Genomic DNA, 56,651 nt, shown 5'->3' with positions numbered 1-56,651 from the left:
CAACAATAGCCAGGTCAGCCGAAGCAATGACCCTGAGCAAATTGATTTACTTGATTTAGTGCTGCAGCTGTGGCGTGGGAAGTGGGTGATAGCAGCCTTTGTTGTTGTTTCTATCGCCCTGGCAATTGGTTATTTATCGGTTGCAAAGGAAAAATGGACCTCAAGCGCGATTATTGCACAACCTGATGTAGCTCAAATTGCGACCTATTCCAATGCATTGAATATCCTCTATGGCAGTGCTGCACCAACGATGGTTGATGTTCAAACACGTGTTATTGGTCGTTTTAATTCTTCCTTCTCTGCATTGGCACAGGCACTTGAAAATCAGGAAGAACCTGAAAAACTGACGATTGAACCTGCTGTAAAAGGGGAAGCATTGCCATTAAGTGTTTCCTATACCAGTACATCCGCAGAAGCAGCTCAAAAACAGCTGGCACAGTACATTCAGCAGGTTGATGAGCAAACGGGAAAAGAGCTTGCCGTCGACCTCAAGGACAATATCAAGGAGCAGATAAAAACTCTGAATGACTCCCTGCAAAACCAGGAGAAGGTTGCTCAGGAGCAGAAGGATCTGCGTATCAAACAGATTGCTGAGGCGCTGAAGAATGCTGAAGCGGCTAAAATCACTTCGCCGCAGATTCAGCAAACCCAGGATGTGACGCAGGAAACGATGTTCCTGCTGGGAAGCGAGGGGCTGAAGTCGATGATTGAAAACGAAGCATCTCGTCCACTGGTCTTTTCTGCTGCATACTATCAGACCAGGCAAAACTTGCTGGATATCCAAAACCTGAACGTAAATCCGGACACTATCCACGTCTATCGTTATGTCATGAAACCGGATCTGCCAGTCCGTCGCGACAGCCCGAAAAAAGCTGTTATTCTGGTTCTTGCCGTGTTGCTTGGTGCGATGGTCGGTTCTGGCGTCCTGCTGGGCCGCAACGCGTTACGCAACTACAAACCAAAAGCCTGATTTGCAGATTAAAAAAAACCGGGGATTACCCCCGGTTTTTTTATTTGTGACGTTTACGTAGATTTTCAATCACCGCCGTCAAATCCAGCTCTTGATCCTGCAGCAGCACCAGCAGGTGATACATTAAATCAGACGCTTCATTCGTCAGTTCCTCGCGGTCATGCACGGTTGCGGCCAGCGCCGTCTCAACGCCTTCTTCACCTACCTTCTGTGCGATGCGCTTGGTTCCGCTGGCGTACAGCTTCGCGGTATAGGAACTCTCAGGGTCAGCCGTTTTACGCTCTGCCAGCAGTTGCTCCAGTTGATACAGGAACAACCACTGGTGGCTTGCCTCGCCGAAGCAGCTGCTGGTGCCCTTGTGGCACGTCGGCCCAATCGGGTTTGCCAGCACCAGCAGGGTATCGTTATCGCAGTCTGGCGTAATGCTCACTACATTCAGGAAATGGCCTGAGGTTTCGCCTTTGGTCCACAGACGCTGTTTCGTGCGGGAGTAGAAGGTCACTTTGCCGCTGTCGATTGTTTTCGCCAGCGCGTCCTGGTTCATATACCCCAGCATCAGCACTTCGCCTGAGACGGCATGCTGGACAATCACCGGCAGTAATCCGTCAGTTTTTTCCCAGTCCAGCTGCGCCTGTTGTTGCTCTGTTAACATACCCTGATCTCCACGCCCTGGTCGGCCAGGTACGTTTTTAACTCACCAATATTAATAATCTGTTTGTGGAACACGGAAGCGGCCAGCGCACCGTCCACGTTGGCGTCGCGGAAGGCTTCGAGGAAGTGTTCCATGGTGCCCGCGCCGCCGGAGGCAATCAGCGGAACGTGACAGACCGCACGAACTTTTTTCAACTGCTCAAGGTCATACCCGTTACGCACGCCGTCCTGGTTCATCATGTTGAGGACAATCTCGCCCGCACCACGCTTCTGCACGTCCTGCACCCAGTCGAGCGTTTCCCACTGCGTCACGCGCGTGCGGCTTTCATCTCCGGTGTACTGGTTGACGTGGTACTTGCCCGTCGCGGCGTCAAACCAGGTGTCGATCCCAACCACAATACACTGCACGCCAAAGCGATCGGCCAGGCGGGTGATCAGCTCCGGGTCGGCCAGGGCAGGGGAGTTGATGGAAATCTTGTCGGCACCAAAAGAGAGAATTTTGGCGGCGTCGTCAGCGGACTTAATCCCGCCCGCCACGCAGAATGGAATGTCGATCACTTCCGCCACGCGTGCCACCCAGCTTTTATCGACCACGCGGCCATCGCTGGAAGCGGTGATATCATAAAAGACCAGCTCGTCTGCGCCTTCATCGGCATAGCGTTTTGCCAGCGGGACGATGTCGCCAATGATCTCGTGGTTGCGGAACTGCACGCCTTTCACGACCTGGCCGTTACGTACGTCCAGGCAAGGAATTATCCGTTTTGCCAGCATTGAATCGCCTCCGTCACAGTAAATTTACCTTCCAGCAGGGCCCGGCCCACAATTACGCCCTGCACACCGGTACCGCGCAGCGCGGCCACGTCGTCTATATCACCGATACCGCCAGAAGACTGGAACGCTACCTGCGGATAACGCGCACAGACCTCTTCATACAGCGAGACGTTGGAGCCCGCGAGCGTTCCGTCGCGGGAGATGTCCGTGCATAACACGTGCTTCAGGCCGACGGGAAGATAGATATCGACCAGCTCTTCCAGCGTCACGCCGGAGTTTTCCTGCCAGCCGCTAACGGCCACCTGCTTATTACCCTGTTCGTCAATACGCACGTCCAGCGCCAGCACCAGGGCATCGGCACCAAAGCGACGGAACCAGCCTTTCACTGTCTCAGGATCTTTCACGGCGGTTGAACCCACCACCACGCGGGCCACGCCAGCGTCCAGCAGCGCCGCAACGTCATCTTCCGTACGCACGCCGCCGCCGACCTGTACGGGGACATCAACGCCGGCAACCAGTTTTTTCAGCAGCGGGATCTGGCGCTTCGCCGGATCTTTAGCGCCCGTCAAATCCACCAGATGCAGCACCTGAGCACCCTGGGCAGCATAATCCTGCAGACGCGGCAGCGGATCGTTACCGTAGTCGTGCTGCTGGCTGTAATCACCCTGATGGAGACGAACAACCGTGCCGTCAATTAAATCTAAAGCGGGAATAATCATCACATCTCCAGGAAGTTTTTCAGCAGCTGAGCGCCTGCGGCGCCAGAGCGTTCCGGGTGAAACTGCACGCCGTAAAAATTATCTTTCTGTACTGCTGCGGTAAACGCCTCGCCGTAGTTGCACTGGGCAATAGTGTTAGCGTTCACCGGCATGGCGTAGCTGTGCACGAAGTAAAAATACGCACCGTCTTCAATGCCGCGAAACAGCCGGTCGCCCGCTTTGGCGTAAACGCGGTTCCACCCCATATGTGGCAGAGGCAGGCCGTGGTCGGTCATTTTCGGCACGTCTTCGTCAATAATGCCCAGCAGGTCAACGCCGTTGCTCTCTTCGCTGCGGCGGCCAAGGATCTGCATGCCAAGGCAAATGCCCAGCACCGGCTGGGTACAGGCTTTGATCAGATCGACCAGCTCGCGTTCGCGAATCTGATCCATAGCAGCCTGTGCGGTTCCCACGCCCGGTAAAAAGAGTTTGTCAGCGCGCAGCACCACGTCCGGGTCACGGCTCACCACCGGCTCATAGCCGTGGCGCGCAATGGCCGATTTTACGGAGTTCAGGTTGGCGCATCCGGTATCCAGAATCACCACGTTCATTACAGCACTCCTTTCGACGAGGGCAGGGCGTCACCTTCCACGCGAATCGCCTGGCGAAGGGTACGGCCAAAGGCTTTGAAGAGACTCTCCACGCGATGGTGGTCGTTCTTGCCTTTGGTCTTCAGGTGCAGCGTCAGGCCCATGGTGTAGGACAATGAGCGGAAGAAGTGCTCTACCATTTCGGTACTGAGATCGCCCACGCGCTGATAGGTGAAATCGGCTTTATATTCCAGGTGCGGACGACCGGAGATGTCCATTGCGCAGCGCGCCAGACACTCGTCCATTGGCAGAACGAAGCCAAAACGATTGATACCGCGCTTATCACCGAGCGCCAGCTTCAGGGCTTCGCCCAGCGCCAGGCCGGTATCTTCCACGGTGTGGTGATCGTCAATGTAGAGATCGCCTTTTACCGTAATTTCCATGCGGAAACCGCCGTGGGTGGCAATCTGGTCCAGCATGTGGTCGAAGAAACCGACGCCGGTGTGGATCTTGCTGCCGCCTTCACGGTCCAGCCAGACCTTCACATCAATCTGCGTCTCTTTTGTGTTGCGCTCAACGTGCGAATAGCGGTCACGTTTTGTCAGCTGCTCGCCAATCTTCGCCCAGTTAAGGTTGTTGCGGTCGTAGCGGAGCCCCGCGATGCCCATGTTTTCCGCCAGCGTAATATCGGTGATGCGATCGCCGATGACATAGCTGTTGGTTTTATCCAGCGCATCTTCAGCCAGATAGCGCTCAACCAGCTTCACCTTTGGCTTACGGCAGTCACACGCATCGGCCGGCATGTGCGGGCAAATCAGCACTTCATCAAACACCACGCCCTGAGAGGTCAGCACCTGCATCATCAGATTATGCGGGCCGTCAAAGTCCGCCTGCGGGAAGCTGTCGGTACCCAGACCGTCCTGGTTGGTGATCATCACCAGCTTAAAGCCCGCTTTTTGCAGATTAAGCAGCACCGGGATCACGTCCGGTTCAAAAGCCAGCTTGTCGAATCGATCGACCTGAAAATCGGCTGGTGGCTCCGAAATAAGGGTGCCGTCACGATCGATGAAAAGGATCTTCTGGGTCATACTTTCTCCGCTTTCAGGGCGTCAATCACGCGCTGGCTCTCTGCACGGGTGCCTACGGTAATGCGCAGGCATCCGCTCAGAGAAGGTTGTTTATTCTGGTCTCGTAAGATAATGCCCTGATCCCACAAAGATTTAAATACGGCGCTGGAGGCAGTGAAGCGCACCAGGATGTAGTTGGTTTCGGAGTCGAACACCTGCTCCACGCAAGGAATATCCTTCAGGGCGGTCACCAGATAAAGACGTTCCTCCAGGATTTGCGCTACGCGTTCGCGCATCGCGTTGATCCCCTGAGGCGTCAGCGCCTGTGCTGCGATATCGGCAACCGGCGTCGAGAGCGGGTACGGGGCGATCACTTTCAGCAGCAGGTCGATGACCTCTTTATTCGCCAGGGTGAATCCGCAGCGCAGACCCGCGAGGGCAAAGGCTTTCGACAGCGTACGCAGCACGACCAGGTGCGGATACTCTTCCAGCCAGCCTGCCAGCGTCGCCTGTGGGCAGAACTCGATATAGGCTTCGTCGGCCACAACAAGGGCTTTACCGCGCGTCATCTCCAGCAAGGAGCGGATATCCTGCGGGTTGATAATCTGTCCGGTCGGGTTGTTCGGGCTGCAGACAAACACGACTTTTACGCCATCGAGATTGTCAGCAATGCCCTGCAAATCGAGCTGCCAGTTGTCCAGCGCCTGCACGTTGCGGCACGTTACGCCGAAGGTTTCTGCGCTGACGCTGTACATGCCGTAGGTAGGCTGGCAGTACATCACCGCATCTTTGCCCGGCTCGCAGAAGGCGCGGATCAGCAGTTCAATGCCCTCATCCGCGCCGCGGCTGACCAGCACCTGCTCCGGCTTCACTTCCGCGTACTGCGCGTAGTTTTCAATCACCGCTTTGGGCTGACACTCCGGATAGCGGTTCAGCGTTTGCTGCGACAGCTCAAACTGCACCGCCGTCGGGAATTCGTTGGCGTTCAGCCAGACATCCCCTTTGCCGCCCAGACGACGCGCAGACTGGTAAGGCGTCAGGCGACGGACATTTTCGCGGGCTAATTCTTCAATGTTCATGCTTGCTCCTTCAGGGCTGCAACGCGCAGCGTAACGGCATTTTTGTGGGCGGTCAGTCGCTCGGCGGCAGCCAGCGTTTCAATAGTAGAAGCCAGTGACGCAAACCCTTCGCGGGAGAGTTCCTGCACGGTCATGCGTTTCTGGAAATCCGCCAGGCCCAGGCTGGAACAGGTAGAGGTGTAGCCATACGTGGGCAGTACGTGGTTGGTGCCGGAGGCGTAATCGCCCGCGGATTCCGGTGACCAGTCGCCGAGGAACACCGAGCCCGCGCTGGTGATGCTGTCGACCAGATCGCGCGCGCTGCGGGTCTGAATAATCAGGTGCTCCGGGCCGTACTGGTTGGAGATAGCAATGCACTGATCCAGATCGCGCGTCACAATCAGGCGGCTGGCAGCTAACGCCTGGCGTGCCGTGTCGGCGCGGGGCAGGTCGGCAAGCTGACGCTCAACGGCTTCGCCCACGCGTTTCGCCATATCGGCATCCGGCGTCAGCAGGATGACCTGCGAGTCCGGGCCGTGTTCCGCCTGAGAAAGCAGGTCGGAGGCTACGAAGTCCGGCGTTGCGCCGCTGTCGGCAATCACCAGCACTTCAGACGGGCCGGCAGGCATATCGATGGCCGCGCCGTCCAGACGCTGGCTGACCTGGCGCTTGGCTTCGGTCACATACGCATTGCCCGGGCCAAAAATTTTGTCGACCTTCGGAATGGATTCCGTGCCGAACGCCAGGGCTGAAATCGCCTGCGCGCCGCCCACTTTATATACCGCCTGCACGCCACACAGCTTCGCCGCATAAAGGATCTCGTCGGCAATCGGTGGCGGTGAGCAAAGCACCACTTTCTGACAACCGGCGATACGCGCCGGGGTGGCAAGCATCAGGACGGTGGAAAACAGTGGGGCTGACCCACCTGGAATATAAAGCCCCACAGACGCGACCGGACGGGTCACCTGCTGGCAACGCACGCCGGGCAGGGTTTCGACATCCACGGTCTGCAGCTTTTGCGCGGTGTGGAAGGTATCAATGTTTTTCACCGCGACGGCCATCGCCTGCTTGATGTCGTCACCCAAACGATTACTGGCATCAATGATTTCCTGCCCGGTAACCTGTAATGCGCCGACTTCCGTCTTATCAAATTTTGCACTGTATTCACGCAGCGCGTCATCGCCACGGGCTTTGACGTTATCCAGGATCTCCGCCACGATGCGTGAGATGCTTTCTGAGGCGGAAATTGCCGGGCGCATCAGCAGTTCGCGCTGCTGTGCGTCGCTACAGTTATTCCAGTCGATGATTGTGTTAAAGCTCATGGCAATTACTCCATCATCTTCTCAATAGGCAGCACCAGGATGGAGCTTGCGCCCAGCGCCTTCAGTTTTTCCATAGTTTCCCAGAACAGGGTTTCGCTGCTCACCATGTGCATTGCCACGCGCTGCTGATCGCCCGCCAGCGGCAGGATGGTTGGGCGCTCAGCGCCCGGCAGCAGGGCAATCACTTCATCCAGACGCTCGGTTGGGGCGTGCATCATGATGTATTTGGACTCACGCGCCTGAATCACACCCTGAATACGGGTCAGCAGTTTATCGATCAGCTGCTGCTTGGCATCGGCCATGTCGCCGTCGCGCTGAATCAGGCACGCTTTAGAGCGGTAGATCACTTCCACTTCGCGCAGACCGTTCGCTTCCAGCGTCGCGCCGGTAGAGACGAGGTCACAGATGGCGTCCGCCAGACCCGCTCGCGGCGCCACTTCAACAGAGCCGTTCAGCAGGCAGGATTTAAACTGCACGCCTTTCTGGTCGAGATAACGCTTTAACAGGTGAGGGTAAGAGGTGGCGATACGTTTGCCATTCAGTGCAGCCGGGCCGTCCCAGGCTTCATCAACCGGCGTTGCCAGCGACAGGCGGCAGCCGCCGAAGTCCAGACGACGCAGGGTGAAGTAACGCGGATCTTCGCCCTGCGCGCGGCGGGTCAGCAGCTCTTCTTCCAGCACGTTTTCACCGATGATGCCGAGGTCAACGACGCCATCCATGACCAGGCCGGGAATATCGTCATCACGCACGCGCAGAATGTCGATGGGCATGTTTTCAGCCAGAGCAATCAGGCGCTGGGTGTGCAGGTTAATTTTAATCCCGCAGCGGGCCAGCAGTTCGCGTGAATCGTCGCTCAAACGGCCTGATTTTTGAATAGCTATGCGTAAGCGTGAGTTATCTAACATTCTTTATTCCTCGTTAACCTGTTTTAATCTGTCTGAATTCGATCCAAAAAAAAGCCCCCGGAAGAAGATCTTCCGGGGGCTTTTTCATGCGTTCATGCACCACTGGAAGATCCAAACGTCTTCCAGCACACATCGCCTGAAAGACTAGTCAGGATGATGGTGATGATGGTGGTGTTTAAATTGAACGCGTGTCATATAAATTCTCGATGAATGCTTATTCATTTGATGTCTTTTAACCTAAACCAGTTGTACGACATATTGCAAGGGCTTTTTTTGATCATTAATTCATTTCATATTGATGCTATGAATTGTGTGTTCTGCCGGGCTGGCGTAGCCTTATGAAAGACGAGTGAGAGTCAGGAGAATTCGCATGAAAAAGGTTGCGATTGTCGGTTTAGGATGGCTGGGAATGCCGCTGGCGATGTCATTGGCCGCGAAAGGCTGGCAGGTGACCGGGAGCAAAACCACGGCGGATGGGGTAGAGGCAGCGCGCATGTGTGGTATTGATGGCGTTGAACTGCGTCTTGAACCGGAGCTGGTGTGTGATGCTGACGATCTGGACACGCTGATGAACGTCGATGCGCTGGTGATCACACTCCCCGCGCGGCGCAGTGGCCCGGGCGAGTCGTTTTATCTGCAGGCGATGCAGGAGATCGTCGACAGCGCGCTGGCGCACCATGTTCCGCGCATCATTTTTACCAGCTCGACGTCGGTCTATGGCGAGGTTGAGGGTGTGGTGAAAGAGAGTTCCGAGCGCCGTCCCGTTACGGCGAGCGGTAAGGTCCTGAAAGAGCTGGAAGACTGGCTGCATCATCTTCCCGGCACGCAGGTCGATATCGTGCGTCTGGCGGGGCTGGTGGGCCCTGACCGCCATCCGGGACGCTTTTTTGCCGGTAAATCTGCGCCAGACGGCCAGCATGTCGTCAATCTTGTACATCTTGACGACGTTGTTGGCGCGATTGAGCTACTCTTACAGGCTCCGAAAGGTGGACACATCTATAATATATGTGCACCGTCTCATCCGGCGCGCAGCACGTTTTACCCGCTGATGGCACGTCAGCTGGGCCTGGCTCCGCCGGTTTTTGGTGAGGCAAAGGATGAAAGTAAAGGCAAAATTGTTGATGGCAATCGCATTTGTCATGAGCTGGGGTTTGAGTATCAGTATCCCGATCCGCTGGTGATGCCCATGGAATAAGACCCGCAGCGGAGACGATCGCACACCAGAAGGGGGCGAGCATGAAACCGCTACTGGATGTTCTTATTATTCTGGATGCACTGGAAAAAGAGGGGAGCTTTGCCGCTGCGTCGGCAAAGCTCTACAAAACCCCATCTGCGTTGAGCTATACCGTTCAAAAACTGGAAAGCGATCTTAATATCCAGATCCTCGATCGCTCCGGGCATCGCGCCCGTTTTACCCGTACCGGACAGATGCTGCTGGAAAAAGGCCGCGAAGTCCTCCATACCGTTCGTGAACTCGAAAAACAGGCCGTAAAACTCCATCAGGGGTGGGAAAACGAGCTGGTTATTGGCGTGGATGATACCTTTCCGTTTTCTCTCCTGACGCCGCTGATTGAAGCCTTTTATCAACACCACAGCGTGACCCGGCTTATCTTTATAAATGGCGTGCTGGGGGGCTCCTGGGATGCCTTAACGCAGGGCAGGGCGGATATTTTTGTCGGTGCACTCCATGAGCCTCCCCAGTTGAGTGAGTTTGGTTTTGCCCGTCTGGGCGTGCTGGAGCAGGTGTTTGCCGTGGCGCCTCATCATCCCCTGGCTCAGGAACCAGAGCCCATTAACCGTCGCGTGATTAAAGGCTACCGCGCCATAGTGGTCGGTGACAGCTCTCGTCCGGAATGTTCGGTTTCCTCCCAGCTGCTTGATGAGCAGGAGGCCATTACCGTTTTCGACTTTAAAACCAAGCTGGAACTGCAAATAAGTGGCCTGGGCTGCGGCTATTTACCCCGCTATCTGGCGCAGCGGTTTATTGACAGCGGTGCGCTTGTTGAAAAACAGGTACTTGCTCAAAGCAGTAATGATTCGGTGTGGGTAGGCTGGAACGAACAAACTGCCGGGCTGGCCAGCGCCTGGTGGCGGGACGAAATTTTAGCAAATAGTGCTATCGCCGCCGTTTACTCTCAGCCCGGCGTCCAGAAATCAGCCAGTTAGAAAAAAGAAAAACGGACCGGGCGTTGCAAAGTATTGCCTTTTGTATCCGATGTGGGGCAAAATGCCGCCGCTGCAACCAAATGAATAATCGACGATATAAAAGGCGTCGGTTATTTTTTTTTGCATGTACGAAACGAAACTAAAAACCAAGAGGCCGGGCTTCGTACCGGATAGATATTTACTAAAATCCGACAGTTGTTGTCGCTGAGGAAGAAAGAAATGGGGCAATTTTTCGCTTACGTGGCGGTTATCACCGTAAAGGAGAATAACTATGTCGCATAACGCAACTCCAAACACCTCTCGCGTGGAATTACGTAAAACGCTTACGTTGATTCCGGTTGTTATGATGGGCCTCGCCTATATGCAACCGATGACGCTGTTCGATACATTCGGTATCGTATCAGGCCTCACAGACGGTCACGTTGCCACGGCGTACGCCTTTGCGCTGGTCGCCATTCTCTTTACTGCGCTGAGCTACGGTAAACTGGTTCGCCGTTTCCCGTCTGCAGGCTCCGCGTACACCTATGCTCAGAAATCCATCAGCCCGGCGGTTGGCTTTATGGTGGGCTGGTCATCTCTGCTGGACTATCTGTTCATGCCGATGATCAACATTCTGCTGGCAAAAATTTACTTCGAAGCGCTGGTGCCTTCTGTTCCATCGTGGATCTTCGTTGTCGCGCTGGTGGCCTTTATGACCATCTCTAACCTGCGCAGCATCAAGACCGTGGCGAACTTTAACACCCTGATTGTTATTCTGCAGATGGGCATTGTGGCGGTTATCGTTGGCCTGATCATCTACGGTGTTTCTCACGGTGAAGGTGCAGGTACGCTGACCAGCACGCGTCCATTCTGGTCTGAAGGTGCACACGTTGTGCCGATGATTACCGGTGCGACGATTCTGTGCTTCTCGTTCCTGGGCTTTGACGGTATCTCTTCTCTGTCAGAAGAGACTAAAGATGCTGAGCGCGTGATCCCTAAAGCGATTTTCCTGACAGCGCTGATTGGCGGCCTGATCTTTATCGGGGCTTCCTACTTCCTGCAGCTGTACTTCCCGGACATCTCTCGTTTCAAAGATCCGGATGCATCACAGCCTGAAATCATGCTGTATGTTGCGGGTAAAACCTTCCAGTGGGGCGTACTGATCTTCTCCAGCGTGACCGTACTGGCATCCGGCATGGCGGCACACGCGGGTGTTTCTCGTCTGATGTACGTGATGGGCCGTGACGGCGTATTCCCGACCCGTTTCTTCGGCTACGTTCATCCGAAATGGCGTACTCCGGCGTGGAACGTGCTGCTGGTTGGCGCTATTGCCCTGCTGGCGATTAAATTCGACCTGGTGACGGCGACCGCGCTGATTAACTTCGGTGCGCTGGTGGCGTTCACCTTCGTGAACCTCTCCGTGATCTCACAGTTCTGGATCCGTGAGAAGCGCAACAAAACGCTGAAAGACCACTTCAACTATCTGGTGCTGCCAGTGTGTGGTGCCCTGACCGTGGGCGCGCTGTGGATTAACCTGGAAGAGAGCTCTATGGTTCTGGGTCTGATCTGGGGTGCTATTGGTTTGGTTTACCTGGCCTGCGTCACGAAGAGTTTCCGTAACCCGGTTCCTCAGTACGAAGACGTCGCGTAATACTGTGTCGGGTGGCGGCTACGCCTTACCCGACCCACAAAACCCGTAGGCCCGCGTAAGCGAAGCGCCACCGGGCAAAAAAAGCCGGAGACATCGCCTCCGGCTTTTTTATACCTATCACTCAGACTATCTCTTGCGCGTACTGGAACAGGGATTTCAACAGAGCCTGTTTCTCAGCATTCCCTTCATACTGGCCATAAAGCATTTCCAGCTCCTGGGCATAGCTATTAAGGAACTCCTGGGTGAAGACATTGCGACGATGCTGCAGCCAGCGATCCTGCTCTGCCTCGTCCAGCGTGCCGGGGTAGTTACGCGCGCGGTAATTAAACATCAGCTTTTCGATGCGTTTATCGGCGAAGGTGATATCCAGCGCTGGTAAGTTACGCGGCTCGGTTTGCAGAACGATATTCATCGCCGCGCGATCGGCATCGCCGAAGAAACCGTTATAGAGCTGAGCATCCACGTTTTCGGACGGCACGAACGGCTCAGCCTCGGCAAAGATAGCGACCACTTTCTCGCGCACCTGCGGGTTATCACGCAGCACTTTCAGGTTATCGAGGCAGTGCTGCCGGTTTATGCCCAGTCTGTCCGCATCTTCCGGGCGCAGCGTATTCGCCTGCGCCAGGACCGGACATTTATTGATATGCACCAGTTTGACCGGCACCGCAGGCAGATCCCCGAGTTCATTTTTCGGGGTATAAAGCCGTTCGCGCAGGGTATCGCTGTCGAGCTCCAGCAGCGGCGAAATATCGCCTGCCAAATCCACCATAATGACCGCATTACGGTTGTCAGGATGCCACGCCAGCGGGGCGACCCAGCTGGTATTGCCGCGCCAGGCACCAAACATGCCGGAAATATGCACCAGCGGCTTCATCTGCGGCACATCAATAAGCGTGGTCAACTTCTGTTTACTGCGGTGGCTCAGCAGATACTCAAACAGCCGGGGTTGCGCGCTTTTCACCAGCTTCGCCATGGCAATGGTGGCATAGACGTCCGCCATCGCGTCATGGGCATTGCTGTGCTCGATGCCGTTGGCGCGCGTCAGGTGTTCCAGCCGGAAGCTTGTCAGCCCTTCCTCATTTTCCGGCCAGTTAATGCCTTCAGGACGCAGGGCATAACAGGCGCGCATGATGTCGAGCAAATCCCAGCGTGAATTGCGGTTCTGCCAGCTCCAGGCATAGGGATCGTAGAAGTTGCGATAGAAGATGTTGCGCGTCACTTCGTCATCGAAACGGATGTTGTTGTAACCGACCACGCAGGTATTGGGGACGGTAAACAGATCGTGGATGCGTCGGGCGAATTCTGCCTCGTTAACGCCTTTCTCCCGCGCTTCCTGAGGGGTGATCCCGGTGACCATGACCGCGCCGGGCTGCGGCAGGTAGTCATCAGCCGGTTTGCAGTAAAAGACCTCAGGCTCGCCAATGATGTTGAATTCGTCGTCGGTACGGATGGCGGCAAACTGCGCCGGTCGGTCCAGCGCCGGGTGCGTACCAAAGGTTTCGTAGTCATGAAATAAAAAAGTCGGGCGAGCGGCAGAGTCAGACACCAGTAATACCATCCTGTTAAAAAATGACGTCACTATGGTAAACGATCGTGCGGTTCAGACCGAATAAAAAGCACCGCCGTGGCGCAAATTTGCGCGCCAGCTTCAGAGAAAAATCTGCGTTCTGTCACATTTTTTTGCAATTAAGCCAGGTAACGACATCAGAACTCCCGTAAAAAGGTCATCGATTTTTAATGACCTGAGGATATACCGTTGAAACGCCGTCTGTTTATTGCTGTTTCTTTACTCGCTTCGAGTGTCTCATCTGCTTTTGCGGCCGAACCACTGGATTTTTCGCCGCAGCCTCCGGTCATTCAGGCTGGCTCCTGGGTGTTGATGGATTACACGACTGGTCAGATCATAACGGCGGGCAACGAACATCAACAACGTAATCCGGCGAGCCTGACCAAGCTGATGACGGGATATGTGGTTGATCGGGCTATTGATAGCCACCACATTACGCCGGACGACATTGTCACCGTAGGACGTGATGCCTGGGCAAAAGGTAACCCGGTTTTTGACGGCTCGTCGCTCATGTTCCTGAAAGAGGGCGATCGCGTCTCCGTGCGTGACTTAAGCCGCGGCCTGATTGTCGATTCCGGCAACGACGCCTGCGTGGCGCTGGCCGATCACGTGGCGGGCGGTCAGCCGCAGTTTGTGAAGATGATGAACGACTACGTGCAAAAGCTGAACCTGCGCGATACGCACTTTGAAACTGTCCACGGGCTGGACGCGCCGGGCCAGCACAGCTCGGCCTATGACCTGGCCGTACTCTCCCGGGCCATCATCCACGGCGAGCCTGAGTTTTATCATATGTACAGCGAAAAGAGCCTGACCTGGAACGGGATCACCCAGCAAAACCGTAACGGCCTGCTGTGGGATAAAACCATGAACGTCGACGGCCTTAAAACGGGACATACCTCGGGGGCGGGTTTTAACCTGATTGCTTCCGCCGTTGACGGCCAGCGCCGTTTAATCGCGGTGGTCATGGGGGCGGACAGCCCGAAAGGGCGTGAGGACCAGGCCCGAAAACTGCTGCACTGGGGACAACAGAATTTCGATACGGTGCAGATCCTGCATAACGGTAAAAAAGTGGGGACAGAGCGTATCTGGTACGGCGATAAGGAGCAGGTGAAACTGGGCACCGACCAGGACTTCTGGCTGGCCCTGCCGAAGGCGGAAGTGCCCAACATCAAAGCCAAATACGTTCTGGATAAAAAAGAGCTGGAAGCACCGATTGCCGCGCATCAGCGGGTCGGGGAGATCCAGCTCTATGACCGCGACAAAGTGGTGGCGCACTGGCCGCTGGTGACGCTGGAAGCCGTTGATAAAGGCGGCCTGTTCTCTCGCATGAGTGATTATCTGCACCACACGCTCTAACTGCAGATGAGCAGACTGGCAGGGTTGCGAGTCTGCTCACATAATAAACACTTCACGTTTGCTGAACGCTCAGAATCCGCTTTATAGTGTATGTATATACAGTAATAAATGGAGGCAGCATGGACTACAGCATTAAGCAGCAACAGAAACGTAAGATTGCCGGTTTTCATTTGGTCGGACCGTGGGAACAAACGGTAAAACAGGGCTTTGAACAGCTGGTGATGTGGGTGGACGGGCGCCACATTGAGCCGCTGGAGTGGGTTGCGGTCTACTACGATAACCCGGATGAGGTCCCGGCAGAAAAACTGCGCTGTGATACGGCCGTTACGGTACCGGATGATTTCGTTATCCCGGAAAACAGCGAAGGCGTCATGATGACGGAAATCGCAGCCGGGGATTATGCCGTGTCGACGGCGCGCGTGGAAAACTACGACTTCGCAACCCCATGGTATCAGTTCTTTAATTCCCTGCTTCAGGATCATAAGTACCAGATGGCGCTCAAACCCTGCTTCGAGCGCTATCTCAATGACGGCAATGCGGACGGCTACTGGGATATCGAAATGTATATCGCGGTAGAGCATAAAATGGCTTAAGCCTGCTAAATGAAGGGTTTTTCAGCCGGGAGCGATCCGCCCGGCTGAAAACACAGTACAATTGTGATTTGCCGTGTAGCTGGAGAGCGGGTGTGCGTCCCGACAAATCATTAACCCCTTTTGAAATTCGGTTGTACAAACATTACCGCGTGGTGCACGGGTGTCGCATCGCGCTGGCGTTCGTGTTGACGTTTGTACTGGTCCGTTTGCTGGATGTTCCGGAAGGGACGTGGCCGCTTATCACGCTGGTGGTGGTGATGGGGCCCATCTCGTTTTGGGGGAACGTTGTTCCGCGCGCCTTCGAGCGCATTGGCGGGACCGTATTAGGCTCGGCCCTTGGGCTTATTGCCCTGAAGCTGGAGCTCATCTCATTTCCCGTGATGCTGGCGTGGTGCGGTGCCGCCATGTTCCTGTGCGGCTGGCTGGCGTTAGGCAAACGGCCTTATCAGGCGCTGCTGATTGGTATCACCCTTGCAGTGGTGGTCGGTGCGCCCGCCGGGGATATGACCACGGCGCTGTGGCGAAGCGGGGATGTCATCCTGGGGTCACTGCTGGCCATGCTTTTCACCGGTATCTGGCCACAGCGTGCTTTTCTGCACTGGCGTATTCAGATGGCTAACTACGTCACCGCCTTTAACCGCGTCTATCAGGCCGGTTTTTCCCCTAATCTGGTTGAGCGTCCCCGGCTGGAAAAGCATCTGCAAACGATCCTCAACGACGTGGTCAAGATGCGCGGCCTGATCACGCCCGCCAGCAAAGAAACCCATATTCAGAAAGCGATTTTCGAAGCCATCCAGACGGTAAGCCGCAATCTGGTCTGCATGCTTGAACTGCAAATCAACGCCCACTGGGCCTCGCGTCCCAGCCATCTGTTGATGCTTAACGCGCAGACTCTCAAAGAGACCCAGCAGATGACGCAGCAAACGTTGTTGACCATCGCCCATGCGCTCTATGAAGGCAACCCGCAGCCGATACTGGCCAACAGCGAGCGACTGAATGAGATCGTCGCGGAGCTGAAGCAGTTAATCAATGAACGCCAGAGCGATAACGTAGCGGAAACGCCTATTCATGGCTATGTCTGGCTGAGCATGGAACTGGCGCGGCAGCTTGAGCTGTTATCGCACCTTATTTGCCGGGCGCTGCGCAAATAAAAGGCGTATGTGACGGCTGCTGCTTCGATTCAGCAGTAATTGGGGTTATGATAGCTTTAAACGATATACTCATTGTCATTCGCAGCCGCTGTCTGTTACAACGGTTGCTTTAACGAATCCGAATCTCACATTATCAGGGGTGTAAAAATGGAAACTACCAAGCCTTCGTTCCAGGATGTTCTGGAATTCGTCCGCCTGTTCCGCCGCAAAAACAAACTGCAGCGTGAAATCCAGGACGTAGAGAAGAAGATCCGTGACAACCAGAAACGTGTTCTGCTGCTCGACAACCTGAGCGACTACATCAAGCCAGGTATGAGCGTTGAAGCTATTCAGGGCATCATCGCCAGCATGAAGAGCGACTATGAAGACCGCGTTGATGACTACATCATCAAAAACGCTGAGCTGTCTAAAGAGCGTCGCGACATCTCCAAGAAGCTGAAAGTGATGGGCGAAATCAAAAACGGCGAAGCAAAAAGCGAATAATCGCAGCGAATAGTGAAAAAGGCTCTCTGGTGACAGAGAGCCTTTTTTTATGACGCAGAACGCGGCTGTAGCTGATAAATCCAGGCCTTAACCTGCTTACCTTCAAGGGTGGTCACCGTGACCTCAACCCGATCGTAGCCGTCTTCAAATTCATCCAGCATTTGCCAGTGTGCGGCAAGGTTATCAGAGATAAACAGATAGCCTTCGACACGGGGTCCATCAGGGTGGAGCACAATCCCCGGGAAGTCCGCCGCAGCGCCCCAGCCGCGTTCGTAAAACGTGCCGGATACGGAACCGGCCAGCCATTCGCCGCCAATGTTTTCAAGAATATGCGCATTAGAGTGGCCCGGGCGCAGCGTGCCGTAGACAAACAGAGCGTTCATTATCTCTCATCCGCAAAGCAAAAAGCCTGCTTTAAAAGCAGGCTTTTTAAATTTGGCTCCTCTGACTGGACTCGAACCAGTGACATACGGATTAACAGTCCGCCGTTCTACCGACTGAACTACAGAGGAATCGTTGTGGAGGCTTATCTTAGCGGCGAAAAAAGTTTTGTCAAACCTGATCTTAGGGAAAATCGACTGATTGCTGATTCTGTCGTCAGTTTGTTGTAAATCCACACATCTTTTTCCGGAAAATACTTTGCAGGATGAGCATTTGTCCCCCATCATTTGAAATGGAGTTTCAACTTTTCTCGCTAAGGTCCATTTTGAACGTCACTGCCTCCTTACGCCAGGCGATAACGCGCACGCCATGGTATGCAAAACGTAAAAGCTATCGTGTTCTGTTCTGGCGTGAAATCACCCCTCTTGCTGTGCCTATCTTCCTGGAAAATACCTGCGTTCTGCTGATGGGGGTCCTGAGCACCTTCCTGGTGAGCTGGCTGGGAAAAGAGGCAATGGCTGGGGTTGGGCTGGCGGACAGCTTTAACATGGTGGTGATCTCGTTCTTTGCCGCCATAGACCTCGGCACGACGGTTGTGGTGGCCTTTAGCCTCGGCAAGCTTGACCCCAAACGTGCACGCGAGGCGGCCCGCCAGTCGCTGATGATCATGACCATTTTTTCGATCGTTCTGGCGGCGGTGATCCACTATTTTGGTAAAGAGATTATCGATTTTGTCGCCGGGGAGGCCACGAACGAGGTTAAAGACCTGGCGCTGACCTACCTGGAAATGACCGTCTTAAGCTATCCGGCAGCGGCTATTGCGCTGATTGGCAGCGGTGCGCTGCGCGGGGCGGGCAACACCAAAATTCCGCTTCTGATCAACGGCGGGATGAATATCCTGAATATCATTATCAGCAGCGTGCTGATCTACGGCGTGTTCTCCTGGGAAGGGCTGGGGTTCGTCGGTGCGGGACTGGGGTTAACCATTTCACGCTATATCGGTGCAGTTGCCATCATCGGGGTGCTGATGGCGGGGATCACCCCCTCGCTGCGTCTAACGCTGAAAAGCTATTTCCGGCCCTTTAATTTCGCCATTATCTGGGAAGTGATGGGGATCGGTATTCCCGCGAGCATTGAATCGGTGTTGTTCAACGGCGGGAAGCTGCTCACGCAGATGTTTGTCGCCGGGATGGGGACCGACGTTATCGCCGGTAACTTTATCGCCTTTTCTATTGCCTCGCTGATTAACCTGCCGGGTAACGCGCTGGGTTCGGCATCGACCATTATCACGGGTAAACGGCTCGGGAAAGGGCAGATAGGGCAGGCGGAGCGGCAGCTGCGGCACGTCTTCTGGCTGTCGACCATTGGACTGACGCTGATCGCCTGGGGAACTGCGCCGTTTGCCGGGCTGATGGCCTCGTTCTATACACACGAAGACGACGTTAAAGAGGTTGTTAAGATCCTCATCTGGCTCAACGCGGCCTTTATGCCCATCTGGGCGGCCTCATGGGTATTGCCCGCCGGGCTGAAAGGGGCGCGCGATGCTCGTTTTGCGATGTGGGTATCGATGCTCGGCATGTGGGGATGTCGCGTTGTCGCGGGGTATACGCTCGGGGTGATGCTCGGATGGGGTGTGGTCGGCGTCTGGCTGGGGATGTTCTTCGACTGGGCTGTACGGGGCGCGCTGTTCTACTGGCGGATGGTCAGCGGGCGCTGGCTGTGGAAATATCCGCGAAAAAATGCCTGACAAGTGTGCGAAGTGGAGAATAATTCGGCAAACGATCGGAAATATGCATTCTGCCTTTGACATCCCGGGGGAGCACCGATAATATGCGCCCCGTTCACACGATTCCTCTGTAGTTCAGTCGGTAGAACGGCGGACTGTTAATCCGTATGTCACTGGTTCGAGTCCAGTCAGAGGAGCCAAATTTAAAAAGCCTGCTTTTAAAGCAGGCTTTTTGCCTTTCTGCGAAAGGTAAATGCAAAACGGCAACAAGGTTGCCGTTTTTAGTGTTTGCACCCTCTCCCGTGGGAGAGGGGTGGGGTGAGGGCACCAGACCGCACGAAATTACACACAAATCGGTGCCGTCGCCTCAACCAGCCACGGACGCGCATCGCTGTTCACCAGAGGTGAGAGCGCCTCGCGTACCAGCCGGTGATACGCATCCAGCCACTGCTTTTCCTGCTCGCTCAGCAGATGCAGCTCAACCTGACTTAAATCAATCGGGATCAGCGTCAGCGAGGCAAATCTGCAGAACCCCGGACGGCTCTCCACAATCTCCACCTGGTTTTCAATACGAATACCGTGGCTATCGCCCAGATAGTAGCCCGGCTCGATAGTCATGATATTGCCCGCCACCAGCGGCCACGGGTTGACCTTTTTGGCGATGCGATGCGGATTCTCATGGATCAGCAGCTGGTGCCCCACGCCGTGTCCCGTGCCGTGATCGTAATCCAGCCCCATTTCCCACAGCGGGCGACGCGCAAAAGCATCCAACTGATGCCCCTGAGTCCCGGAAGGGAACTGCAGAGTAATGAGCGACAGAAAGCCTTTCAGCACGGCAGTGTAGTGCAGGCGCTGCTGCTGATCGACTTTACCCCACGCCAGCGTGCGCGTGGCATCGGTAGTGCCATTGACATACTGACCGCCGGAATCGTTCAGGTAAAAATGGTCATGCCCGATGGGCTTATTGCTGGCCTCGCTCGAATGATAGTGGCACATCGCCGCATTGCTGGAGGAAGCGGAGATGGTCGCAAAACTTTGTTCGATAAACCCAGGCTGCTGTTTACGGAACGCAAGCTGCTGCGCCTGCGCGTCCAGTTCAGTGATCGGTTGTCCTGCCGCCTCACGCAGCGGCACTTCACGGCTCAGCCAGGCGAGGAAGTTGACCCACGCGGCCCCGTCCTGGTGATGACACTCGCGATAACCTGCCAGCTCGACCGGGTTTTTAGTCGCTTTTATCAGGGTGATGGGGTCGGTCCGCCAGACAATTTCTCCTCGTGGCTCAATGGCGAAGCGCAGGGCCACCGGCGCGGAATCGGCATCAATCATCACCCGTTTACCTGCAGCAATCTGCTGGCAGCGTTCAATAAAGGTATCCTGCGGCGCAATGGTGAACGCATTGCGCACATCGTCAGGCAGGGCGCTGAGCTTATTGTCGTTAACAAACCACTCAACGTGACCGTCACGACTAAGCAGGGCAAAGGAGAGCGGTACCGGGCTGTATGGGATATCCGCGCCACGGACGTTTAACAGCCAGGCGATGTTATCCGGCAGGGTAACGGCGAGATAATCGGCATTGTTTGCGGCCAGCACGGCGGCGACACGTTGACGTTTGTCCGCGCTACGTTCGCCACTGTGTTCAACCGGCATTTCACGGATAAGCCCCGCCGGTGCGGCAGGGCGGTCAGTCCATAAGGTGTCAAACGGCGAGGCCTTCAGAGGCACCAGCTCGCACGGTGTGGCCGACAGTTGTTCAAACTCCGAGTTGGTCATCAGCAGCGCGTCAAAACCGATGCGTGTCCCGGCCTCAACGTTTTCTGTAAGCCATTCTGCCAGCGGCTCGTTATGCAGGTGGTGGATCTCAACCTCATCCATATTGACCTGAATGCGAGCCTGAACCTGATAGCGCCCGTCGACGAACAGCAGTGCTTTGTTTTTCAGCACCAGCGCCACACCGGCCGAACCGTCAAATCCCGTCAGCCAGGCCAGCTTTTCGTCACAGGGCGCGCAGTATTCGCTCTGCCAGGCATCCGCACGCGGGACGATCATCCCGTCGAGATGGCTGGCCTCAAGCCAGTGGCGCAGGGCAGAGAGTGGTGATGTGCTGGACATTGTTTTTCCTTATCGTTATTAGCGGAACGGCGGCTCGTTGAAGGTGCGCAGCTTACGGGAATGGAGCCTGTCACCTTCCGCCCGCAGCAAATCAATGGCGCGAATACCAATCTGCAGATGCTCAGAGATAGCCCCTTCGTAGAAACGGTTGGCCTGGCCCGGCAGCTTAATTTCGCCATGCAGCGGCTTATCGGAGACGCACAGCAGCGTGCCGTAAGGGACACGGAAGCGATACCCCTGCGCGGCGATGGTGGCGCTCTCCATATCAATCGCTACCGCGCGGCTCAGGTTGAACCGCAGCGCGGAGGCGGAGTAACGCAGCTCCCAGTTGCGGTCATCCGTTGTGACGACCGTACCGGTGCGCAGGCGCTGTTTAACCTCTTCACCCGGCATGCCGCTGACCTCTTTAGTGGCGTCATACAGCGCGCGCTGTACTTCGGCGATGCTCGGGATTGGGATGTCCGGCGGCAGCACGGCATCAAGCACGTGGTCATCACGCAGATAGGCGTGGGCCAGCACGTAGTCGCCAATCAACTGGCTTTCACGCAGGCCGCCGCAGTGACCAATCATCAGCCACACGTCCGGTCGCAGTACCGCCAGATGGTCGCAGATGGTTTTGGCATTTGACGGGCCAACGCCAATGTTAATCAGGGTGATGCCCTGACCGTCGGCAGTGATCAGGTGCCAGGCGGGCATCTGGTGTTTTTTCCACGCCAGGTCGGAGATAGCCTGCTCGGGCGCTTCGGTCTCCGCGGTGATCCAGATCCCACCCGCGCAGGACAGCGCGATGTACGGACTTTCCGGGTCGAGGATCTGGCTGCAGCCCCAACGGACAAACTCGTCAACGTAGCGGGTGTAGTTGGTAAAGAGCACGAACGGCTGGAAATGTTCGACTGGCGTACCGGTGTAGTGGCGCAGGCGCGCCAGGGAGAAATCGACCCGGCGGGCATCAAAATGCGACAGGGGAGAAAATTCTGCCGGGTGATAAATCCCGTCAGCCGTCTCATCGCCAATCTGTGAAAGTTCCGTTGTCGGGAAATGGCGGGTCAGCCCCGCGCTCATGGAGCGGTCAAGCGTTAACGCCGAACCGTCAATCACGTAGGGATACGGAATTTCATGCCGTGAGGGCTCAACGTGAATGTGCGCGCCGTAATCCTGGTACAACAGCGTGAGTTGTTCTTCAAGATACGGGCGGAACAGTGCAGGGCGGGTGACGGTGGTGCTGTAGCAGCCGGAGTGAGTAAAACGGGCGTAGGCGCGGGTTTTCGGTGTCGTGCTGGCGCTGCCGTCCCAGGTCACAGAGAGCGATGGATAAACAAAAAGGCCTTCGGTTCTGGCCTTTTCATCGGGAAGCTTCCCTGTTTCGATATATTCGCTGATGGCGCTGCGCAGCGCGTTGACGGACTGTTCATACAGTGCGTCGAGTTTTTCCAGCGCCTGAGCCGGGGTCAGGCTGGAGCCCTTATTATTCATCTCTGTCTCCTTGTTCCACAGGTGTGCGACTCTACCCGATAGTATGTCACACGCCTGTGAAACAAAAGTGAGATCAGCTGTGGCTCGTCTCTTTCATCAGTAGCGCCGTCGCCGCCGACAGCAGGCAACCAGCCAGCAGATAAATCGCCACGCTGTGCCAGTTTCCGCCAGAGAAGGTCACCAGCGCGGCGGCAATGAACGGCGTAAATCCGCCACCGACCACGCTTGCTACCTGGTATCCCACGCCTGCGCCGCTGTAGCGGTAGCTTGCACCAAACAGTTCGGTAAACATCGGCTGCTGGACGCAGACCACCATGTCGTGAGCGATGTTGGCGAGCATAATGGCGAAGAAGACAATCCAGAAGATCGACTGCGCCTCCAGCGCCATAAAGAACGGCCAGGCGCTGAGGGTGCCAATCAGCGCCCCGGTAATATAGACGCGACGGCGTCCAAACCGGTCCGCCAGCCAGGCAAAGCAGGGGATAGTCAGGCAGCTGATCCCGCCGACCAGCAGGCCGATATTCAGGAACAATTCACGCGGCAGCCCGAGGTTCTGCGTGGAGTAGTTCAACGCAAACGCGGTGACGATATACATCGTCAGCAGTTCACACAGGCGCAGGGCGATAATTTTCAGAAAAGCGCCAGGGTGCCGGACGAGGGCTTCCATGACCGGAAGCCGTTTGTTCGTGGCCGGTTTTTCCTGCTGCTTTTCGAACTCTGCCGACTCCTCCATCCCGTTACGGATCCACAGCGCGGCAATGACCAGCACGATGCTGAAGATGAACGGAATGCGCCAGCCCCAGCTCAGGAATTGCTCGTCGGTGGTGAGCTGGCTGATTAACGATACCAGCCCGGTGGAAAGCAGAAGGCCTACGCCGTATCCGACCTGCACGCCGCTGCTGTAAAACGCTTTCCTGTTCTTCGGGGCGCTCTCAACGGATAACAGCGCCGCCCCGCCCCATTCGCCGCCTACCGCGAAGCCCTGGATGGCGCGCAGGGTGACCAGCAATACCGGCGCCCACCAGCCAATGGCGGAAAACGACGGGAGAATGCCAATCAGCGCGGTGGCGATCCCCATCATCCAGACGGTGAGCATCAGCATGCGCTTGCGGCCAAGGCGGTCGCCGAAGTGGCCGAAGATCACACCGCCCAGCGGGCGAAACAGAAAGCCGACGCCGAAAGTGGCAAACGCGGCGAGCGTGCCCATCGCGGGGCTAACCTGCGGAAAAAACTCGCGGTTAAAGACCAGGGCGGCAGTGATGCCGTAAAGCAGAAAATCATACCAGTCGACGACGGCACCCGCGAAGCTGCCCAGGGCTGCGCGGCGGGCACGATTGAGCGAAGGTGTCTCCTCGTTGGGATGTGTGGAGGTGAGAGTGGAGTCCATAGTTGTCCTGTCTGCACTGATTTTAATTATTGGTATAAGAAAAGGTCACTCACATAGCGGCCGTCATATAAACGGAACCTATGAGACTACCGCGAGAGGGGGCCAGTGAAAACTGATTTTATTTCCTGATGACGTCGGACGAGTGGAGTGCTGTTCTCAACGCGTCTGGCAAAACCGGAAAACGGTCGTTTACTAATGTGCAACAGACCGTTTAGTTTATTATTGTTCTCATTATGAAGCGCTTTCGATAAATTCGTACTACCCCAATTTCTGGTTTATACGAATATGAATAAAACGCTATCTATGCCCCTGGTGGTATTAATTGCATGCCTCTCTGTAGGCGGATTAATATCTACCGATATCTTTTTGCCTGCACTGAGTGAAATGCAATTATTTTATAAGGTGACAGAGGTGCAAATACAGGATGCTATCGCCTTGTTTTTATTTGGTGTTGCGTTCTCGCAGCTGGTGTATGGACCGTTAAGCGACAGTCTGGGGAGAAAGAAAACGCTTATTGCGGGGCTGTTAATCTGGTTGATTTCGACAGTCGGGGTTATTTACTCAACCCATATTAATGAACTGCTTATTTTACGATTATTACAAGGCGTCGGCTCCTGCGCCGGTATCACTGTCAGTCGGGCTATTATTAATGACATGATGGATAAAAAGTCTTCGGCTCAGCTTTATCTTGTCATATTCCCTTTTGTCGGGATGTCACCGGCTATTGCGCCAATGATTGGCGGCGTTTTAACCCAGCACTTCGGCTGGAAATCCTGTTTTATCTTTTTGACCCTGTTTATTGTCATGACGCTGGGACTATGCGTCACCGCACTACGTGAAACGTTACCACCCGAAAAAAGGCAAAAGCTGAGCGTGATGGCGGCCATGGTCAACACCCTTGTGGTGTTAAGAAACAGGCAGTTTTTGTTTTATGCAGCCATTCCCTGTTTTGCTTATGCAGCCTATTTTTCCTATATCGTCGAGTCCCCCTTTTTACTGGGTAAGCTTGGACTTTCACCGCTTTATATCGGCTACACCTATATTTTGCTTTCCGTAAGCTACGTGGCGGGAAATCTTATCGCTAAAAAAAGATCTCGCCTGGTGGGTATTGAAGAGACCATTCGCCGTGGGTATCGCATTTTTGTCATCGGCGGCATCGTCTTTGCGCTTCAGATGTACTTAAGCCCTGTGCCTTTGTTCACCAGCATTATCTCCATCGGCATTCTGACTTTTGGTAATGGATTCCTGCTGCCGTTGGGCACGGCGTCTGCCATCGCGGCGCACCCGCATGCGTCAGGAACCGCCTCGGGCGTTATGGGGGCATTACAGCTTGGAAGCGCAGCGCTCGCAACCTTTCTTATTGGAAAACTCTCAGCTCATGCTCCCGTCATGACCGCGCTGATTATTGCCTGCGTCTGCGTTGTAGGTTTCCTTGTGTATGTTTTTGGTCAATATGGGTTTATGGAATTTATCTCCAGTAAAGAGAGTAATATCAATGATTAATAATATAGATGTCACATTAAGGGATGGCGGGTATCAAAACAATTTCAGCTTCCCCGTAGACTACGCAATTAAGCATGTGCGAGCACTGGTGGGCAGTGGCGTTGAATGGATAGAAATAGGTTACCGAAACGGTTCGTTTAAACCCATCGCGGATATTGGTTTAACCGGAATGTCTCCCGATAATTATATCCAGGCGATTCATGATGCTGTACCCGAAGCAAAATTAGTTGTCATTGCCCACCCTCATAATATTAACCGACAAGATATTATTAGCCTGCGAAAAAGTGGCGTTGCGCTGCTGCGGCTCTGTATCAAAACCGATAATCCCCAACCCGCGCTGGAAATGTGTGAGGTAGCGAAAGAGAACGGTCTGCGCGTGAGTATGAACTTTACGCGAGCCAGCCAAATTAACGCGAAGACGCTTGTTGACGTGGTATTGCAGTGTGAGAAAGCCGGGGCAGAAATTATTTGCATTGCGGACTCTAACGGCAGCTTGCGGCCTGAGCAGGCCGCGCGTCTTGTCAACCTGCTTAAATGCACCACCCCACTTGAAGTGGGATTCCATGCCCACGATAACCTGGGGCTGGCAATGGCAAACTCCATTGAAGCCGTAAAGGCCGGCGCGACCTTTATTGATAGCTCCCTGACCGGCATGGGAAAAGGGGCGGGCAACCTGGCGATGGAAACCTGGCTGTCGCTGTGTAATTTCAACGAAGGCAAAGAACGTTATCACACGGAGCGGATATTTAATCAGGTGCATCAGTTGGTATCGAAGGAATTCTACAACGCCTCTTACCGCAGCGTAGTGGATATGATCCTTGGGGTGAAAAATCTCAGTGTCGAAAACCGGAAAATGGTTGAAGAGACACTGACGACAGAAAGCCAGAGAACCTTAAGCGCTATTGATAACGTGATCACAGGAACGGCAGCATGAAATTACAGGATGCAGTGATACTGGCGCCGGTAATGCCTGCCTGGGACGGTGGGGCGTTTTGCGCTCCGCTGGTTACCTTGCTCGAAGAGAAAGGATTTTCCGTCACGATCGTTGATACGTTGAGCTTGATTACGCACGACGATCCGCAGAGCGCGATTGACGCGCTTTGCCAGAAGCTAAATGCCCAGGTCAAACGCCCCTGGCTGCTGGTGGGGTTTGCAATGGCAGGCACGCTGGTACAGCTGCTGGCGCACCGTTTACGCGGCGTAACGGGCGTCATGAGCGTGAGCGCCCCCGGTTTTGCCGATGAGAAATTAACGCAGCGACTGGTTCGTCTCATCTCACTACTTGAAAAAGGTGAACTCGGTTCGGCCATGGATATTCTGCATCACTATGTCCTGCCAGAAGGTCAGCCTGCGCCGCGGGAGAAATTTTCCCTGCCAGATGCAGAGAAAATGTCGGCGATTAAGAGAATGCTCACCGGATTCTCGCTGCTGTTAAAGATGGATGCCCGCGCGGATATTGCCGCCTATGACGGTAACTACCTGGCGATTGTGGGTGAAAAATCCCAGCTGGCCTCATGGGAAAACCAGACCCACAGCCCCCGAACCCAGCACTATTACAAACGCATTCCCGGCGCGGGGATGCGCCCGTGGAATGACAATCCGGCTGCGGTGAATGCGCTGCTCAACGAATGGATCGATACCTTATGAAAAAAAATGTTCTGGTTTTGCCGGGAGACGGTATTGGTCAGGAAGTCTGCGACGCCGCGTTACCCGTTATCGGTGCGCTGGATCTCCCTATCAATCTGACTTTTGGGGAAATAGGCTGGTCCTGCTGGGAACGCGAGGGTAATCCTGTGCCAGCCCGTACCTGGGATCAGATTGCGGAGGCTGATGCGGTACTGCTGGGGGCCATCACCAGCAAGGGAAAAGTGCAGGCTCAGCAGGCGTTACCTTTAGCGCTCCAGCAGAAAGGCATTGAGTACGTCTCGCCGGTGATTCAACTCCGGCAGAGGCTTGGGCTCTTTGCCAACATCCGTCCGGTGAAATATATAACAGGGGAGCGACGTCCTTTCCGCTGCTGTGTGATCCGGGAAAATACCGAGGGGCTGTACGCCGGAATGGATTTTAAAGGTGTCGGCGCGAACGTGGCCAGTTGGCTTAAACACCCGAACCTCGAAAAATATGGCCCGGAAGAGGCGGCATGGTCAGTGCGTCTGCAAACGCGCTATGGCCTGGAGCGCCTGTTTCAGACGGCCTTCGACTATGCCCGCAAAAACCACTTTTCGCGCGTAACGTTTGCCGATAAACCCAACGTCATGCGCGAAAGCGGTCATTTTGCGGCAACAATTTTTCATGAAGTGGCCGCGCGCTTTCCTGACATTCGGGCAGATATTCATAACGTGGATGCGATTGCCCTCTGGCTGGTACGCAAGCCTCACGAGTTTGACGTGATTGTCGCTGAAAATATGTTTGGCGATATCCTGTCGGATCTGGCCGCTGGCGTGATGGGTGGACTTGGCCTGGCACCCAGCGCCAATATTGGCAGTGAGGTAGCCTATTTTGAACCCGTACACGGCAGCGCGCCGGGGATGGCGGGGCAGGGAAAAGCCAATCCGTGTGCGATGTTCTACACGATTGCGCTAATGCTGGAGTACCTGGGCTTTGAGGCGCAGGCGGAAAAACTGCAGCAGGCTGTCGATCGCGTTGTTCGTGACGGGAAGGTGACCACCTACGATTTAGGTGGCTCGGCGACAACGGAGGAGATGGCAAAGGCGATAATCGACGCCCTGGTTCAGCCAGCCATCGCAAAAACGGCCAGCGTGATCGCGATTGGTGATGAGTTCCTATCCGGGCAATGCCTTAACACGAACCAGCAGACTATCAGTCAGTGCCTTGAAAAGGCGCAGTACCAGGTCAGATTTCAGGCGACCTGCGCGGACAATATCCCGCAGATAAGCTCGGTGGTGACGGGGCGTATCGGGCAGGACGATCTCATTGTGGTGTGCGGCGGTCTTGGCCCAACCTCTGACGATAAAACCCGCGAGGCGATTGCTCAGGTCCTGAGCAAACCGCTGGTACACAACGAAGAGACGTGGAAAACCATCGAGAGCCGTCTCGTGACGTTCGGGGTGAAGAACGATCCTTCAAATCGTCTTCAGGCGCGTTTCCCCGAAGGCGCCTCCATTCTGGATAACGCTTCTGGTACCGCACCAGGGTTCAGCGCATGTGCGGCGGGCAGCCAACTGGTGGTTCTGCCTGGGCCGCCCTCCCAGGCGTTACCGATGCTGGAAGAGACTCTGGCAAACAACGTGGAAACCGGGCCTGCAAGGAAAAAGCACAGCTGGACGCTGCTCGGTATCAGCGAGAGCGAGGTCGGTTCTATTGTCAGTGCGCTAGTCACCTCCACGGACTGGGACAGCCATTTTCTATGGAAAAGCCCGTACGTCATTGTCCAGATTGAGACGCCTGAACATCGGCCTCTGCCGCTTTCGGTGAGGCAAAGTCTGGACAGCGCGCTGCGTCCATATCTTGTGAGTAAACGTAATAAAACGGCGGGAGAAATACTGCAGGGGGCGTGCAGTATCCGCTGGCATACGTCAGATGCAGACCTCTCGGCTTACTTGCCCGCAGGTTCCCAGCCCCGAAAGGGAGAGCCGACGGTCAGGATGGATGTGACGGTCAGCCCCTCGCTCTCTGAGCTTCCGATCGGCGAAGCCCATCTGGGGCAAATGATAATAACGGTTCGTCACCAGAATGGTCAGGCGCATCAGATGACGTTTCCGATGAACAGAACACTGCTTGCGCAAACCCTGCCGGAATATGCCGCCTGGTGCGCCTTAAAAACCCTGAGAATACAACATGGATAATTCGACAATGACGACTCACCCGACGCTTCAGTCGCGCCTGCTGGCGCTGGATACGGCAGCCATTTCGGACGCGCTGGACAGTTTATACATTGCGGGTGGCCTTGCGGGCATTAAGCTGCAGGCCGGGGGCATGAAGCTGGCGGGTCCTGCCTGGACCGTAAAATATGAAGCCTGCGTAGCGGAGAAAAATCAGTTTATGAATGCCGGGAACTATATCGATCAGGTTCCGGCTGATGCGGTCATCGTTGTGGACAATGGTGGCCGTACGGACTGCACCAGTTGGGGCAATATTCTGACAACCAAAGCCGTGCTTAAAGGCATCGCCGGTTCCGTCATATACGGCTCAGCCAGGGACATTGCAGACATTCGTAAGATGAATTACCCGCTGTTCGCCAGCAATATCTATATGGTTTCCGGCAAGAACCGTGCGCGGGTCAGCGCGGTACAGTGTGCGCTGCAGATTGAAGGGGTAACGGTCTGCCCCGGCGACTGGATTTTCGGCGATGAGAATGGTGTTCTGGTGATCCCCGCTGAGCAACTGGAGGAGGTGATCCGTCGGGCAGAAAATGTTGAAAAGACGGAGCGTGAAATCATCACCGCTGTTCGTGAAGGCTCCTCACTCGACGTAGCCCGACAAACGCTTGGCTACCATGTGCCCTGGGAAGCAAAAGCATGACACGCCCGTTTTTTAACTACTGGGCGTCCCGTTTGCGCTTTCTGGACGTGCACTATCACGCGCGCCCGGACAGCTATCAGCGGCGTTACTCCGCAATGGAGGTCGGAGAGCGCTACGCGCAGTTTCAGGGGGGCGTGGTCCTTAAAAACCATCTGGGGAGCGTTAGCGCGCTGGCATCGGCAATGCAGGAGAGGGGCCTGCCCGTCTTTGGCTCGGTTGTACTGAATGCCGCCTCCGGGGGAATAAACCTTAACGTTGTCCGCCAGGCGCTGAGTCAATATCAGTTTGACGGCGCGCCCAGGCTGCTCGTGCACTTGCCAACCGTGGTTCCCACGGCGCATAAAAGCGGGTTATCCCGGACGTTCAGTAACGAATACGCCCGGCATTTCGCCGGGCAGCCGCTCTCGATTGCTGACGATGAGGGTGAGTTACGTTCTGGTGTAAAAACACTCATTCATTTTGCCAGGCATCATGACATTGTGCTCTCCTCAGGACATGCGACGAAAGACCAAACGCTGCGTCTGATTGAGGCCGTTGAGCGAGTGGGCGGATGCAGGCTGATGCTGAACCAGCCTGCGAATCCGATGACGGGATTTACTGCCCGTGAACTGCGCGCGCTCGGCGAACACGAGTGGCTCTTTGTTGAGCAGTGCGCCCTGACGGTCTACTTAGGCTATCAACCCCTCGACGATCTCTATGAGGTACTGACAGGAGTGCATAACCTGGTTTACAGCTCGGATCTGGGCCAGCCAGGCCAGCCCGATATCGGTGAGTGGCTGGAGGACAGCCACCGCTGGTTCAGAGAGGCCAGACTGCATGCGGCGCGCATCGATGAGATCACACGTCTGAACCCACTCAGGATGTTGGCGCCGGGGCCGTTGCCAGGTTAAGCGTGTGGAGGAAATCAATAAATGCCTGTTCCTTGGGTGAGGGATGAGGATTGATATGCACCACATACATGGGAAGAGGGGCAGGCATATAGGCATCAAGGGAGGTGATGATTTCTCCTGATTCTATTCCCGCTCTCACGGTGAATTCCGGCAGGTAACAGATCCCCAACCCGTGATGCACCATATTGCACAGGTCGAGGCTGTTACTCACTCTGGATACGTAATGAGGGCGGATTTCGACCAGTTCATCGGCAATAACAAATTTCCAGCTGCGACGGTGGTTATCAAAATGCAGAAGGCAGGTATGCTGGCGCAGCTCATCAGGATGTTGCGGAATACCGTGCTGCTGCGCGTAGGACCGCGAAAGACAGGTATATTTTCGCCAGTAGCCAATCAGCGTGTAATAAAGGTTGCTATCGGGGAGTGGTCCGCACTGAAGCGCCAGATCGAAGCCGTGGCTGAACAGCTCCATGCAGTGATTGCCGGTCACGATATCCAGCTTCAGATTTGGATAGCGTTCCAGGAAGGCGCTGAGGTGCGGAATAATGTGCTGGTTGTTGATTGAGTGGGGTATACCCACTTTGAGATTACCGCCAATTTCGTTACTGAGGCTTTTGACATCCCTGAGGCAGGATTCATATTCATCAATAATGAGCAGGCAGCGCTGGTAAAATTGCTGACCGGCCGTCGTCAGAGAAATGCGACGTGAATTGCGTTTAATCAGTTGCGCATTCACCTCGCTTTCCAGCTTTTCAATTCTGCGGCTTATCATGGCCGGGGAGAGTTTCATGGCCATCGCTGCGGCGCGGAATCCCTGACACTCTACGACCATTCTGAAGGCTTTCATATTTTCCAGCATTGTGTCCTCCTGACGCTGGTCTCGTAACGCTATTCTCGCATTATTTCATCAGCATGTTGTGCTGGTTTTTATTGCAAACCGTTATCACAGCGTGACTATTCTGACAAATTTCGCAGCGGGCAGTTATAGTTAGCCTGTGACTATCAGGTTTAAGAACAGGGAAACTATGATTCGCTTATTCTCGCTCGCGTTAATGCTTGCTGCCATAACACCCGGTGCGCTGGCCGTTACGTACCCACTTCCACCTGAAGGCAGCCGTCTTGTCGGCACCCCCGTTACGGTCGTGGTCCCCCAGGGGAATACCCGGCCGTTGGAGTATTTCGCGGCGCAGTACGGGCAGGGGCTGAGCAACCTGCTGGAAGCGAACCCTGGCGTAGATCCTTTTTTGCCCAAATCCGGCACCCGGCTGGTGATACCTCAGCAGCTGATTTTGCCCGACACCGTCCGCGAGGGCATTATCGTGAATGCGGCGGAAATGCGTCTTTACTACTATCCGCCTGGCAGCAACACCGTGGAAGTGCTGCCCATCGGCATCGGGCAGGCCGGGCGCGAAACCCCGCGCAACTGGGTGACGGCCGTTGAGCGTAAGCAGGAGGGGCCAACCTGGTCTCCAACGCCAAATACTCGCCGCGCCTATGCGGCAGAAGGAAAAGCGCTTCCTGCATTCGTGCCCGCCGGGCCGGATAACCCGATGGGGCTGTATGCGATTTATATCGGCAGGCTGTACGCCATTCACGGTACAAACTCGAATTTCGGCATTGGGCTGCGGGTGAGTCAGGGCTGTATTCGTCTGCGTAATAACGACATCAAATACCTTTTCGATAATGTTCCCGTAGGCACTCGCGTGCAGCTTATCGATCGGCCTGTTAAAGTCACCACCGAGCCGGACGGCAGCCGCTGGGTGGAAGTTCACGAGCCATTATCACGTAACCGCGCGGAATTTGAATCAATCCGGAAAGTGCCTCTGCCCATTTCAGCCGCGCAGCGGACGCAGTTGATAAACGAGGGCGCGGGCGCTGAACTGGAACGGCGGTCGGGGATGCCGGTTAAGATAGGCATGTAAGGGCATTTTGCCCGGTGGCGCTGCGCTTACCGGGCCTACAATCCCGTAGGTCGGGTAAGGCGAAGCCGCCACCCGACAATTTTACCAGACGCAGAAAAGCAAAAAGCCTGCTTTAAAAGCAGGCTTTTTAAATTTGGCTCCTCTGACTGGACTCGAACCAGTGACATACGGATTAACAGTCCGCCGTTCTACCGACTGAACTACAGAGGAATCGTGTGAACGGGGCGCATATTATCGACCTGCGTTCGCCTTGTCAAAGGGTGGATCAACCCCTTTTGATCGTTTGCTGACAAAATCGGCAAAGTGATGTTTTTGACAGCGGAATGCACCGTCATGGTGCGGGTATACCCCTAATGGGGCAGATCATAAACTGCTGTTTCGGTAATAAAACCCCCCTCTGTAATTAGGTTTCCTTATTTTCAGGCGCTTAGCGAACAATTTAGACCGCCTGGTAAAAGTGGCATTCATATTGCAAAACCTGTTCAACAACGACAGCCGGTTCCGGCACAGCATTTCGAACAGGGGGCAAAATGAACTTAAGACGACTGAAATACTTCGTAAAAATCGTCGATATCGGCAGCCTGACTCAAGCGGCAGAAGTGCTGCATATCGCGCAGCCTGCGCTGAGCCAGCAGGTGGCTACTCTGGAAGGTGAGATGGATCAGCAGCTGTTGATCCGCACCAAACGTGGCGTCACGCCAACGGAAGCAGGCAAGATCCTGTATACCCACGCGCGCACCATCCTCCGCCAGTGTGAACAGGCGCAGCTGGCGGTGAACAACGTGGGCCAGACCCTGAGCGGACACGTGTCTATCGGCCTGGCGCCGGGAACGGCCGCGTCCTCTATTACCATGCCGCTGCTGCAGGCCGTCCGCGCAGAGCTGCCTGAAGTGCTGGTGTACCTGCACGAAAACAGCGGTTCTGTACTGAATGACAAACTGCTCAACGGCCAGCTGGATATGGCGGTCCTTTACGATCGCTCCCCGGTCGCCGGCATCACCAGCCAGCCGCTGCTGAAAGAAGATCTCTATCTTGTGGGCACCCGTGACTGTCCGGGCCAGAGCGTAGATCTTACCGCTGTGGCAGAAATGAACCTCTATCTGCCGCGCGACTACAGCGCTGTGCGCGTGCGCGTGGATGAAGCGTTCTCCCTGCGTCGCCTGACCGCCAAAATCATCGGTGAAATTGACTCAATCTCCACGCTCACTGCGGCCATTGCCAGTGGAATGGGGGTGACGGTTCTGCCAGAGTCCGCAGCACGCTCGCTGTGCAGTGCGGCAAACGGCTGGATGGCGCGGATCACCACGCCTTCGATGAGCCTGCCGCTGTCGCTAAACATGTCTGCACGCGGTTCGCTGTCGCCACAGGCGCAGGCGGTAAAAGAGATTTTGATGTCGCTGGTCAGCAAGCCATCGCTTGAGAACCGTGAACTCCAGCTCGTGAGCTGATATTCCATAAAAGCATAAGATGCTGGTTTTTATTATTTGTTCTGCAGCTCAGCTGACTCTAACAATAGGGTTATGTCAGATGCGCCGGAGTGAATCGTGAATTTCCAGCAACTTAAAATTATCCGTGAGGCGGCCAGGCGGGACTACAACCTGACCGAGGTCGCCAATATGCTTTATACCTCTCAGTCTGGCGTCAGCCGCCATATTCGCGAGCTGGAAGAGGAACTGGGCATAGAGATCTTTATCCGTCGCGGCAAGCGACTGCTCGGCATGACGGAGCCGGGTAAGGCTTTGCTCACCATCGCTGAGCGGATCCTCAACGAGGCCAGTAACGTGCGTCGTCTGGCGGATCTCTTCACCAATGACGCCTCGGGCGTACTCACCATCGCCACCACCCACACCCAGGCGCGCTACAGCCTGCCGCCGGTGATTAAAGCGTTCCGCGAACTTTTCCCTGACGTCCGTCTGGAGCTAATCCAGGGGACGCCGCAGGAAATTGAAGGGCTGCTGCAAAACGGTGGGGCGGATATCGGTATTGCCAGCGAACGTCTGAGCAACGACCCGCTGCTGGCGGCCTTCCCCTGGTTCCGCTGGTACCACAGCTTATTACTCCCGGTCGATCATCCACTGAATCAGGTTTCACCTCTGACGCTCGAAGACATTGCGAAATGGCCGTTGATCACATACCGCCAGGGCATAACCGGACGATCGCGCATAGACGAGGCCTTCAACCGTAAGGGGCTAACGCCGGACGTGGTGCTAAGCGCGCAGGATTCTGATGTGATCAAAACCTACGTCGAGCTGGGTCTGGGCATTGGTCTGGTGGCTGAACAGTCCAGCGGAGAACGCGAAGACGGGAACCTGGTGCGTCTTGATACGCGTCATCTGTTTGACGCGAACACCGTATGGCTTGGCCTGAAGCGCGGGCAGCTGCAGCGCAACTATGTGTGGCGCTTTATCGAACTCTGCAACGCCGGGCTGTCGGTTGATGAGATTAAACGCCAGGTGATGGAGCCGGAAGAAGTGGCGATTGATTATCAGATTTAGCTGCTGGCTTGCCCGGTAGCGCTGCGCTGACCGGGCTCGTCACTTAGTTGAACGGATATTTTTTAAAGACCGCCTGTGATTCGAATGATTCGGCAAACGCCTGAATCTCGCTAAAATCCGCTGCGTTAACGACGTGCGGGATCATCGACTGAATGAATGTCCAGACGACCGTGCTGGTGACAGCAACCTGATCGGGAACAGCGGTGACCGGACGCCCCCCCAGTAAGGCATTCCATTCCCTGCAGGCCGCCAGCAGCTGGATTGTAATGCGTTCGACCCATGAAGCGTGCTGCTTTTCCAGCGGACGCTGGTTATGTTCATACACATTTTGCACGGCTTTCTCAGCGGCGGCGAGGATAAAGCCCAGCGTCTGAAGATCGTTTGCCTGCGCATCCGGAGCGACGGGCAGGAGTCTTCGCTCGGGGACGGCCTGAGCCTCAAAATAATTCAGGATCAGCGAAGAGTCCATCAGACGTATTCCGTTATCCAGAATCAGCGTTGGCGCTTTTACCGCGGGGTTGATTCGGGAGAATGCTTCGAAAGTGCTGAAGACTGACAGCGGCTGGCTTTCAAACTCAACGCCATAAAGCTCAAGGGAGATCGCCACGCGCCGAACATAAGGTGAATCCATCATGCCAACAAGCTTAATCATCATTCCCGTTTTCCTGTCTCTGTGAAATAACGCGTCATTGAAGAGGATGAACAGACATTACAATACAATCTGCATGGCGAATATCTTCAGTATCTTACCGCAAAGGTTAGTATTACTGACGTATGGGCAAGTTGCCGTTATAAATCCAGCGCAGATAAGGGAGTGCTTTCATGTCGGATTTTCCACCCATTGCCAGTTTGCGAAGCTTTGAAGCTGTCGCCCGTCTTGGCAGCGTGACGCTGGCGGCGAAAGAACTCCACGTCACCCATTCCGCTATCAGCCAGCAGATCAAAGTGCTGGAGGATAGGGTGGGCGTTAAGCTCTTTATCCGTCAGGGGCGTGGGGTGCAGATCAACGAAGAAGGGCGGCTCTATGCCTTACAGGTGCGCGAGGCGCTGAACCATATTGCGGATGCCACCCGGCTCGTACAGGTGAAGCCGAGAAAGCAGGAGCTGACGCTGGCAATGGTGCCGTCTTTTGGATGCCACTGGTTATTGCCGCGCCTGGAACGGTTCCGGGCGAAATATCCGCTTATCACCCTGCGGATCCAGGCCAGCCTGACGGTCACCAGCCTGCAGCAGGAGGGGATAGATATCGCGATACGGATGGGAAAGGGAAACTGGGAAGGGAGTGAAAGCCACTATCTTTTTTCCGATGAGCTCATCGTGGTGGCCGCGCCTGGCTATAACGGCGGTGTGCTGCCCGCTACGCCGGCTGAGATTGCAAAGAGTCATATTATTTTTTCCATGGAGTCGTGGAAAACGTGGTGCGTGAATGCGGGACTTGAGAAACAGATCGTGCCTGGCGGCTTATGTATTAACGACTCCAATATCATTATCGAAGCCGTTCGGCTCGGGAAAGGTATCGCGCTGGAGCGCCGCTCTCTGGTTCAGGATGCCATCACCCGGGGCGAGTTGGTCCAGCTAACCTCCATCACCGCGCCGTATCCCTGGCCTTACTGGCTGGTGACAGCGCAGTCAACGGAGGCGAAGCCGGAGGTGGGGCTTTTTGTGGCGTGGCTGAGCGAAGAGGTGGGAATCTGGCTTCAGCAGACGGCGTCCTGAGAACGATGTCAGGCCAAATACTGACGAATATCGGAAGGCGCATAGTTTTGTTCCCACAAAGCCCTCATCATCAACATATAGGGTTCAACATACGCAAAAAAAGCCTGATAGCTTTCACAAAAATAATTAAGCCGCGGAACACCGGATTGGGAAAGTGCTATGCGGTCTTTTACGCAACCGCCGTGGCAGGCGAATTCCATTTTGCAACTCGTACATTCTTCTACCAGTGTTGTTGTGGATTGCTCAACTTTGTGATTCACCGTACTTTTCTGCATCGTGGTTGCAACAGCTTGATTGCTGTCATCACTGGATGCATAAACGCAGGTCGGCGCAGATAACCCGCACCACGCAGCAAATGCATGCTCAAAAATGGGGATTTTAATCGTTCCAATGTCCAGGCGTATCCAGGTATAAAAAATCGTTTTCAAAAAAATCCCCAGTGCGGTGGGGGCAAGGCTTTGCGCATCCACACCACCTTGTGCAAGCGGTTTAAGTAAGGGGATAAACAACATATGGCGACTGCCAAGACTCTTCAAATAATGATAGATTCGCAGCGGTTGCTGGCTATTTATGTTATTAATGACGGTAAGCGTATTAAATGTAATGTTATGCTTTTGCAGTAACATCACGTTTGATTCAATCATATTAGTTACTGGGCTTTCAGACATCGTTTTGCTGAAAATTTCGCATGACGGACTACCGTCATCTACCGAAATGCAAATAAGAAAATGATTTTTTTTGAAGAATTCGCACCAGTCATCATCTAACGTAATACCGTGGATGAGTAATGTATTGATAATGTTTTTACCTTGTGCGAATCTCTGTTGTAACGCAATGACACGTTTTAAAAAAATTAACTCATCAGAAGTTAATTCACCATCCCGCCAGTAAAAATGCACATCGCCAGTTTCCCATGTGTCAATTTTCTGAAGAATATATTGCTTAAGCGTCGTATCGTCCATACAACCTGTTTGCCACTCCGGATACAGTCGCGTTTTATGGAGATGAACGCAATTTGTACAATGTAAATTACAGAGTGCAGTTAAGTGTTTTTCCGTCATAGGGCAACTTTCCATCGTTATAACAAATGATGCCATCCATAAATGAATGGCATCATTATTGTATTACTTACTGACTTCAACGCGCATTTCATTAACTTGTGCAGGAACGATTTTGTGCCCTGACTTCAGATAGTCAATGACTACATCGGACATATTATGACCGGCACGGACTTGTACATTTTTCCCTTCTTTAAATGCCAGAAAACCATCGCCTCCTAAAGCAAGGAATGTCGTCGTAGCAACATGGTAAGTCTCCGTATCGGCAATCTCTTTGCCGTTGATTGTGAACGATACTACGCGCTTACCTACGGGTTTCTGTGGCATATAATGCATTTCAGCCCCCTGTGACATTTGCAGTATGCCATTTGTGAGCGATGCTCCATGCTCCACCAGATTACGCAGCTCCTTGCCGCTGAGATCCATCTCTGTCAGTTCATTCTTGAAGGGGAATGTGCTGGTAATATCACCAAAGGTAATAGGGCCCGCGTTGAGATCGGCCCGTAAGCTACCGGAATTAATCAGAGCGACCTGTGCATTCGGTGCGGCGGCAAGCATTGCATCCGTAAACAAGTTTCCAAGTTGTGATGACTCGCCATAGGCACGGGTTAACGTGACAGGTGATTCACCGACCGGCTGGCGCACAATATCCGCGAGTTTTTTATTCCAGCCATCGATAACCTTCTGTGTTGTTGGATCTGGTTTCCATTCATCAGCATAAAGTGTTTTCAGTTCGAAGCTTTTCACCTCATGGGTATGCGTGGCAGGTTTAACATCGAGTACCAATTTACCCACATCGATACCGCCGCTGTCAGTAGAGAGGATTAACGTATCCCCCACTTTGATAGGTTCTGGTGTTCCTACGTGAGCATGCCCGGTGATAAGAATATCAAGTCCTTTGACCTGGCTCGCAGTCTGAATATCTTTATCCAGTGCACGCCGGACATCTGTATTCCCAATGCTGGACTGACGCGCCGGAACACCTTCATGAACGAGCGCGACGGTAACGTCAACCTTGCCGCGCAGCTCATCCAGGTAGTGCTGCAGATATTTCACCTCATCGAGAGCCTCAATCCCCTGGTTCTTAAGGGCCGCAGCTGATTTATCAAAGCGGTTGTTCTTATCATTATCGAGACCCTGGATCGAGAGTTCTGAAATCGTGTCATTAAATGCAAACACACCGTGCAGTCCAATAACACCTATTTTTACACCATCCTTTTCCAGGATGGTGTACGGTTTGTTCCAGAAAGGTATCTCGCTGTCCTTATGGAATACATTCCCCAGCAGAACAGGGAAGTTCGCTTTACTTAACTGGCGTAAGAGATTATCCCAGCCATGGTCAAATTCATGATTGCCAATTGATACCGCATCGAAGGGCATAGTATTCATAATATCAATTATCGCTTCCCCCTTTGTCAGGCTGCTGATATAGGGGCCGGTAAAGTAGTCACCTGCATCAAAATAAAAGGTGGCTTTGTTTTTTGCTTTCTCCTGCTTTACTAAGGTCGTGATATTAGCGAATCCGCCAATTGCGCGTTGACCGTTTGCGACATAAGGGAGTTTGTAAGTATTGACATGCGCATGGAGATCGTTGGTATAGATAATAGTGACATCTTTGGCGCAGGCCCAGAATGGCAACGTCAACAGAATGCCTGCTGCAATCATTTTTGTCTTCATGGTTAATTCCTTGCAGTTATATTTAAAAAGCGTAACCAACAGTTAAATAGTATGCCCACCCTGTAGAATCTATAGAGATGATATCTCCATCGCTGCTAAATGCTTTGCTACCTTCATCAAATTGTCCACCATGATAGAAATAACGAAGGGTCGCGCCATAGTTCCAGTGAGGATAAACTAAACTGAGTATATTGGTGGAAACAATAGAGCTATTGGTCCTGGAGTAAAATTTCTGCTCGCCGCCTGACTCGTCTTTAAGGTCTGAACCAAAATCAAAATTGGTAAAGCCGACGTAATTTAGTTTTCCACCCAATATTGTTGTAATTGGGATAACATATTTGACTTTGAAGCGATATCCATCCCACTCGTTTTCGTTGGCAGCATTGTAATTGTTTCCTTGATATTTGGCATAAATATTTGCAGATAACGACATCGGTAGTCCCGTATCAATATCGGTCCCAATCCCGATATACCATGTGCTCTGACGTTGTCCTGCATTACTTCCTGCATCATAGATATAGTTATGTGCAAAATACCATTCTTTAAATGGACCAAAGCTGAGGTCGATCCCCGTCAATTTGTCGATGCTAAAACGCGGTTCTATCTCCATAAAAAATGGAGAGCCATTATCCCAAATGCCGATATCATTATCATTGCCTATACCAAAAAACTTAGGTAAGTCCGCATAGCCATAGAAATCAAACCAATCCACATGTGCCCATGCACGATATTCTGGATATAAGTCTGCTCTTTTTAGAGGCCCAAACCGAGTGGAGTTACTCCCTACGATATTGATACTTTGATGCCACAAGTCTGATAGGTATTCGTTATTCCCAGAGTCTGCTAATGCTACCGTGGGTAAAAGCATAAGTGCGCTTGATAATATGTATTTTATTTTTTTCATAAGTAGGGATTCCTTCCACAGAGATTTTTTAATAAAGACGGTTTATGTTATGGTAAATACATTATTGAAACTATTTGGACGTGCTTACATCGACCACTCTCATTTCAAGATCGGGTTTCAATGGATTGTGGGCTTTGACATAATCAATAATTGACTCTGCAGAGGTGGTGCTGTTGATAGTTTTGACATTCGTTCCTTTTAAGAATGTCTCAAATCCATCCCCTCCCGTCGCACAAAATGAGTGTGTAGCAACCCGATATGTTTTGTCTGGATCTACCGGTTGATTATTAATAGTGAATTTAATGATCCGTTCACCCAGCGGTTTTTTACTATCATATTCAACGTGAACACTTTTTGACACTTGTAAAACGCCATTGGTAAGATTTGTTGCATGAATCATTAAGTCGGTGAGATCTTTTCCGGTGAGATCCATTTCAACCAGTTCGTTATTAAATGGGAAGGTAGTAATGACATCACCATATCGTAAATTTCCTTGTGGGAAATCAGCACGCAAACCTCCGCTGTTTTGTAATCCTACGACGGCGTCCGGTGCTTTGGCCATCATGGCGTCAATAACTAAATTACCAACAGGTGACGATTCACCATAAGAGCGCGTGAAGGGCGCCGTTGTCGACCCAATAACCTGGTCAGTAATACTTTTCAGCTTAGCATTCCACTCATCAATCCTGGCTTGAACTTTAGGATCTGGCTTGTATTCATCTGCAAATACAGTGATTAATTTACCGCTATAGCCATCAATTTTTTTAGTCTGAGGATTAAAATCAAGGACTAATTTACCAATATCAGTACCATATGCATCTGTTGAAACAATGAGAGTGTCATTGACTTTAATTGGCTCTGGTGTTCCCACATGAGCATGGCCTGTGATTAACACATCAATACCCTTAAATTTCTTTGCGGTATCGATATCAGCTTGCAGCATTCTGGCTACGTCTTTGTTTCCATAACTTGATTGACGCGCTGGCGTACCTTCATGGATAAGCAGGACGATGATATCCACTTTGCCTTTTAATGCATCAAGTCCTTTTTGAATATAAGGCACTTCATCACGAGCCTCTGAACCGGCATAAGCCTTAGCCGCAACGGTGTCATAAAAAGCAAATTTCTGATGTACTCCAATTACGCCAATTTTTATGCCATCTTTTTCGATAATCGTCCAGGGATTATCCCAGACGGGTTTGTCACTGTTGCTATAAAAAACATTACTCAGCAAAACAGGGAATTTCGCTTTTGATAACTGCTTAACCATATTATCAACACCATGATCAAATTCATGGTTCCCCACTGACACAGCATCAAAAGGCATAGCGTTCATTATATCAATAATGGCTTCACCCTTGGTCAGGGTGCTTATATAGGGTCCGGTAAAGTAATCTCCCGCATCGAAGAAAAAGACATCTTTATTTTTTTTCTTAGCATCATTGACGATGGTCGCTATATTAGCAAAACCGCCAACTGCACGTTCTTTATCGACGGCTGGAATTTTCCCTGGAGAGACATGTGCATGTAAATCGTTGGTGTAATAAATAGTCACATCCTTCGCGCTAGCTGATGCGATTAACGTAGCGGACATGCACAATGCAATCAGACTAAGCTTTATATTTTTATTCATAATGAGTCCCTTTGAAAAAAGCAAGAGTTTAAATAAGGGTTCATGAAGATGTATGAACCCTTTTAATATGCACAGTCGAATAAACTGTTATTTTTTCACATCAACAACGCGCATGCCGTTGAGCTGCTCATCCGTAATGGTATTGCCCGTCTTGAAGTAATCGATCACTGCGTTAGAAACGTAGTAACCGCCTGTTGTATTACGCGCTTTACCCTCGGTAAAGGTGGTAAAACCATCCCCGCCGTCGGCAAGGAAGCTCTGGGTGGCAATGTGGTAGACTGTCGCATCCTCAATCGGTTTACTATTAAGGGTAAATGCGACGACCCGCTGACCGACCGGTTTACTGCTGTCATATTTCATCTCCAGGCCTTTCGATACCTGCAAGACGCCATTGCTTAAACTTGCGGCATGCTCCATCAACGTACGCAATTGTTTGCCCGTGAGATCCATCGTGGCCAGTTCGTTAGGGAATGGGAACGTACTAATGACGCCGCCTATTGTAATCGCACCAGACGGGATCTCATTACGAATACCACCCGAGTTGGTTAAGGCCAGCTGTGTATTTTTACCCGCTGCTGCCAGCAAAGCATCCGCAGCCAGATTACCCAGCGAGGCTGATTCACCATACGCACGCGTCAATTCAACCGGCGACTGCGCCACCGTTTTTTGAACCTCTTCATCAAGTTTCTTATTCCAGCCGTCGATTACCTGTTTCGTCTGCGGATCGGGCTTCCACTCATCTGCATAAATGGTCTTAAGCTCAAAATTCTTCATCGTAAACTGATGCGGCTTCGTGTAATCCAGTACCAGTTTACCCACATCAATACCGCCGCTGTCGGTCGAGAGGATCAGCGTCTTGCCTACTTTAATCGGTTCCGGCGTACCGACATGCGCATGTCCCGTAATCAGAATATCCAGACCTTTCACCTGGCTTGCGGTTTGAATATCTTTATCCAGGGCACGGCGTACGTCGGTTCCGCCCATGCTGGACTGACGCGCCGGCGTGCCTTCATGAACCAGCAATACGGTCAAGTCGACTTTTCCTTTCAGTTCATCGAGATAGCTCTGCAGCCACTTAATTTCATCCCGGGCTTCAATACCTACGCGCGTTGCCGCAGAAACGGTATCATTGAAGGCAAACACGCCGTGCAAACCAATGACGCCAATTTTCACACCATCTTTTTCGATGATGGTATAAGGCTTATCCCAGAATAATTTGTTGCTGTTCTGATAGAATATGTTGCCCTGTACAATAGGGAATTTCGCCTGGCTTAGCTGTAATAACGTATTATCCCAGCCATGATCAAATTCATGATTACCTATCGTAACAGCATCAAACGACATGGTATTCATAATATCAATAATTGCTTTTCCCTTCGTTAAACTACTAATATACGGACCCGTAAAGTAGTCACCTGCATCAAAAAACCACGTTGCTTTGCTTTTTTGTTTTTCCTCTTTTACCATCGTGGTGATATTTGCCCAACCACCGACATCGCGTTTACCGTCAGCGATCCATGGGACTTTATAAGGTTCGACATGAGCGTGAAGATCGTTGGTATAAATAAGCGTGACATCCTTGGCACAGGCCCAAAATGGTAATGTCAACAAAATACCTGCGCTAATCGCTTTTATATTCATCATCAGTTCCTTTCTGTTATATAAAGATTCGTTACTTTACATTCTGAAAGCGTTTTTTATGCGAGCCTGCTCACACAATCAGCCTGGAGTTATAAGGCAAAATCAGCGATCTCTTAAAATCGTTGGTGACTCATATTGGCTATATTTACGATTAATACCTGCAAATCGTTTGGTTGCCGCAATTTAGGGCTGCCAATATCTGCCTCTGCTGATTACAGTTGGCCAGACTATAGACTGGGATTTCCGGCATTACACTGTCGGGCATGCGGGAGTTATCCTCCGCTGTTTGATGAGCAACAATTTAATGAATGGCTTTCTGCTCACTTAAGCGCATATGCCTCAGACAACGGTTATTTTTGCCCTGAATGTTATAGCCAGGAAACTATTTGTTATGGTTATAATCCGCAGAGAACACAGCGCGTTCAGTGCCGAGCCTGCAGAAAAGTCTGGACACCCAAACGGCAAACACAAAGAAAAATTGTTCCCCCAGAACGGATTGAAACTATTTCACTCATTGTGCCGTTCCAGGGGAGTAGTGCAGAACAGAAACTGTATGTTCTTCTCAGTTTCGATGCCGACCGCGGTAGTGTTCTTCATATCTCCACCAATTTTACTCAGCATGCCAGCGGTGACACGTTAATGTATCACTGGCGTGGGAATATTGAGCCTGATTTGCACCATAGTGATATCGTAAATCGCGTTGATATGCGCGAGATGCAATTTCTACATCGGAGCCAGTTTGATGAAATTCAGTATGGAAGTGCGGCTCTCAAGCGTAACGCCAGAGGAGCGATTTTGCGTCCTGTTATTGTGGCTCACGGGCATTTTCGCGTGCTGAACATCCTTTTTCCTCAGATAAAGAAACATGCTATTTCACACGAATGTTTTCTTCGAGGAGCTGTTATTACCGCCTGGGCAGATCTTTTTCGCCAGCGAGAAGGTGAGCTTTGGTTTATAGAAGAGGAAATCAATGAAGCTGAGAGTGATATACCCTGGACTTTTCTGCGAACAACACAGCACGGCTGGTGGCAAACTCAGTGGCAGCTCTGGGGACAGGGGAAAAACCGCAGGATGATATGTCCTTTGACAGGGGGGGATAAGCATAACGCTAAAATGCTCTCTTTAACGGCCAGCAGGAACTTTAGCCACTGGCTAAACAAACAAACTGCATTTACCCACAGTGCCAAACTATCCGCTGGGCGCGTAACGCAAATTCTCCTTTCCCTTGCGACAGAGTATAACGATAAACTTACGCAAACATTGTCTGGGACGAGTACCGGCTAAATCTATTCGGTGATAAAGTTATGACCTACGTTCCTGGGATATAACATCAAGGGTCCATGCAGATACATGAACCCTTTTAACATATGCAGTGAGATCAATGGGAAATTAGAACCTGATGATCAATTGCTCATGTTTTTTATTAATTTGCATGAATGGATGCCGCAGTGATTACGTCAGTAAGCTCCGTTTCGTTAAATAATCGTGCACGATAGGCCTCCGCAGGGAACTGAGGTGCGCCATCAGGGAGAGAAATTACATCGTAGATAGAGGCAATCATATTGCCGTTCACATCGGAGATAAAGAATGAACGAGCATGGTTGGTAAAAATAACGAAGTAATCATCGTGGTCAAACACGCCACCCATAAAATCAGTCCATTGGACGATGGGGGTTGTTGGCAGTTCGATAGGTGCGTGGATTTCCATGGCTGTTTTGGCTGCCATGTCTACCGCGTAGAAGAGAATACGCGCCGGCGGTGTTGAATAGGCATCGGTGGTCGCCTTGTCGTTCATCGGGCGAATGACAGGGGCGCCAGTTGCATCAAGACACGATCGGTTATCAAACACAGATAAAACAAATTTTCCCACGGTAGGATCGATATTTCCTGCAAATGCACTGTTATTAGTGATACATACGGTATGAGCACCATTTTCAAAGTTTGTAATACCGGCGTTATCAATATGAACAGTGTCTGGATTTACCGGGAACTGTGGGTTGTAATTACCTGTATCGATCACCCACAAGATACTCCCATCAGCGATAGATATGCCAAAAGTCGTACTTGTTGAGCGGGAATGAACAATAACTGCCTCATCATTGTTTGGACTGCCTGCAATCCATGACAACGAGTTTAAATGAATATCATTAGGCGTACTGTTATTCAGGATTTGCGAGCCGCTATACTCACTGGTGTAATTTTTGGCCCAAATCATTTTCCCTGTCTGATCGTTGAATTTTAGAACCAGAGCATCCTGCCCCCTCGTATTGGTGATCCGATTCGGGATGTCGTTACCAAACATATAAACATCGCCCGCAGAGTCCCAGACTACATCGTGAGTGTTTCCATAGTGATTGCCATCAGAATCACGCATGTCGAATTCAAAGATGACATTACCCATAATGTCAATTTTGAAAAAACGACGACCGTACCACGACATATCTTCATCGCTACCGGTATAGAGGTAGCCATTGTGGATTCGCAACGGCTGGAGATGATAAACCGATAAGAAGTTAAAGCGCAGGTCACCATTTTGGTCATAACCACGGCCAGTGGATTCCATTAACCAGCTGTTTCCCCATACAGAGGTAAATAGTGCAGGATCGGTTTGTTCAATATCGAGGTGGAAGATGACAGATGTATCATATACCTGATCTTCCGTGCTAATAGTGAATGCTTGATTGAAAACTTCAGCTCCAGCTTCATCCTTAAACACGACCTGCACGCTGTTTGCATATTGCGCATAAAGACCAATAACCGGGATCTTTATGTTTTGTGAAAAACCATAAATCAGATCCGATGTATAGGTAAAATCTACGCTGGTTGGGCTGGTTGTCCGTTTTGATACGGTGTAAGAATAACTTACTGGCGTATCTGAGGTAAAATAAAGATATGCCGCGAGCTGGTTGTCGGCCGGTGCAAGTTCATTTTTAATATAAGTAATTGTCATGATTGTATTCCTTTTTGTTTCGTTCAATGAGATATGTGTTTTTTGTCAGCGAAATAAAACATCGCTAATAGAAATAGCGAGCAAATAAACGCCTGACGGATAGTTTCATGCTTTGGTAATTAAAAGCGGTTTTGTATTATAATTCTCCTCTTATAAAATAGTTGAGTAAACAGGGCATGGTTTATCATCCAGCAAATGCCGGTGTGCCGTATTCTCTGCGAGAATAGACCTCTCAAATATTTAGTTCTTATTCAGGATACATCTTTCGTGAGAGCTGAAAATGAACCCCATCCTTTATTTCCGTCCAGTTGCCGCCCCACTCAACATCAACAGATAACTCCTTAGCAGCCTGAAACACAGCCGTAGCAATCGTCTGATAATGTTTAAACTCCCATGATGCTGTGCCGTTTATGACTGCGAATACATCGACGGCGTGCCCGGTTAAATGCCTGCTTTTTGAGGTCAATGATTTTCCTGCTGCCAATAGCTCAAGCTGTCGCTTTTGATTTCTTAATCCTTCTGAAATACCGAAATCAATAGGTGATAATTTCAACGCTTTTCTCATTACATCAACAAGGTCTTTATGTACGCCTTTGAGATTCCTTTCAGTCGTTTTACTAAATTCATGATTTATCATTGCTATCTCCAGAGATTTTTTTCCAGTAATAATTAAGGGCAACAACGCCCATGGCACCTGATATACCGCTGACGGCAAGAGAAGTATGAAATACTGTTCCCAGGCTTTGTGACATCAAGCCAGCAAGTACACCGGTAAATCCTGACACAATAATTTGTGCTATTGCCGAAAATAAACTTCTTCTCGAATGGCCAGACTTAACGTCAAGGAGATATCTAACAAGTCCTCCCCACGCACCGAATAATATTATGTAGATCCAGCTAAAAAATGCATTTGATGATGGGTCTTTCCATGGCAAAACAATTACCTCCATAGGTGTATAAATAATGAAATTTACCTCATGATGAGATTGTTTTTTTCTGACCTAACAATATGTTTTTGCTATGCAGTAAATAATAAACGTTGAGCGACCCTGTTTTGTGATGAATCTCACACGGAATGCAATTAATAGTTTTTGTCGATCAATTAACGCTTAATGATAGCTATATATTATTGATGTTGGTGATTATATTTAGCAGCGGAATATATAAGAGGAACCAGTAGGAGAGCGGGAATGGGATAAGGCTTTTGTACTCTGGATTTGGATAACGGGAAGAGATAAACCAATACGCTGATGAGCGAATCAGGGGCTGGGATGTAGTGACTTATTATTGGAATTAGGGACATGCTGCTGCATCAATTCAATGATCCAATCAATAAAAACGCGCAGTCTGGCGTTGACATGGCGGTTCGGCGGAAATGCCAGGTACAGGGGCATTGGATTAATACGCCAATGTTCAAACAGTGGAATCAAAGAGCCACAAGCCTGATGAGCTGCCGCCATATAGACTGGCAGCGCAATCACGCCTAACCCGGCTAACCCAGCTTCGAGGTAAGCATTGCCATCATCCACGGAAAGTACATAGCTGCCCGTGATTTCAATATGTTCACTCTCACCGTGCAGTACCAGAGGATCAATCTTACCAGTGCGTGAGGACAAGAATCCTACTATGCGATGCTCCGTATTTTCCAGCTCTCGCGGATGCACAGGGGCGCCAAGGCGTTCCACATAACTCGGTGCGACGTAAACACCGATTTGCAAATCGCCGACATGGCGTGCGATCAGGGACTGGTCGTTGATTTCGCCACCGCGCAGCACGCAATCCACGTTGTCGCCGATCAGATCCACCACCCGGTCACTCACGCCCATATCGAACTGGATATCAGGGTAGCGCGCGTGAAAAGCCGGTAGCGCGGGCACCAGCACCAGGCGGGCGAGAGGAGTGGGCACATCCACCCGTAGCCGTCCCCTGGGCGTCATCGCCGAACTGGACAGGCTGTTTTCAGCATCCTCCATGTCCGCCAGCAGCCGGATGACGCGCTGGTAGTAGACTGCGCCATCAGGAGTGACGCCGAGCCTGCGGGTGGTGCGATGGAGCAACTTGACGCGCAGGCGCGCTTCCAACTGCTGAATAAGCTGCGTCACCGTGGTTTTGCTCATATGAAGCGTTTGGGCAGCCTTTGTGAAACTACCTGCCTCCACCACTCGAGCAAAGGCGCGCATCGCATCGAAACGATCCATCCCTTGTCCTCTCTTTTCACCGATTGTTTGGATATTACAAACAATGATGGACAAAGTCGCTTGTTTATCCGCTCGATCCTTCACCAGTAAAGTGTCTTTATGTTCACCGGGCTGATTTCGCCCCATTACAAAGGTGTAAATATGACAACACGCGAAGCAGTTTTTGCCTTCGGACGGCAGGCGCTTTATGAGCGCAATCGGTATTCACCCGCCATCAAATCTAACGGCTTCCTGTTTGTTTCGGGGCAGGTTGGTAGCCGGGAGGATGGTTCGCCTGAAGAGGACCTAAAAGCGCAGGTCCGGCTGGCATTCGATAACCTTAATGCTGTTCTCACGGCTGCGGGCTGCACATTCGGTGACGTGGTTGACGTTACCCTCTATGTCGTCGATCCCGAGTCAAACCTCGACGCTATCTGGAGTATCCTGCCAGAATATTGGGGGGAAGCGCCTTACCCTACGTTAACCGGGATCGGCGTGACGTGGCTGTACGGATTCCAGTTTGAGATTAAGGTGATTGCCAGGCTGCCCTAGCGTTACGGGTCTCTCCGCCAGTCGACAGATCAGACAGAGGAAAATTGATGAAAGCAGTGGTTTATGACGTGGAAGGCGCTCCAGGCGTCCTGCAGTATGTCGACGTCCCGGATCCGGTCGCAGGACCTGACGACGTCCTGATTTCTGTGGAGGCTATCTCGGTTGAAGGGGGAGATCTGATCAACCGGCACTCAACTCCGCCGCCTTTTCCTTCATGGATCGTTGGCTACGCGGCCGCGGGGGCAGTTGTTGCCGTCGGATCAAAAGTCCGTAGCCGAAGGGTTGGGGACAGAGTGACTGCTTTTAGCATACAGGGATCGCATGCGGAACGTTGGGCTGTGCCTGCGGAACGCACCTGGCTTATTCCGGATGGAGTGGATGCAGCAGACGCGGCAGTGGTACCGATCTCTTTTGGAACCGCGCATCACTGCCTTTTCACACGAGGAATGATCCGACTTGGAGAAACCGTCCTGATTCAGGCTGCAGCGGGGGGCGTGGGGCTCGCGGCCGTTCAGCTTGCCTCACAAGCAGGCGCGACGGTCATCGGCGTGGCAAGCGGAACGCAGCGAATAAACCGGTTGCTGGAACTTGGTGCCGATCATGTCGTGGATCGTGCAAAGAATAACGTCGTGGACAGGAGAGTTTTCATCAGGGGGATCCCGGAGAGCCTGCCCTGCTTCCGTCTGGATATCTCCGGGTAAACGGGATTGCTTCTCTTCTGAAGGTGGGGGGCAGGTTCTCTTCTGTGCGACCTCGGGGAGCGCGGGTTCAGCAATACCGAGCAACAGCTGTCGTTTCTGGCTGCGGTTGTCCGTTGCCAGCGCGACGGTATTATAATCAGTATTTAGTGCCTGGCTCATCAATCCGGTCAGCTCATCCCGGAGGTGATCGAATGAGAATCCCGCCAGTGGCCCATTAAAAGGTGACAGCGAGAGAGCGAAAATATCACTAAAAAAGGGCAATCCCGATTTCCCGGCTGACTGTTGATGCCAGCACTGTTCAGCATTACTGCGTAACAACAGAATTTTTTCGACTCCCAGGCGAGAAAGGCCACCATACAGTACATCCGGGATATGAGGTAACAGCAGTTCGACGGCTGACTCCATTTTACTGATATCGGATTGCGTAACCGGAAAACCATCATCACGTAATCGCTGTGCCAGTTGGGTTTGTGACAGCACGACAGCAGAAGTGTGCTGATACAACTCTCTGGCGCGACAGACCCCAAGCGCACGCTCGATGAATGTCAGTGAACCACGCATTTCGTTTTCAATCAGATGACCCAGCAGGCAGCACAGATTGCCTTCATCCACACTTTTTTCCTGTTGCCACGGGCGAAAAATACAGGCAACACTGCGGTATCTGTCGTCACGGGTTTCCTGCCACAATTCGTTGAGTATGGCCAGGCGTGTGTTGCCGCCGCTGGAGATCAGCTCACCTGGACGTTGTGTGATATGCGGAGGGTGCTCCAGTCCCCGTAAGCGAATTGAGGCCTTTATTTTCTCATAATCCGGGTTACGGGTGATTCTTGGGTTCATGTCAAACGGGCGTAAATCTTTAAGGGGGACAGTAATCAGCTTTTCAGGAAGGTTAGTCATGGTTGTTGCTCCTGTGAGATGGGCGCAACGGCCTCAGGTTGAGTTTATTCTCAATCCATTCGTCAATTTCATTTTCAAGCCATGCTACACTGGCAGGGCCTATCTTAATTGACTGCGGAAAATGGTCTTCTTTCATCCATGCGTAGATTTGTGAGCGATGGAGTCCGGTCCTGGCCTCAACCTGTTTTATGCGCAATAAATTGTACGGTGCCATCATTCTCTCCGGTTCAGTGGGACGGGAGAGTTTTATTACCGGTTAGTCAGTGCTGAGAACAGAATTAAATGAATTTCCAGTATGGGAATTCATTCGAAGTTTTACAGATTTACTTTCCTATTTCTCTGGTGAATGTTTTTCATCACTGAAAATCAGTAATGAAAGCACGATAATGCCTAGAATTATTAGTGTTTTATGGTGAATTAATGATGGTGTATCCATCACTGCTCGGAATTATTTATTGTACGGAAAAGGATTTTATTGCAGGGATAAAATGTAACTAAATAATTTGTAATTGATATATCAAATTCCGCTGCATCCGGAGTCATTCTTTTGACGGGGCTCTGGGTGACTTTTTACGTTGTTTACTCCGCCCTCTACTATCGCAGATTGTGGAGCATAGTTCAAAAAGCCATCAGGCAGTGATGAAATAAGGAGGGATTATAATTGTAAGCGTAAAAACTAATCTTTACAGCAAAGCTGGCTATCTGAGAGGTATGCTTTCGGATTTTCCATCGAAATGACATGTAACTAAAAATGTCATTGTTACAGTGAGTTAGCTATACAACAAAGGTACACATCCACATCACGAATACACTGCCATCATTGCACTGACTTAAATCAATAAAAGATCATATATACAGCATTCATCTGCCATGGCAGTTACTTATAGTTAATACCCCTGCAAATGATGTCATAAGCAGCTAACAAATCACCTTTTAACCCGATGCTTAGTGGTGCACGCTATTATAAAACAGTATAAAATTCTTAAGAATTTCCTAATTTCGGGCCTTTGATCTGAAAAGTTGATCTGTGTGAGTGATATGTTCTATCATCGCGCTGTAAAGATACCTCGTGATAACTATCACCACTGTCCAACAAAGGGAATGATATGGCAAATTCCAGCTTCCAGAATGAAGTGCCAAAAGCACGCGTCAACATCCAGCTTGACCTGCACACGGGTTCCGCCCAAAAGAAAGTAGAGTTGCCCTTAAAACTTCTCGCAGTGGGAGATTTCAGCAACGGAAAAGAAACTCTCCCGCTTTCTGAACGCAGTAAGTTAAATATTTCCAAAAACAACTTTAATAGCGTTTTATCCGAGCTTAACCCAGAGGTCAGCATTGATGTTGCCAACACCCTGAGAGGCGATGGCACTGAAGAAAATGTCAAACTCAGCTTTTCTGAAATGAAGGATTTCGAGCCTGAAGCAATAGCAAAGCAAATTCCTCAACTTCGAGCCATGTTAGCCATGCGTAATCTCCTTAGAGACCTCAAGTCAAACCTCCTGGATAACGCCGAGTTCCGCAGATCTCTTGAAACCATACTGAAAGACCCGGCTCTGAGCGAAGAATTAAGACAAGAACTGAATGCCCTTGCACCTGCCGAATAACAGTAGAATGTTTTTTTAATGGATTAACAGAGAGGATGCTGATGTCCATGAATACTGAAACACAATCGGTGCAGGGGAACACTACTGTACTTAAGAATAACCCAGACGGCGTGTATGCCTCGCTGTTTGAAAAAATTAATCTGAATCCAGTTTCTCGCCTGGGTGACATTACTGAATATCAGGACGACAGCGTCATGGCCGATGCCTCGGCAGATGAGCGAGTAACCGCAGCCATTCAGGTTTTCATGCAGGTCATTACGAAGTCTGGCCAGAAAGTTGAGAAGCTGGATAAATCATTGCTGGATACGCATATCGCTGAGCTTGATTATCAAATTAGTCGCCAGCTTGATGAAGTTATGCACCACCCTGAGTTTCAACGCGTAGAGTCACTCTGGCGGGGTCTTAAGCACACCGTTGACCGCACAGATTTCCGCCAGAACGTGAAAATCGAAGTGCTTGATGTCTCTAAAGACGATCTTCGTCAGGATTTTGAGGATGCTCCGGAAATTATCCAGAGTGGTCTCTACTATCATACATATTCGATGGAATACGACCAACCCGGCGGAGAGCCTATCGCCGCTATCATTTCGTCGTATGAATTTGATTCTTCCGCTCAGGATGTAGCGTTACTACGCAACATCTCAAAAGTTTCAGCTGCCGCACATATGCCGTTTATTGGTTCTGTAGGACCAAAATTCTTCCATAAATCCAGCATGGAAGAAGTCGCCGCAATCAAAGACATCGGTAACTATTTTGACCGTGCGGAGTACATCAAATGGAAAGCGTTCCGTGACTCTGAGGATTCCCGCTACATCGGTCTGACAATGCCACGTGTTCTGGGACGTTTACCTTATGGTCCGGATACCGTACCCGTGCGCAGCTTCAACTACGTTGAGGAAGTTAAAGGGCCTGACCATGAGAAGTATTTGTGGACCAATGCATCGTTTGCCTTCGCCGCCAATATGGTGAAGAGTTTTATCAATAACGGCTGGTGCGTACAGATCCGTGGACCTCAGGCTGGCGGTGCGGTTCAGGACCTGCCAATTCATCTGTACGACCTCGGTACCGGCAATCAGGTAAAAATTCCGTCAGAGGTAATGATACCTGAAACCCGTGAGTTTGAATTCTCGAATCTGGGATTCATTCCTCTAAGTTATTATAAAAACAGAGATTATTCCTGTTTCTTCAGTGCAAATTCCGCCCAGAAGCCTGCATTGTACGACACTGCGGATGCGACGGCCAACAGCCGCATCAATGCCCGTCTGCCATACATCTTCCTGCTGTCACGTATCGCACACTACCTGAAGCTCATCCAGCGTGAAAATATCGGTACCACCAAGGACCGTCGCCTGCTTGAGCTGGAGCTCAATACCTGGGTGAAAGGACTGGTAACTGAAATGACCGATCCGGACGATGACCTCCAGGCTTCACACCCGCTTCGCGATGCCAAAGTCATCGTTGAAGACATCGAGGACAACCCGGGTTTCTTCCGCGTGAAACTCTTTGCAGTCCCTCACTTCCAGGTTGAAGGCATGGACGTCAATCTGTCGCTGGTATCCCAGATGCCTAAAGCAAAAGCATAAGGCAGGACAGGGATGAAAATTTATCGTCCACTGTGGAACGAGGGGGCTTTACTGTCCCCTCAACAGTTCCAGCAGCAGGCTGAATGGGAGTCTTTTCGCAGTGCCGGTGCATCAGCGCTGGCATCCGCATTCCCCTGGGGTGTGGAAAAGATTGAGTTTAATGACAGTCTTCTTTCGTCCGGTCTGATCCAGATTACGCAGTTACGCCTCTGGCTGGAAGATGGTTCGCTGATTGACGCGCAAAGGAGTGATCTGCCTCCGGCACCACGTGAGTTAGATGCCAGCCAACTGGCTGGCCGTGATGCGGTAACCGTCGTTATCGCACTGCCTCACATGCAGCCAGGTGTGATCAACGTTGAACAGGAAGGCGTCAGCCCAGACCGGCCGCTCCGCTATCGTGAAGAGTGGGTAACATTGCAGGATGCCTTTGGCTCTGAAGAAGAGTCCATGGCTGTTGCCCGGTTTAATTTCAGCATCCGGTTTGCCCATGAAAGTAATGATTCCTGGAAAGTCTGCCCGGTAGCAAGACTGATACGGGATGGGCAAAATGCGTGGCGACAGGATCCGTCTTTTATTCCTCCCGTTGCGTCATTTGGGGCAAGCCCGGTCCTTCGCGAACGTCTGGTGCTGCTCAATCGTCAGTTACGCTCCCGACGCCAGCGTCTGATGACTATGCGTCGTGAAAGCAACGAAAGGCTCGCCGATTTTGCCGTCGCCGATGTTTCCCTTTTCTGGTTGCTGAATGCGCTGAATTCTCACGCCAGAGTCCTGACGGAATACGAACGATTCCCGGCACGACCACCTGAACTAGTATGGGCTGAACTCGCCCGTCTGGCAGGGAGTATGCTGACCTTCTCACTGGATCACGATCTGGACGCTATCCCGGGTTATGATCATGCAGAACCGGTCAATGCTTTCCTTCCGCTTTTTGACCTTGTTACCGAGCTGCTGGAAGCAAGTCTGCCATCCCGCGTTATTGCACTAGAGATGTCCCGCCCGGACGGACAGACCTGGAAGGCCAACCTTCATGATATCCGTCTGCGTGAAGAAGCCGATCTTTATCTCTCTGTACGCTCAGATGTTCCGGCCTGGCAGGTCGCCGACAAATTCCCTTCACTCTGTCAGGCCGGGTCCCCTGATGACGTCAATGTCATTTATGGCGCTGCACTCAGGGGTATTCCGTTGATTCCGGTGAGCAGGGTCCCGGCAGCGTTGCCTGTACGCATGGAAAACCAGTACTTCGCACTTGATATGGAAAGCCCCGCTGCGCATGAAATGCAGGAGCAGGGAGTGTGTATGTTCTATGTACCCGAGATGCTTGGAGCCCTGGAGCTTGAACTGTTTGCGGTGTTGCGCTCATGAGACAGGAAATCGATATCGACCAGCTGATGGCGGAGACGTGGCTCACCGTAACCATGCTGAAGAAAGGTGCTGTTACCCACAATGGCAGCGCACTTTACGACAAATGTGTTAAGCAGGTTGAACGTGTGCGTGATGCGCTGGTTCGCGCCGGATACGACGAAGCCAGTGTGGAGCATATCTCCTATGCCCAGTGTGCGTTACTGGACGAGACGGTGATGAGCCGCAAACCTGAAAAAACCGAAGACGGTGGAGAAATTCCCGTTGATGAAGGCCCGGTGGTCTGGCGTAAAGCTCCGCTTCAGGCGCGTTTTTTTGGCTCACTTCGGGCTGGTGAAGCGCTATGGGATAGCATTGCAGAGGTTCTGCGTCAACCCTCACCAAACCCGGCCGTTTTAACCTGCTATCACCGTGTTATTGCGCTGGGCTTTCAGGGGTTATACAGCCTGCAAGCGGTCAGCCAGTCGCAGCGTGATGAGGTAGTGAGAGCCCTTTCTGAACGTGTTTCTCCGCCTGATGCAGGCCTGTCTCTGGTTGTTCACCGGATGGGGAAACATCGCTGGAGTCTGATGCGCTCAGTCTGGTTCTGGATAGTGCTCGCCGTCATTCTTACCGGCGTTATCTGGTGGGGTGGTCACCTCTGGCTCCAGTCTCTTTTGTCAGCACAAATACCGGAGTTGCATGGCTAATGCGTAAATCAGTCATCATTCCGGTTGCCCTGCACACCTTTGCAGCTGTTGCCACATTGCTTTGGCTGCTCTGGTATTTCATTCCGATATTAGGCGACAATTACCCCGTCCGCATCGCGACAATTACTCTGGCCTGTTTGTAATCTGAGCGTCCTGTTTCTTCT

At 52.2% G+C, this 56,651-nt stretch carries 54 protein-coding genes, 3 tRNA genes, 1 pseudogene and 1 other annotated feature (1 of these 59 running past the window's edge); of the genes and pseudogenes, 29 read left to right on the top strand and 29 right to left on the bottom strand.

Going from position 1 to position 56,651, the window contains the following annotated elements; all coding sequences use genetic code 11:
- Nucleotides 1–970 carry the 3' portion of an LPS O-antigen chain length determinant protein WzzB gene (wzzB, locus tag FU672_RS03440; protein WP_148242170.1) on the top strand. Its footprint begins 11 nt before the window's first position, so the window shows 970 of its 981 coding nt (coding positions 12–981); its start codon lies off the left edge, out of view; its stop codon occupies nt 968–970.
- Between the two features lie 40 nt (nt 971–1,010).
- Here the strand turns inward: wzzB and hisIE are convergent, their stop codons facing one another.
- From hisIE to hisL, 9 genes are all read right to left on the bottom strand, one after another.
- Complete coding sequence (gene hisIE, locus FU672_RS03435) at nt 1,011–1,622, bottom strand: bifunctional phosphoribosyl-AMP cyclohydrolase/phosphoribosyl-ATP diphosphatase HisIE (protein WP_148242169.1); 612 nt, start codon at nt 1,620–1,622, stop codon at nt 1,011–1,013.
- Nucleotides 1,616–2,392, bottom strand: coding sequence for an imidazole glycerol phosphate synthase subunit HisF (gene hisF, locus FU672_RS03430; protein WP_148242168.1), 777 nt, complete (start codon nt 2,390–2,392; stop codon nt 1,616–1,618). The genes hisIE and hisF overlap by 7 nt, the downstream gene beginning before the upstream one ends.
- Nucleotides 2,374–3,111, bottom strand: a complete 738-nt coding sequence (hisA, locus tag FU672_RS03425; RefSeq protein WP_148242167.1) for a 1-(5-phosphoribosyl)-5-[(5-phosphoribosylamino)methylideneamino]imidazole-4-carboxamide isomerase — start codon at nt 3,109–3,111, stop codon at nt 2,374–2,376. Before hisA ends, hisF begins: the two co-directional genes overlap by 19 nt.
- Entirely contained in the window at nt 3,111–3,701 is a 591-nt protein-coding gene (hisH, locus tag FU672_RS03420) for an imidazole glycerol phosphate synthase subunit HisH (RefSeq protein WP_100165939.1), read from the bottom strand. The genes hisA and hisH overlap by 1 nt, the downstream gene beginning before the upstream one ends.
- A complete protein-coding gene (hisB, locus tag FU672_RS03415) occupies nt 3,701–4,768 on the bottom strand; it encodes a bifunctional histidinol-phosphatase/imidazoleglycerol-phosphate dehydratase HisB (protein WP_148242166.1) in 1,068 nt (355 codons plus the stop codon). The genes hisH and hisB overlap by 1 nt, the downstream gene beginning before the upstream one ends.
- Nucleotides 4,765–5,826 carry a histidinol-phosphate transaminase gene (gene hisC, locus FU672_RS03410; RefSeq protein WP_148242165.1) on the bottom strand — a complete coding sequence of 354 codons (1,062 nt, stop codon included), beginning with the start codon at nt 5,824–5,826 and terminating at the stop codon, nt 4,765–4,767. Before hisC ends, hisB begins: the two co-directional genes overlap by 4 nt.
- On the bottom strand, nt 5,823–7,127 hold the full coding sequence (gene hisD / locus FU672_RS03405) for a histidinol dehydrogenase (protein ID WP_148242164.1): 1,305 nt from the start codon (nt 7,125–7,127) through the stop codon (nt 5,823–5,825). Before hisD ends, hisC begins: the two co-directional genes overlap by 4 nt.
- Before the next feature lie 5 nt (nt 7,128–7,132).
- A complete protein-coding gene (hisG, locus tag FU672_RS03400; protein WP_028018500.1) occupies nt 7,133–8,032 on the bottom strand; it encodes an ATP phosphoribosyltransferase in 900 nt (299 codons plus the stop codon).
- Nucleotides 8,033–8,077: 45 nt separating this feature from the next.
- Nucleotides 8,078–8,201: a sequence feature (His leader region), on the bottom strand.
- The gene (hisL, locus tag FU672_RS03395) at nt 8,177–8,227 is read right to left on the bottom strand and encodes a his operon leader peptide (protein WP_001364200.1); all 51 of its coding nucleotides are present in this window, start codon (nt 8,225–8,227) and stop codon (nt 8,177–8,179) included. (Overlaps the previous feature by 25 nt.)
- A gap of 175 nt (nt 8,228–8,402) precedes the next feature.
- Here hisL and FU672_RS03390 point away from each other — a divergent pair, with 175 nt between their 5' ends.
- From FU672_RS03390 to FU672_RS03375, 4 genes are all read left to right on the top strand, one after another.
- On the top strand, nt 8,403–9,227 hold the full coding sequence (locus tag FU672_RS03390; RefSeq protein ID WP_148242163.1) for an SDR family oxidoreductase: 825 nt from the start codon (nt 8,403–8,405) through the stop codon (nt 9,225–9,227).
- Nucleotides 9,228–9,268: 41 nt separating this feature from the next.
- Complete coding sequence (locus FU672_RS03385) at nt 9,269–10,198, top strand: LysR substrate-binding domain-containing protein (RefSeq protein ID WP_148242162.1); 930 nt, start codon at nt 9,269–9,271, stop codon at nt 10,196–10,198.
- 219 nt (nt 10,199–10,417) lie between these two features.
- On the top strand, nt 10,418–10,480 hold the full coding sequence (gene yoeI / locus FU672_RS03380) for a membrane protein YoeI (RefSeq protein ID WP_099458931.1): 63 nt from the start codon (nt 10,418–10,420) through the stop codon (nt 10,478–10,480).
- The gene (locus tag FU672_RS03375) at nt 10,470–11,828 is read left to right on the top strand and encodes an APC family permease (protein ID WP_023336236.1); all 1,359 of its coding nucleotides are present in this window, start codon (nt 10,470–10,472) and stop codon (nt 11,826–11,828) included. Before yoeI ends, FU672_RS03375 begins: the two co-directional genes overlap by 11 nt.
- A gap of 121 nt (nt 11,829–11,949) precedes the next feature.
- Here FU672_RS03375 and sbcB read toward each other — a convergent pair whose 3' ends face one another.
- Nucleotides 11,950–13,386, bottom strand: a complete 1,437-nt coding sequence (gene sbcB / locus FU672_RS03370) for an exodeoxyribonuclease I (RefSeq protein WP_410053321.1) — start codon at nt 13,384–13,386, stop codon at nt 11,950–11,952.
- Between the two features lie 198 nt (nt 13,387–13,584).
- Between sbcB and dacD the strand changes: the two genes are divergently transcribed.
- The 4 genes from dacD to FU672_RS03350 all read left to right on the top strand — a co-directional run bounded on the left by dacD (nt 13,585) and on the right by FU672_RS03350 (nt 16,978).
- The gene (gene dacD / locus FU672_RS03365; protein ID WP_148242160.1) at nt 13,585–14,751 is read left to right on the top strand and encodes a serine-type D-Ala-D-Ala carboxypeptidase DacD; all 1,167 of its coding nucleotides are present in this window, start codon (nt 13,585–13,587) and stop codon (nt 14,749–14,751) included.
- Nucleotides 14,752–14,870: 119 nt separating this feature from the next.
- Nucleotides 14,871–15,344 carry a DNA gyrase inhibitor SbmC gene (gene sbmC, locus FU672_RS03360; RefSeq protein ID WP_148242159.1) on the top strand — a complete coding sequence of 158 codons (474 nt, stop codon included), beginning with the start codon at nt 14,871–14,873 and terminating at the stop codon, nt 15,342–15,344.
- 92 nt (nt 15,345–15,436) lie between these two features.
- Nucleotides 15,437–16,495, top strand: a complete 1,059-nt coding sequence (locus FU672_RS03355) for an FUSC family protein (RefSeq protein WP_047346451.1) — start codon at nt 15,437–15,439, stop codon at nt 16,493–16,495.
- Between the two features lie 147 nt (nt 16,496–16,642).
- Complete coding sequence (locus tag FU672_RS03350) at nt 16,643–16,978, top strand: DUF496 family protein (RefSeq protein WP_008499467.1); 336 nt, start codon at nt 16,643–16,645, stop codon at nt 16,976–16,978.
- Between the two features lie 47 nt (nt 16,979–17,025).
- Here the strand turns inward: FU672_RS03350 and FU672_RS03345 are convergent, their stop codons facing one another.
- Both FU672_RS03345 and FU672_RS03340 read right to left on the bottom strand, forming a co-directional pair.
- Nucleotides 17,026–17,361, bottom strand: a complete 336-nt coding sequence (locus FU672_RS03345) for a gamma-glutamylcyclotransferase family protein (RefSeq protein ID WP_029739253.1) — start codon at nt 17,359–17,361, stop codon at nt 17,026–17,028.
- Nucleotides 17,362–17,414: 53 nt separating this feature from the next.
- A tRNA-Asn gene (locus tag FU672_RS03340) sits at nt 17,415–17,490 on the bottom strand.
- Between the two features lie 161 nt (nt 17,491–17,651).
- Here FU672_RS03340 and emmdR point away from each other — a divergent pair.
- Complete coding sequence (gene emmdR, locus FU672_RS03335; RefSeq protein WP_148242158.1) at nt 17,652–19,106, top strand: multidrug efflux MATE transporter EmmdR; 1,455 nt, start codon at nt 17,652–17,654, stop codon at nt 19,104–19,106.
- A 103-nt stretch (nt 19,107–19,209) separates the two neighbouring features.
- Nucleotides 19,210–19,285 (top strand) — tRNA-Asn (locus FU672_RS03330).
- A gap of 142 nt (nt 19,286–19,427) precedes the next feature.
- Here FU672_RS03330 and FU672_RS03325 read toward each other — a convergent pair.
- The 3 genes from FU672_RS03325 to shiA form a co-directional block, all read right to left on the bottom strand.
- Complete coding sequence (locus FU672_RS03325) at nt 19,428–21,194, bottom strand: aminopeptidase P family protein (protein WP_148242157.1); 1,767 nt, start codon at nt 21,192–21,194, stop codon at nt 19,428–19,430.
- 18 nt (nt 21,195–21,212) lie between these two features.
- Nucleotides 21,213–22,667 (bottom strand): AMP nucleosidase, encoded by a 1,455-nt coding sequence (locus tag FU672_RS03320; RefSeq protein WP_148242156.1) that lies wholly within the window; start codon nt 22,665–22,667, stop codon nt 21,213–21,215.
- A gap of 73 nt (nt 22,668–22,740) precedes the next feature.
- Nucleotides 22,741–24,054 (bottom strand): shikimate transporter, encoded by a 1,314-nt coding sequence (gene shiA, locus FU672_RS03315; protein ID WP_148242155.1) that lies wholly within the window; start codon nt 24,052–24,054, stop codon nt 22,741–22,743.
- A gap of 285 nt (nt 24,055–24,339) precedes the next feature.
- On the opposite strand from shiA, the gene FU672_RS03310 reads away from it, so the two are divergent.
- From FU672_RS03310 to FU672_RS03285, 6 genes are read left to right on the top strand one after another with little or no spacing between them, the layout of a single operon-like run.
- The gene (locus FU672_RS03310; RefSeq protein ID WP_148242154.1) at nt 24,340–25,557 is read left to right on the top strand and encodes a multidrug effflux MFS transporter; all 1,218 of its coding nucleotides are present in this window, start codon (nt 24,340–24,342) and stop codon (nt 25,555–25,557) included.
- Nucleotides 25,493–26,491, top strand: coding sequence for a hydroxymethylglutaryl-CoA lyase-like TIM-barrel protein (locus FU672_RS03305; protein ID WP_262348998.1), 999 nt, complete (start codon nt 25,493–25,495; stop codon nt 26,489–26,491). Before FU672_RS03310 ends, FU672_RS03305 begins: the two co-directional genes overlap by 65 nt.
- A complete protein-coding gene (locus FU672_RS03300) occupies nt 26,488–27,204 on the top strand; it encodes an alpha/beta fold hydrolase (protein WP_148242153.1) in 717 nt (238 codons plus the stop codon). Before FU672_RS03305 ends, FU672_RS03300 begins: the two co-directional genes overlap by 4 nt.
- Nucleotides 27,201–29,363: an isocitrate/isopropylmalate dehydrogenase family protein gene (locus tag FU672_RS03295; RefSeq protein ID WP_148242152.1), complete on the top strand. Its 2,163-nt coding sequence runs from the start codon at nt 27,201–27,203 to the stop codon at nt 29,361–29,363. The genes FU672_RS03300 and FU672_RS03295 overlap by 4 nt, the downstream gene beginning before the upstream one ends.
- Nucleotides 29,356–30,039, top strand: a complete 684-nt coding sequence (locus FU672_RS03290) for an RraA family protein (protein WP_262348997.1) — start codon at nt 29,356–29,358, stop codon at nt 30,037–30,039. The genes FU672_RS03295 and FU672_RS03290 overlap by 8 nt, the downstream gene beginning before the upstream one ends.
- The gene (locus FU672_RS03285; protein ID WP_148242151.1) at nt 30,036–30,929 is read left to right on the top strand and encodes a DUF6282 family protein; all 894 of its coding nucleotides are present in this window, start codon (nt 30,036–30,038) and stop codon (nt 30,927–30,929) included. Before FU672_RS03290 ends, FU672_RS03285 begins: the two co-directional genes overlap by 4 nt.
- Here the strand turns inward: FU672_RS03285 and FU672_RS03280 are convergent.
- On the bottom strand, nt 30,895–31,788 hold the full coding sequence (locus tag FU672_RS03280) for a LysR family transcriptional regulator (RefSeq protein ID WP_148242150.1): 894 nt from the start codon (nt 31,786–31,788) through the stop codon (nt 30,895–30,897). The genes FU672_RS03285 and FU672_RS03280 overlap by 35 nt on opposite strands.
- 166 nt (nt 31,789–31,954) lie before the next feature.
- On the opposite strand from FU672_RS03280, the gene ldtA reads away from it, so the two are divergent.
- Nucleotides 31,955–32,851 (top strand): L,D-transpeptidase, encoded by an 897-nt coding sequence (gene ldtA / locus FU672_RS03275; protein ID WP_148242149.1) that lies wholly within the window; start codon nt 31,955–31,957, stop codon nt 32,849–32,851.
- A 134-nt stretch (nt 32,852–32,985) separates the two neighbouring features.
- Here ldtA and FU672_RS03270 read toward each other — a convergent pair.
- Nucleotides 32,986–33,061, bottom strand: a tRNA-Asn gene (locus FU672_RS03270).
- 320 nt (nt 33,062–33,381) lie between these two features.
- On the opposite strand from FU672_RS03270, the gene nac reads away from it, so the two are divergent.
- On the top strand, nt 33,382–34,299 hold the full coding sequence (gene nac, locus FU672_RS03265; RefSeq protein ID WP_008499475.1) for a nitrogen assimilation transcriptional regulator NAC: 918 nt from the start codon (nt 33,382–33,384) through the stop codon (nt 34,297–34,299).
- A gap of 96 nt (nt 34,300–34,395) precedes the next feature.
- Entirely contained in the window at nt 34,396–35,346 is a 951-nt protein-coding gene (cbl, locus tag FU672_RS03260) for an HTH-type transcriptional regulator Cbl (RefSeq protein WP_148242148.1), read from the top strand.
- A gap of 43 nt (nt 35,347–35,389) precedes the next feature.
- Here the strand turns inward: cbl and FU672_RS03255 are convergent, their stop codons facing one another.
- On the bottom strand, nt 35,390–35,998 hold the full coding sequence (locus FU672_RS03255; protein ID WP_148242490.1) for a glutathione S-transferase family protein: 609 nt from the start codon (nt 35,996–35,998) through the stop codon (nt 35,390–35,392).
- A gap of 170 nt (nt 35,999–36,168) precedes the next feature.
- Here FU672_RS03255 and FU672_RS03250 point away from each other — a divergent pair, with 170 nt between their 5' ends.
- Entirely contained in the window at nt 36,169–37,062 is an 894-nt protein-coding gene (locus FU672_RS03250; protein ID WP_148242147.1) for a LysR substrate-binding domain-containing protein, read from the top strand.
- Nucleotides 37,063–37,070: 8 nt separating this feature from the next.
- Here the strand turns inward: FU672_RS03250 and FU672_RS03245 are convergent, their stop codons facing one another.
- From FU672_RS03245 to FU672_RS03225, 5 genes are all read right to left on the bottom strand, one after another.
- On the bottom strand, nt 37,071–38,024 hold the full coding sequence (locus tag FU672_RS03245) for a radical SAM protein (RefSeq protein ID WP_148242146.1): 954 nt from the start codon (nt 38,022–38,024) through the stop codon (nt 37,071–37,073).
- Between the two features lie 162 nt (nt 38,025–38,186).
- On the bottom strand, nt 38,187–39,797 hold the full coding sequence (locus FU672_RS03240; protein ID WP_148242145.1) for a bifunctional metallophosphatase/5'-nucleotidase: 1,611 nt from the start codon (nt 39,795–39,797) through the stop codon (nt 38,187–38,189).
- A 22-nt stretch (nt 39,798–39,819) separates the two neighbouring features.
- Complete coding sequence (locus FU672_RS03235) at nt 39,820–40,701, bottom strand: nucleoside-specific channel-forming protein Tsx (RefSeq protein WP_148242144.1); 882 nt, start codon at nt 40,699–40,701, stop codon at nt 39,820–39,822.
- Between the two features lie 70 nt (nt 40,702–40,771).
- Complete coding sequence (locus FU672_RS03230) at nt 40,772–42,334, bottom strand: bifunctional metallophosphatase/5'-nucleotidase (RefSeq protein WP_148242143.1); 1,563 nt, start codon at nt 42,332–42,334, stop codon at nt 40,772–40,774.
- Between the two features lie 87 nt (nt 42,335–42,421).
- Nucleotides 42,422–43,975, bottom strand: coding sequence for a bifunctional metallophosphatase/5'-nucleotidase (locus tag FU672_RS03225; RefSeq protein WP_148242489.1), 1,554 nt, complete (start codon nt 43,973–43,975; stop codon nt 42,422–42,424).
- A 132-nt stretch (nt 43,976–44,107) separates the two neighbouring features.
- Here FU672_RS03225 and FU672_RS03220 point away from each other — a divergent pair, with 132 nt between their 5' ends.
- The gene (locus tag FU672_RS03220; RefSeq protein WP_148242142.1) at nt 44,108–45,259 is read left to right on the top strand and encodes a cytoplasmic protein; all 1,152 of its coding nucleotides are present in this window, start codon (nt 44,108–44,110) and stop codon (nt 45,257–45,259) included.
- 139 nt (nt 45,260–45,398) lie between these two features.
- Here FU672_RS03220 and FU672_RS03215 read toward each other — a convergent pair whose 3' ends face one another.
- The 4 genes from FU672_RS03215 to FU672_RS03200 all read right to left on the bottom strand — a co-directional run bounded on the left by FU672_RS03215 (nt 45,399) and on the right by FU672_RS03200 (nt 49,123).
- A complete protein-coding gene (locus tag FU672_RS03215) occupies nt 45,399–46,925 on the bottom strand; it encodes an aryl-sulfate sulfotransferase (protein ID WP_148242141.1) in 1,527 nt (508 codons plus the stop codon).
- 247 nt (nt 46,926–47,172) lie between these two features.
- Complete coding sequence (locus FU672_RS03210; protein ID WP_148242140.1) at nt 47,173–47,562, bottom strand: M15 family metallopeptidase; 390 nt, start codon at nt 47,560–47,562, stop codon at nt 47,173–47,175.
- Complete coding sequence (locus FU672_RS03205; RefSeq protein WP_262348996.1) at nt 47,549–47,860, bottom strand: phage holin family protein; 312 nt, start codon at nt 47,858–47,860, stop codon at nt 47,549–47,551. Before FU672_RS03205 ends, FU672_RS03210 begins: the two co-directional genes overlap by 14 nt.
- Nucleotides 47,861–48,184: 324 nt before the next feature.
- The gene (locus FU672_RS03200; protein ID WP_148242138.1) at nt 48,185–49,123 is read right to left on the bottom strand and encodes a LysR family transcriptional regulator; all 939 of its coding nucleotides are present in this window, start codon (nt 49,121–49,123) and stop codon (nt 48,185–48,187) included.
- A gap of 141 nt (nt 49,124–49,264) precedes the next feature.
- Here FU672_RS03200 and FU672_RS03195 point away from each other — a divergent pair, with 141 nt between their 5' ends.
- Together FU672_RS03195 and FU672_RS03190 are read left to right on the top strand one after the other, a co-directional pair.
- Complete coding sequence (locus FU672_RS03195; protein ID WP_148242137.1) at nt 49,265–49,654, top strand: RidA family protein; 390 nt, start codon at nt 49,265–49,267, stop codon at nt 49,652–49,654.
- 47 nt (nt 49,655–49,701) lie between these two features.
- Nucleotides 49,702–50,229, top strand: a pseudogene (locus FU672_RS03190) (alcohol dehydrogenase catalytic domain-containing protein); the annotation flags it as partial.
- On the opposite strand, the gene FU672_RS03185 reads toward FU672_RS03190, so the two are convergent.
- Nucleotides 50,176–51,252 carry a ParB family protein gene (locus FU672_RS03185; RefSeq protein ID WP_148242136.1) on the bottom strand — a complete coding sequence of 359 codons (1,077 nt, stop codon included), beginning with the start codon at nt 51,250–51,252 and terminating at the stop codon, nt 50,176–50,178. The pseudogene FU672_RS03190 and the gene FU672_RS03185 sit on opposite strands and share 54 nt — an antisense overlap.
- Nucleotides 51,245–51,466 carry an AlpA family transcriptional regulator gene (locus FU672_RS03180; RefSeq protein WP_148242488.1) on the bottom strand — a complete coding sequence of 74 codons (222 nt, stop codon included), beginning with the start codon at nt 51,464–51,466 and terminating at the stop codon, nt 51,245–51,247. Before FU672_RS03180 ends, FU672_RS03185 begins: the two co-directional genes overlap by 8 nt.
- Before the next feature lie 892 nt (nt 51,467–52,358).
- Between FU672_RS03180 and tssB the strand changes: the two genes are divergently transcribed.
- From tssB to FU672_RS24840, 5 genes are read left to right on the top strand one after another with little or no spacing between them, the layout of a single operon-like run.
- Entirely contained in the window at nt 52,359–52,856 is a 498-nt protein-coding gene (tssB, locus tag FU672_RS03175) for a type VI secretion system contractile sheath small subunit (RefSeq protein ID WP_148242135.1), read from the top strand.
- A 35-nt stretch (nt 52,857–52,891) separates the two neighbouring features.
- Nucleotides 52,892–54,439: a type VI secretion system contractile sheath large subunit gene (tssC, locus tag FU672_RS03170; RefSeq protein ID WP_187360776.1), complete on the top strand. Its 1,548-nt coding sequence runs from the start codon at nt 52,892–52,894 to the stop codon at nt 54,437–54,439.
- Between the two features lie 12 nt (nt 54,440–54,451).
- On the top strand, nt 54,452–55,801 hold the full coding sequence (gene tssK, locus FU672_RS03165; RefSeq protein WP_148242133.1) for a type VI secretion system baseplate subunit TssK: 1,350 nt from the start codon (nt 54,452–54,454) through the stop codon (nt 55,799–55,801).
- Entirely contained in the window at nt 55,798–56,487 is a 690-nt protein-coding gene (gene tssL / locus FU672_RS03160) for a type VI secretion system protein TssL, short form (protein WP_148242132.1), read from the top strand. The genes tssK and tssL overlap by 4 nt, the downstream gene beginning before the upstream one ends.
- Entirely contained in the window at nt 56,487–56,630 is a 144-nt protein-coding gene (locus FU672_RS24840) for a hypothetical protein (RefSeq protein ID WP_187360783.1), read from the top strand. The genes tssL and FU672_RS24840 overlap by 1 nt, the downstream gene beginning before the upstream one ends.
- The last annotated feature ends 21 nt before the right edge of the window (nt 56,631–56,651 follow it).

Origin of the sequence: Enterobacter asburiae (assembly GCF_008080435.1) — a bacterium.
Classification (GTDB): domain Bacteria; phylum Pseudomonadota; class Gammaproteobacteria; order Enterobacterales; family Enterobacteriaceae; genus Enterobacter; species Enterobacter asburiae_C.
Note: the sequence above shows the minus strand (reverse complement) of the source record. Positions and strands in the feature narration are given on the sequence as shown.

What these genes read in the sequence shown, in the direction of transcription:
- FU672_RS03255 (WP_148242490.1), bottom strand. Translation starts at nt 35,998, where the DNA reads ATGATTAAGCTTGTTGGCATGATGGATTCACCTTATGTTCGGCGCGTG.
- FU672_RS03210 (WP_148242140.1), bottom strand. Translation starts at nt 47,562, where the DNA reads ATGATAAATCATGAATTTAGTAAAACGACTGAAAGGAATCTCAAAGGC.
- hisF (WP_148242168.1), bottom strand. Translation starts at nt 2,392, where the DNA reads ATGCTGGCAAAACGGATAATTCCTTGCCTGGACGTACGTAACGGCCAG.
- hisA (WP_148242167.1), bottom strand. Translation starts at nt 3,111, where the DNA reads ATGATTATTCCCGCTTTAGATTTAATTGACGGCACGGTTGTTCGTCTC.
- FU672_RS03280 (WP_148242150.1), bottom strand. Translation starts at nt 31,788, where the DNA reads ATGCTGGAAAATATGAAAGCCTTCAGAATGGTCGTAGAGTGTCAGGGA.
- FU672_RS03180 (WP_148242488.1), bottom strand. Translation starts at nt 51,466, where the DNA reads ATGGCACCGTACAATTTATTGCGCATAAAACAGGTTGAGGCCAGGACC.
- FU672_RS03350 (WP_008499467.1), top strand. Translation starts at nt 16,643, where the DNA reads ATGGAAACTACCAAGCCTTCGTTCCAGGATGTTCTGGAATTCGTCCGC.
- FU672_RS03240 (WP_148242145.1), bottom strand. Translation starts at nt 39,797, where the DNA reads ATGAAGACAAAAATGATTGCAGCAGGCATTCTGTTGACGTTGCCATTC.
- hisG (WP_028018500.1), bottom strand. Translation starts at nt 8,032, where the DNA reads ATGTTAGATAACTCACGCTTACGCATAGCTATTCAAAAATCAGGCCGT.
- sbmC (WP_148242159.1), top strand. Translation starts at nt 14,871, where the DNA reads ATGGACTACAGCATTAAGCAGCAACAGAAACGTAAGATTGCCGGTTTT.
- FU672_RS03250 (WP_148242147.1), top strand. Translation starts at nt 36,169, where the DNA reads ATGTCGGATTTTCCACCCATTGCCAGTTTGCGAAGCTTTGAAGCTGTC.
- FU672_RS24840 (WP_187360783.1), top strand. Translation starts at nt 56,487, where the DNA reads ATGCGTAAATCAGTCATCATTCCGGTTGCCCTGCACACCTTTGCAGCT.
- tssC (WP_187360776.1), top strand. Translation starts at nt 52,892, where the DNA reads ATGCTGATGTCCATGAATACTGAAACACAATCGGTGCAGGGGAACACT.
- hisH (WP_100165939.1), bottom strand. Translation starts at nt 3,701, where the DNA reads ATGAACGTGGTGATTCTGGATACCGGATGCGCCAACCTGAACTCCGTA.
- sbcB (WP_410053321.1), bottom strand. Translation starts at nt 13,386, where the DNA reads ATGGTATTACTGGTGTCTGACTCTGCCGCTCGCCCGACTTTTTTATTT.
- FU672_RS03285 (WP_148242151.1), top strand. Translation starts at nt 30,036, where the DNA reads ATGACACGCCCGTTTTTTAACTACTGGGCGTCCCGTTTGCGCTTTCTG.
- FU672_RS03375 (WP_023336236.1), top strand. Translation starts at nt 10,470, where the DNA reads ATGTCGCATAACGCAACTCCAAACACCTCTCGCGTGGAATTACGTAAA.
- shiA (WP_148242155.1), bottom strand. Translation starts at nt 24,054, where the DNA reads ATGGACTCCACTCTCACCTCCACACATCCCAACGAGGAGACACCTTCG.
- FU672_RS03290 (WP_262348997.1), top strand. Translation starts at nt 29,356, where the DNA reads ATGGATAATTCGACAATGACGACTCACCCGACGCTTCAGTCGCGCCTG.
- FU672_RS03295 (WP_148242152.1), top strand. Translation starts at nt 27,201, where the DNA reads ATGAAAAAAAATGTTCTGGTTTTGCCGGGAGACGGTATTGGTCAGGAA.
- emmdR (WP_148242158.1), top strand. Translation starts at nt 17,652, where the DNA reads ATGGAGTTTCAACTTTTCTCGCTAAGGTCCATTTTGAACGTCACTGCC.
- FU672_RS03200 (WP_148242138.1), bottom strand. Translation starts at nt 49,123, where the DNA reads ATGGATCGTTTCGATGCGATGCGCGCCTTTGCTCGAGTGGTGGAGGCA.
- FU672_RS03215 (WP_148242141.1), bottom strand. Translation starts at nt 46,925, where the DNA reads ATGACAATTACTTATATTAAAAATGAACTTGCACCGGCCGACAACCAG.
- FU672_RS03305 (WP_262348998.1), top strand. Translation starts at nt 25,493, where the DNA reads ATGTTTTTGGTCAATATGGGTTTATGGAATTTATCTCCAGTAAAGAGA.
- hisIE (WP_148242169.1), bottom strand. Translation starts at nt 1,622, where the DNA reads ATGTTAACAGAGCAACAACAGGCGCAGCTGGACTGGGAAAAAACTGAC.
- FU672_RS03320 (WP_148242156.1), bottom strand. Translation starts at nt 22,667, where the DNA reads ATGAATAATAAGGGCTCCAGCCTGACCCCGGCTCAGGCGCTGGAAAAA.
- FU672_RS03325 (WP_148242157.1), bottom strand. Translation starts at nt 21,194, where the DNA reads ATGTCCAGCACATCACCACTCTCTGCCCTGCGCCACTGGCTTGAGGCC.
- hisD (WP_148242164.1), bottom strand. Translation starts at nt 7,127, where the DNA reads ATGAGCTTTAACACAATCATCGACTGGAATAACTGTAGCGACGCACAG.
- FU672_RS03390 (WP_148242163.1), top strand. Translation starts at nt 8,403, where the DNA reads ATGAAAAAGGTTGCGATTGTCGGTTTAGGATGGCTGGGAATGCCGCTG.
- tssL (WP_148242132.1), top strand. Translation starts at nt 55,798, where the DNA reads ATGAGACAGGAAATCGATATCGACCAGCTGATGGCGGAGACGTGGCTC.
- tssB (WP_148242135.1), top strand. Translation starts at nt 52,359, where the DNA reads ATGGCAAATTCCAGCTTCCAGAATGAAGTGCCAAAAGCACGCGTCAAC.
- FU672_RS03310 (WP_148242154.1), top strand. Translation starts at nt 24,340, where the DNA reads ATGAATAAAACGCTATCTATGCCCCTGGTGGTATTAATTGCATGCCTC.
- FU672_RS03345 (WP_029739253.1), bottom strand. Translation starts at nt 17,361, where the DNA reads ATGAACGCTCTGTTTGTCTACGGCACGCTGCGCCCGGGCCACTCTAAT.
- FU672_RS03185 (WP_148242136.1), bottom strand. Translation starts at nt 51,252, where the DNA reads ATGACTAACCTTCCTGAAAAGCTGATTACTGTCCCCCTTAAAGATTTA.
- nac (WP_008499475.1), top strand. Translation starts at nt 33,382, where the DNA reads ATGAACTTAAGACGACTGAAATACTTCGTAAAAATCGTCGATATCGGC.
- hisC (WP_148242165.1), bottom strand. Translation starts at nt 5,826, where the DNA reads ATGAACATTGAAGAATTAGCCCGCGAAAATGTCCGTCGCCTGACGCCT.
- FU672_RS03300 (WP_148242153.1), top strand. Translation starts at nt 26,488, where the DNA reads ATGAAATTACAGGATGCAGTGATACTGGCGCCGGTAATGCCTGCCTGG.
- hisB (WP_148242166.1), bottom strand. Translation starts at nt 4,768, where the DNA reads ATGACCCAGAAGATCCTTTTCATCGATCGTGACGGCACCCTTATTTCG.
- FU672_RS03195 (WP_148242137.1), top strand. Translation starts at nt 49,265, where the DNA reads ATGACAACACGCGAAGCAGTTTTTGCCTTCGGACGGCAGGCGCTTTAT.
- tssK (WP_148242133.1), top strand. Translation starts at nt 54,452, where the DNA reads ATGAAAATTTATCGTCCACTGTGGAACGAGGGGGCTTTACTGTCCCCT.
- FU672_RS03235 (WP_148242144.1), bottom strand. Translation starts at nt 40,701, where the DNA reads ATGAAAAAAATAAAATACATATTATCAAGCGCACTTATGCTTTTACCC.
- FU672_RS03385 (WP_148242162.1), top strand. Translation starts at nt 9,269, where the DNA reads ATGAAACCGCTACTGGATGTTCTTATTATTCTGGATGCACTGGAAAAA.
- FU672_RS03230 (WP_148242143.1), bottom strand. Translation starts at nt 42,334, where the DNA reads ATGAATAAAAATATAAAGCTTAGTCTGATTGCATTGTGCATGTCCGCT.
- FU672_RS03225 (WP_148242489.1), bottom strand. Translation starts at nt 43,975, where the DNA reads ATGAATATAAAAGCGATTAGCGCAGGTATTTTGTTGACATTACCATTT.
- ldtA (WP_148242149.1), top strand. Translation starts at nt 31,955, where the DNA reads ATGATTCGCTTATTCTCGCTCGCGTTAATGCTTGCTGCCATAACACCC.
- FU672_RS03245 (WP_148242146.1), bottom strand. Translation starts at nt 38,024, where the DNA reads ATGGACGATACGACGCTTAAGCAATATATTCTTCAGAAAATTGACACA.